The sequence below is a fragment of the Nocardia sp. NPDC004582 genome, from assembly GCF_053602115.1.
Map to the genome: position 1 here is coordinate 1 of NZ_JBSGCY010000050.1, position 41,859 is coordinate 41,859.

Genomic DNA, 41,859 nt, shown 5'->3' on the forward strand with positions numbered 1-41,859 from the left:
CTGTGAGCGGATCCGCTCACAGCAGCGGGACGCGACTTCCAGGGGCCGGCTGCGGCACCGTGAAGGCATGGCAGACAACAAGACTCCGATGTTCAACTGGAGCACCAGGGAACAGCTCTTCGCCCGGCGGGTCCTGGTGCTGGACGGCGGGCTCGACGACGACAACGGCACCTTGCTGATGACCCAGCTGCTGACGCTCGCGGCCGAGGACCCGGAGGCGGGGATCTCGCTGTGGATCCACTCGCCCGGCGGATCGGTGCCCGCCATGCTCGCCATCCGCGACGTGATGCGGCTGGTGCCCTGCCCGGTCTCCACCCTCGCGCTCGGATTGTCCTGCAGCGCCGGGCAATTCCTGCTCTCCGCCGGGACCCCCGGCCACCGCTACGCCCTGCCGCACGCCCGCATCCTCATGCACCAGGGCTCGGCGGGCATCGGCGGCAGCGCCGTCGAGGTGGAGGTCCAGGCCGACGACCTGCGCTACACGGTGCAGACCGTGCTGGGCCTGATCGCCGAGGACACCGGCCAGCCCTACGACCAGATCTTCGAGGACTCCCTCCACGACCGCTGGTTCACCGCGGAACAAGCCCGCGAGTACGGCTTCATCGACCACATCGTGGACTCCTTCCACCAGGTGGTCCCCGCACGGCAGAAACTGGGGATCTCGGCATGAGCACCTACACGATTCCGAACGTGATCACCCGCGACCCGCGCGGCGAACGGATCATGGACGTCTACTCGCACCTGCTCAGCGAGCGCATCGTCTACCTCGGCACCCCCATCGACTCCGGCGTCGCCAACGCCCTCATCGCCCAGCTCTTGCACCTGGACGCGGAAAGCCCCGGCCAGGACATCAACCTCTACATCAATTGCGAGGGCGGCGAACTGCCCGCCATGCTCGCCATCTACGACACCATGCAGCACATCTCGTCCCCCGTCGTCACCACCTGCGTCGGCCAGGCCATCGCCGTCGGCGCGGTCCTGCTCGCCGGTGGCGCGAAGGGCCGCCGCAACGTCCTGCCCCACTCCCGAATCGTCCTGCACCAGCCCGCGATCCGAGGCCAGGGCACCATCCCCGACCTCATCCTGCAAGCCGACGAGATCGTCCGCATGCGCGCCCAGATCGAGGCCATCCTCACCACCCACACCGGCCAACCCGCCGAAACCCTGCGCCGCGACACCGACCGCGACCGGGTCTTCACCGCCGAGACCGCCATCGCCTACGGCCTGGCGGACCAATTGCTCGGTCCCCGTTGAATTCCGGAACGCCCGCGCCGACGATGTCGATGCGGGCCCGGTGCGCGAGGCGTGCCGGCGCGCGGGTCAGGCGGCCAGCGACAGCATGACCTGACCGGCGTAGCGGTGCGGCACCGCGGGCGGTGCGGCGGGGGTCAGGCGGGTGCGCAGCAGCTCCTCGGCGACCTGGCGGGTGAGGCCGCCCACGCTGATGCCGAGGGCTCCCGCCAGCGCGGCGATCATCTCGCTCGAGGGTTCCTTGCGGCCGCGCTCCACCTCGGACAGGTACTGCGGCGAGATGCCCGCGCGGCCGGCGGTTTCGGAGAGCTTCTCGCCCAGGTCCAGCCGCATCGAGCGCAATCGCTGGCCGAGCGCCTCACGCCACAGCGGTTCCCGGTCCCCGCGTTCGTGGGCGGGCGCCGGCGAGGTCGTGGGACGTACCGACCGGCCCGCTCGATCCAGACCACCGGGAAGCGCCTGCAGGCGCGGATGCTCGGACATACACCGAGCGTAAAGTGCCCCGACCGGCCGTCGCGTCTCGATCTGCTGAGAGCGAACTCCCCCGGCACACGGCCGCGGGCCCGGCGAACACGAAAGGACGCCCGGGGCTCGAGCCCCGGGCGTCCTTCGTCGGATCGGAAACCGGCTAGACGCGGCCGATGGCGGCGGCCATCACGCGCACCGCGGAGACCAGGCCGTCGATCAGCTCGCCCTGACGGAAGGAGCTGGTGGCGGCGGTCGCGCCGAGCTGGCAGACACGGTCGTTGGCGCGCTCGGCGATCTCGTGGCCGGAGCGGACCTCGACGGACTTGGTGTTCGGGTCCACCGCGATCAGGACCGAACGGGCGGCCTCCGGGGTGGCCGGGAACAGCGCGTCCACGCCGGCGGCGGAGTCGGCGCCCAAGTCGCCGATGAAGACGTTGAAGCGCACCTTGGTGGCGCGGGTGGCGTCGGTGAGGGCGTTGTCCATGAGCAGCCGCTCACGGTCGCTGAACGGCGCTTCCTTGAAGACGTCGCCGGCCTCGTGCACGCCGGAGACGCGTCCGCTGGAGGTGAGGGCCCAGCCGTGGGGTAGGTCGGCCTCGTTCACCGCGGGCCACTTAGAACTTGCCACTTGCCCGGCCTCCGATCAGCTCCGCGTGGGCGGACTCGATAGCCGCATGGGAACCATGCGAATCAGCAGTGTCGTGGTGGCCGGACCCGGTCACCTCGTCGGTCGCGCTCCACAGCACCGGAGGCTGGGTCCACTTCGCACCGAGTTCGTAGTGTTCCGGCTTCTCGCCGGGCAGCGGCTTGCCGAGGAACGACAATCCGGCGATCGCCAGATAGATCGCGACCGGGATGCCGACGTAGATCAGCACTGTCTGGAGAATGCTCACGGCCCAACGGTAGTCGATCGCCCCGTGACTACTACGACCGGTAAGGGTTAGTGCGGCCGTGTCGTGACATTCACCTTTCGGACGGACAGGACCGCGCCGATCAGACCAACCAGGCCGTCGAGTTCGCCGGAAGCCGGCGACCGGCCAGCGGGGCGCTGGCCAGCAGCACCTCCCCCGCGGGCAGCAGAATCGGCGCGTCGGTGGCATTGAGCACGCACAGCAGCCCACCCTCGCGGCGGAACGCCAGGCACCCCGGCGGACTCCCGTACCACTCGACCCCGGGTCCCGCGAATTCCGGCCGGACCGCCCGCAAGTCGATCGCCATCCGGTACAGCGACAGCATGGAATCCAGCCGTTCCAGCTGCCGCTCCACGCTCACGCCCGCCCACTCCGGCGGCATCGGCAACCACGGCTCGCCCGTCGTGAACCCGAACGGCGGCCGCGTGCCCTCCCAGGGCAACGGCACCCGGCAGCCGTCGCGGCCGCGCACGGTGTGACCGGAGCGCTCCCAGGTGGGGTCGCGCAGCGCCGACTCCGGCAGATCGTCCACATTGGCCAGTCCCAGTTCGGCTCCGTTGTAGACGAATACCGCGCCCGGCAGCGCCAGCTCCAGCAGGATCATGGCCCGCGCCCGGGCCTGCCCGAGGGGGCCGTCACCGTAGCGGGTGACCTCGCGTTCGATGTCGTGGTTGGACAGCGTCCAGGTGGGCGTCGCGCCCACGCCCACCACCGCGTGCAGCGAATTGTCCACGGCCGCACGGATGCGATCCGGGTCGAAGGGCGTCTGGGCGAGGCGGAAGTTGAAGGCCAGATGCAGTTCGTCGGCGCGCACGTATTCGCCGAAGCGGGCGTTGTCGTTGACCCACACCTCGCCGATGGCGACCGCGTGCGGATACTCGTCCATCACCTTGCGCACGCGCCGGTGGATCTCGTGCACCCCCGCGTTGTTGAACCGCGGATCGTCGTCCTCGAGGTGCAGCATGCGGGTGTCGATGCGCTCCATGTCCGGCAGGCCCGGGGGTTTGGCCATGCCGTGCGCCACATCGAGGCGGAAGCCGTCGACGCCGCGATCCAGCCAAAACCGCAAGGTCTGTTCGAAATCGGTTGCGACCTCCGGGTTTTCCCAGTTCAGGTCCGGCTGCTCGGGCGCGAAGATGTGCAGATACCACTGCCCGGGTCTGCCGTCGGGTTCACGCACCCGGGTCCAGGCCGGGCCGCCGAAGATGCTCGGCCAATTGTTCGGCGGCAGTGCGCCATCCGGGCCGCGGCCGTCCCGGAACCAGTAGCGCGCCCGCTCCGGACTGCCCGGTCCGGCCGCCAGCGCCTGCTGGAACCACCGGTGCCGATCGCTGGTGTGATTGGGGACCAGGTCCATGGTCACCCGCATGCGCCGATCGTGCGCCTCGGCGATGACCGCGTCCAGGGCGGCCTGGCCGCCGAACAGCGGGTCGATATCGCGCGGGTCGGACACGTCGTAGCCGCCGTCGGCCATGGGTGAGCACATCACCGGGCAGATCCACAGGGCGTCCACGCCGAGCAGCTCCAAATAGCCCAGCTTGTCCCGCAATCCGCCTAAATCGCCCACTCCGTCGCCATCGGAGTCCGCGAAGGAACGGGGATACACCTGGTAGAACACGGCCGACCGCCACCAGGGCATGTCGGCGAGTTTGTCGGTCACAGCGGTAATGGTGCCAAAGCACAGCGGCTTTCGCGGGCGCGTCGGAAGGACTTGTCCAGTTTCAGCAAATGATCAGCGGACAGTCACAACCGGCCGGAATCCCGGTGGGACGCTGCGATTTCAGTGACACGAACTCAGAAAGGCGAGTTCATGAGCGAATTGGCGGCCATCTCGAAGTAGTCGAGCAACTGCTTGCGATGCGCGTCGTCGAGCACCTCCGGCTCGATCTCCGCCACCGCGATGCGCATCGCCCGCAGCCACGCGTCCCGCTCGATCGGGCCGACCTTGAACGGGTGATGCCGCATCCGCAGGCGCGGGTGGCCACGCTCGTCGGAGTAGGTCCGCGGGCCACCCCAGTACTGCTCCAGGAACATCCGCAGCCGGCGCTCGGCGGGACCCAGATCCTCTTCCGGGTACAGCGGCCGCAGCACCTCGTCCGCGGCCACTTCGCGGTAGAAGGCCGCGACGATCCGATGGAACGTCGCCTGCCCGCCCACGGCCTCGAAGAAGGAGATCTGAGTCTGCTCGCCGGAAGTCACGCCTCGAGTCTAATTAGCCCCCGCACCCGCCCGAAGTTCGCGGCCCGTCTCGATTCTGGACTGACGGAGCGGGGGAGCGAAGCGGAGGAGCGGAGGAGGGAAGAATCGAGACTTCGGGGGCCGCGAACCCGCCCCGGAGCGCAGCGGAGGGGCAGATAAAACACCGTCACGCGGTGTTCATCCGAATGTGTCTGACAATGTGTCGAAAGAGATGGCATTGTGCGCCGTTCCATGGTCAACTGGGTGGCAGTCTGCCGAGATACCACACAATCGGACTTATACGAAACCGGGGTATGGCCCATGAAGCAGCGGCACGGCGCCCGAGAGGCGCGGACGCATCGACAACTCCAGCCCGCCGATGTCCACAATCGTGGGTCGGGGGCTACTCCGCTGCACTTACTGTCCGAACATTCTCATGCCGAGCATCATCCGGGCGCTCATCCCGAGCCCGCCCATCCGGGCGACCACCGCGAACACTCGCATCACCCACCCACCGCAGCACCCGTCCCCGCCTGGGCCAAACGCCGCGTGCTGCTGCTCAACGCCACGTACGAGCCACTCACCGCCCTGTCCGCGCGCCGCGCCATCGTGCTGCTGATCTGCGACAAGGCCGATACCGTGCACGACAATCCGGAGGGTCCGGTCGTGCATTCCGCCGGGACCTCGGTGTCGCTCCCCTCGGTCATCCGACTACGCAACTACGTGCGTGTTCCCTACCGGGCACGGGTACCCATGACCCGCGCCGCCCTCATGCATCGCGACCGCTACCGCTGCGCCTACTGCGGCGGCAAGGCCGAGACCATCGATCACGTCATTCCGCGCAGCCGCGGCGGCGCCCACTCGTGGGAGAACTGTGTGGCGTCCTGCGCGCCGTGCAATCACCGCAAGGCGGACAAGTTGCTGAGTGAACTGGGCTGGGCCCTGCACCATCCGATGGTCGCGCCCAAGGGCCCGCACTGGCGGCTGCTGTCGGCCAGCTCCGAGCTGGACCCGACGTGGTTGCAGTACCTGGGCGAGGGCGCGGCCTAGCCGTCACTCGCCGGTAGGCAAACCGGCTTCGGCGGCCGGCACGCCGAGCGCATGCCGTGAGGCCGTGCGCTCGGTGGCCCGTAATGCGCTCGGTGGCCCGTAATCCGGGGCCGATGGCCGCCACCCGCGTCGGGCCGGCGGCGGTGCGTCTGCTGTCCGCCTGGCGGCCGGCGATGCGGTGAGATCCCCGCGGCGGCAGGGACATTCGAGGGTCAGCTGTATTCGCTGACGAGCAGCGCCCAGGTGCCCGGTTCGAGGGCCTCGAAGACGTGCGGGATATCGCCGGGGTAGCAGATGTAGTCGCCGGGTCCGAGTTCGAACGGATCCTCGGCGGGGCCGACCTTGGCGCGACCGGCACACAGCACGATGTGCTCGACGACGCCGCGCGAATGCGGGACCGAGTCACGAGGGTGGCCAGGCTCCGCGGTGACGCGATATACGTCACGGCGGGCGGCGGGCGGGGAGGCCGCGAGCAGCGTGGTCCGGTACTCCGATTGGGCTGAGGCGAGCACCGGGCCCTCCCCCGCGCGAATGACCTGCACCTGAGGTGTGGGCGGATCCAGCAGCCGGGAGAACTGGATGTCGAGCGCGAGGCAGAGCGCCCACAGCGTTTCGATGCTGGGATTCCCGGAACCCGATTCCAGCTGGGACAGCGTGGATTTCGCGATACCGGCCCGCTTGGCGACCTCGGTCAGCGAGAGCCCGGAGCGGGCGCGCTCCCGGCGCAGGGCCGCGGCGATCGCCTCCTGCGGGGACGAGGGGATCGCGTCCTGCGGGGATGCCGGCGCCCCGGGGGGAGACGCCTGCGTGGAGCGGTCGGGCTGCTGGGTCATGGTGGCGTTCACAGTACCGGCCTCCCTGTCCGCGATCGTTCCTCCGGCACGCCCCTTTGACGAACCCGACCCGGTGTGTTCATTATAGAAAACATGCGTTCGGCATGGCGAACACTCGATCGGGGTGTGCTCACAGGAATCGCGGCGATCTGCCTGGCAGTCGCGGTGATCGGGGTGTCCTACGGCGCGACCGCGGTGACCGCGGGGCTGCCCGGCTGGCTGCCGGTCCTGCTGAGCATCGCGGTCGTGGCCGGGGGCTCGGAGTTCGTCTTCATCGGCATCCTCACCGCCGGCGGCGGCCTGGTCGCCGCCGTCCTGGCCGGACTCCTGGTCAACGCCCGGCACGTACCCTACGGCCTGTCCGTCCCCGACGTGGTCGGCACCGGCTGGCGGCGACTGCTCGGCACCCACGTCATGAACGACGAATCCGTCGCCATGGCCCTCGCCCAGCCCGACCGTGACCGGCGTCGCGCCGCCTACTGGATCTGCGGCCTCTCCGTCGTCGCGGCCTGGCCCCTCGGCGCGGCGATCGGCGCGGTCCTCGGTGCGGTCGTACCCGACCCGAACATGTTCGGCCTGGACGCCGTCTTCCCCGCCGTCCTCTTCGCCCTCGTCCTGCCCGCCCTGCGCGACTCCCTCACCCGCACCGCCGCATTGGCCGGTGCGGCCCTCGCCGCGGCGACCACACCGTTCCTCGGCGCGGGCCTGCCGGTCCTGCTCGCGTTGGCGGCCGTATTGCTGGTCGCGCACCGCGCGGGCGCGGCCGAGCCCGACGGCACCGCCGATGAGACCGTGAGCATCGCGAGCCGGAGCACGGGCACCGCTGTCGACACCCCCGGCACGAACCGGAATTCCACCGTCACAACCGGGTACACCGCCGTCACGACCGGGACCGGGAGCACCCGATGAGGGCCGACTGTGGCGCGCTGAGCTCCGGAAGCGGTGCGCGATGACCAAGACCCTGTTGCTGGCCACGATGGCGCTGGCCTTGGGCACCTTCGCGTTTCGGTTCGCCGGGCCGCTGTTGCGGAGCCGGATCCGGATCTCGCCACGCACCATCCGGCTGCTGGAGATCGCCTCGGTCGTATTGCTCACCGCGCTGGCCGTCACCACGCTGATGCCCTCGGGCGGTGGTCGATTCGGGTGGGCGCTGCCCGCGGGCGTCCTGGTCGCGGCCGTCCTGGCCTGGCGGCGGGCGCCGCTGATCGTGGTGATCCTGTCGGCCGCGGTCGTCACCGCCGGGCTCCGGATGCTCGGCGTGCACTGACATCGGTCGGCGTGCACTGACATCGGTCCGGCGCGCGCTGAAATCTGCTCGGCGCGCACCGGCCTCGGGAACGTCAGCGACCGAGCAGGTCCGCGATCCGGGTCCAGGAATCCTCGGCGAGCTCGGCGCGGTACCAGTCGCGGCCCGGGTAGACGTAGCCGTGCGGGGCATCCTCGTAGACCACGATCTCGTGCGGAATGTCATTGGCCGTCAACGCTGCTTCGAGCTCGTCCCGAGCCTCGGCGTCGATCAGCGGATCCAGGCCGCCGAAGAACAGCAGAACGCGGCCGGTGATGCCGGAGGTCGCCTCGATGGTCGGCTCCGGGGTGGACAGCGGGATATCGGTGTTGGTGAGCCAGCCCGGATAGAAGGCGGCGGTGGCGGCCAGCGGGAGTTGCGTCGCGGCGTAGTAGGCGACGTGGCCGCCCGCGCTGAAGCCGACCATGTTCAGGGAGGTGGCCTCCCGGCCGCGCAATTCGTCGAGGCACGCGGAGATATCCGCGAGCACGGCGGGACGGCTCAACGTGCGCAGCAGTTCCAAGCCGCGCTCGCGGCCCTCTCCCCCGAACTCCAGGTCGGCGCGCGGCGCCGCCCGGTGGAACAGGTCGGGCAGAATGGCGATCGCGCCCAGCGCCGCGATCCGCTCGGTGGCCTGCTTGGCGGTGGCGTGCAGGCCGTAGATCTCGTGTCCGACAACGACTCCCGGATAGGAGCCGGGCTCGGCGGGGTGGGCCACATAGGCGCTCATCACGGAGTCGCCGACCTTCAGGTCGACCCACCCGGTCTCGATCGCGACAGCTGTCATACCGCCAAACGTAGTGCGGCGAGCGCGGATGCGGCCACTCGATCCGGCGATGTATTCCATCGAACAGCCGATGGGACACATCATCTTTCGCGACGGGCCGTGGGCTCAGTGCGTCAGCAGCGGCAGCGACGGTCCACGGCGGCGGGCCACCGATCCGTAGCGAGCGTCCAGGCGCAGCCAGGTCCGCGCCGCGCGCACCCGCACGATCTCGTCGACCGCGATGCGCCGGGAGTCGGTCTTCTCGCCGCCGTGCGGAATGAAATCCATGGCGGCCAGCGCGAAGACCACCCGCATCGGCACCTCGACCCGCTCACCCGCGCTGGAGACGGTGAGCACGGTCTGATCCAGCAGCGCCGCGGGCGGGCCGTGCTTGCCGCCGTGCTCCTGCGCGATCTCCGCGCCCCGCTCGGCCAATTCGACGAGCATGCGCGCGGGCACATCCTCCACGTGGACGAACCCGGTCTCCGGCGGCAAAGCCCCGTGCCAGGCGGAATCCATGGCGAAGCCCAGCCCGAACCCGGTGCTCGCGCCGGGCCCGTGCAGCCCGGACAGGACGGCGTCCGCGCCGACGGTCACATCGTCCATCCCGAGTTCGGCGACCACGGTCCGTACCGCCAGCGCCTCGAATCCGGTAGCGGCCCACGCGGAGACGAAGCGGTCCCCGCGCCGGCGCAGGCGGATGACCGCGGCCGGATCGAGCCGGACGGCATGGGTGAGGAAGGTCGCCAGGTTCTCGCGTTCCGCGGGATCCGGAACGTGCAGGGTCAGTTGTCCCGACAAGACGGTTCTCGGGTCAGTCGGCCAGCCACAGCGACAGGTAGTCGCGTTCCTCGGTGGTGAGGCGGCGTAGTCGCTGGGTGTCGATGTCGAAGGCGGCCAACTGGGTGGAGGCGATCACCGCCGCCGGGGAGTCCGGGGCCGCGCCCGCGGCGCGCACCTCGTACCCGACGGTGAAGTCCACGGCGCGTAGCCGCTCGATCCACATCGAGACGTCCAGCGGCGAATCCTCGTGGCGCAGCTGGCCCTTGTACTGCACCCGCAGGTCGGCCAGCACGCACCCGGCCCGCAGTTTGACGGTCGGTCGCTCGTCCAGGAACAGCCACGGGATCCGGGCTTCCTCCAGCAGGGTCACCATGCGGGCATGGTTGATGTGCTGGAAGGCGTCCATATCCGACCAGCGCACCTCCACGGTGGTGTGGAAACGGCCGGGTGTGGCCGTGTCCGTCACACCCGGGCCTGCTGCAAGGCCGTTCAGCGAACCGATCGTCAACGCGGTACCTCCGATTGCGCACCCACCCCACTCACCATGCTGCGCACCTGCCGCGCCGCAACCGACAGCGTGGCCAGGTCGTGGGTTCCGGACTCGAAAAGTTCCGACAGGGCCGAGCGTGCACGGCCCAATCGGGACTGATTCTTCGACTCCCAGTATGCAATCTTCTCCTCGGCGGTCTCTTCCGGGTCGCCGGCGGAGAGCACGTCGAGGGTGAGCGAGCGCAGCGACCCGTACATGTCGTCGCGCAGCGCGAGCCGGGCCAGCGCGTGCCAGCGGTCGCCGCGTTCCAGGTGGCTGACCGCCTGCAACAGCCAATCGATCTTCAGGTGATCGTTGAGCGCGTAGTACAGCGCGCCCACCTCCTCACCGCTGCGATCGGTGATGTCGGCGATATCGAGCACGTCCAGCAGCGGGAACTGGTTCAGCAGGCCGAACACCGTGGTGGCCAGCTCGGCGGGCACGCCCTGCTCGGCGATGGCCCGCGACTGCTCGTTGAGCGTGTCGATGTGGTGACCGCGCAGCCAGCCCGGCACCTTCGGCGCGAGCGTGCGCACGCCTTGGGAGTAGCGGTGGATCTCCGCCCCCACCGCGACCGGCTGCGGGCGATTGTTGAGCAGCCAGCGCGAGGCGCGGTCCAGCGTGCGCTTGGTCTCCAGCTCCAGTGCGTCCTTCATGCCGGTGGAGACCTGCGCGTCACGGATGGTCTTCCACACCGTGTGCAGATCGAAGATCCGGGTGGCGGCGGTGAAGGCGCGCACCGCGTCGGAGGCCGACGCCCCGATCTCCTCGCCCAGCCGGAAGGCGTAGGTGATGCCGCCCAGATCCACCACCTCGTTCACCAGCATGGTGCTGGTGATCTCGCGGCGCAGGCGGTGCCGCTTGATGGCGGTGCCGAACCGGGTGCGCAACGGGGTGGGGAAATACTGCGACACCCGCGCCGCGAAGTACGCGGTATCGGGCAGATCGCTGGCCAGCAGATCGGCCTTGAGCGAAAGCTTCACGTGCGCCATCAGATTCGACAACTCGGGCGAGGTGAGGCCCGCACCGTCCTCGATGCGCTGTTTGAGCTCCGTGTCCGAGGGCAGCGCCTCGAGCTCGCGGTCCAGGCCGCGGCGGTCCTCGAGATCCTCGATGAGGCGCTGGTGCACGTTCAGCATGCGCGGCGCCTCGGCACGGGACATGCCCATCAGATAGTTCTGGGACACGTTGTCCTGCAGCACGAGCGCCGACACCTCGTCGGTCATCGAGGCCAGCAGCGGATTGCGCTCGGCCTCGGACAGCTCGCCCGCCGAGACCACGCCGTCGAGCAGCACCTTGATATTGACCTCGTGGTCGGAGCAGTCCACGCCGGCGGAGTTGTCGAGCGCGTCGGTGTTCATCTTGCCGCCGTGCTTGCAGAACTCGATGCGGCCGTGCGCGGTGACGCCCAGGTTGCCGCCCTCGCCGATCACATTGACGCGCAGGGCGTTCGCGTTCACCCGGACCGCGTCATTGGACTTGTCGCCCACCTCGGCATTGGTCTCCGCGGCGGCCTTGATGTAGGTGCCGATGCCGCCGTTCCACAGCAGCTGTGCCGGGGACAGCAGGATGGCGCGGATCATCTCCGGCGGCGACAGCGAGGTGACGTCGGCGGCCAGGCCCAGCGCCTCGCGCACCTGCTCGCTGACCGGAATCGATTTGACCGTGCGGTCGTAGACGCCGCCGCCGGCGCTGATCAGCAACTTGTTGTAGTCCGCCCACGACGAGCGGGGCAGGGCGAACATGCGCTCACGCTCGGCGTACGAGGTGGCCGCATCAGGATTCGGGTCCAGGAAGATGTGCCGGTGGTCGAAGGCCGCCAGCAGGCGGATGTGGCGGGAGAGCAGCATGCCGTTGCCGAACACGTCACCGGACATATCGCCGACGCCGACCACCGTGAAGTCCTGCGACTGGGTGTCGATGTCCATCTCGGCGAAGTGCCGTTTCACGCTCTCCCACGCGCCCTTGGCGGTGATGCCCATGGCCTTGTGGTCGTAGCCCACCGAACCGCCCGAGGCGAAGGCGTCACCGAGCCAGAAACCGTACTGCTGGGCAACGTCATTGGCGATATCGGAGAAGGTGGCCGTGCCCTTGTCGGCGGCGACCACCAGGTAGGTGTCGTCGGCGTCGCGGCGCAGCACCCGGGCCGGGGGCAGCACCGCGCCGGTGGCGCGATCCACATTGTCGGTGACGTCGAGCAGGCCGGAGATGAAGGTGCGATAGCAGGCGATGCCCTCGCCCTGCAGCGCCTGACGGTCCGCGACCGGATCGGCGGTGGCGGCCGGGGGCTGCTTCACCACGAATCCACCCTTCGCGCCGACCGGCACGATCACGGCGTTCTTCACCGCCTGCGCCTTGACCAGGCCCAGGATCTCGGTGCGGAAGTCCTCCAGCCGGTCCGACCAGCGCAGGCCGCCGCGGGCCACCGGACCGAAGCGCAGGTGCACGCCCTCCACCCGCGGCGAGTAGACGAAGATCTCGAATTGCGGTCGGGGCTTGGGCAATTCGGCGATCTCGCGCGGTTCCACCTTGAACGACAGGTAATCCCGCGACCGGCCCTCGGCGTCGAGGACGTAGTAGTTGGTGCGCAGGGTGGCCTTGATCAGACCGAGGATGGCACGCAGGATGCGGTCGGCGTCCAGGCTCACCACCTCGTCGATCCGGCGGCGGACCGCACCCTCCAGCTCCGCGGCGTGCTCGGCATTGGCCGAATCGGGATCGAAGAGCGCGGAGAACAGGTCGACGAACATGCTCGCCGCCTCCGGGTACGCCAGCAGCACGCGGGTGATGGCGGCCTGGCTGTACGGGAATCCGGCCTGCTGCAGGTACTTCGAGTAGGCGCGCAGGATGGCGACGGCGCGCCAGTTCAGGCCGGCGCGCAGCACCAGCTCATTGAGACCGTCGGCCTCGGCGCGGCCGTACCAGAGCGCCTCGAAGGCCTCGGTGAAGCGCACCCGCAGCCCGCGCACCTGGGCGTCGAGGGCGTCGAGGCGGCCCACGGATTCCACCAGTTCGGCGTCCATGTTCCGGTCCAGGGCGCTGCGCAGCAGTTCGGGGCGGGCCAGCAGGCCGAAGTCGTAGATCCACTGTTCCGGGCCGTGATCACCGTCGACCTGGTGCGGGCGCTCGTCGATCACCTCGACACCGAGGCTCTGCAGCAGCGGCAGCACCTGGCTCAGCGAGATGCCGCCGCCCCCGACATAGAGGGTGAAACGCCAAGAGCCCGGGGCGGAATCGAGCTTGCGGTACAGGTGCTGATCGATCCCGCCCTCGGCCAGGCCCTGCAGGCGCAGGATGTCGGCCATGGCGCGGGTGGGGTCGAAGTCCTCCTTGTAGCTCTCCGGCAGGGACTCCGCGTAGCGCTGCGCCACCACGGGATCCAGCACCGCGGAGGTGGCCACCTCGTCGCGCAGGTGGTCGTCCCAGGTGCGGCTGGCCTCGGCCAGCAGGTGCTGGATGCGCAGCCGGTTGGTCTCGGTGGTGTCGGCCGCCGCGATATCTCCGGTGACGCCCTGATCGGGCAGGCGAACCGTGAAATACACACTGGCCAGGTCGCTTTCGGACACCCGGGCGGAGTAGTCGATGGAGACGCCGCCCAGCTCCCGCACCAGGATGTCCTGCATCTCCAGGCGCACCCGGGTGGTGTAGCGGTCGCGCGGCAGGTACACCATGCACGCCACGAAGCGGCCGTAGCCGTCCAAGCGCATGAACAGCCGGACCTGGCGGCGCATGCCGACATTCAGCACGGCGCTGGCGGTGCGGCGCAGCGCGTCGCCGCCGGAGGAGAACAGCTCGGTGCGCGGGAAGGCCTGGATGACCTCGAGCATCTCCTGGCCCGAGAAGGAGTCCAGATCGAAGCCGCTGGACTCGATGATGGAGCGCACCCGGCGCCGGATGACCGGGATGTCGAGCACGTTCTCGTGCAGGGCGGTGACGGTGAAGACGCCGATGAACAGGTGCTCACCGGTGACCGCACCGGATTCGTCCATCTCGGCGACGCCCACGAAGTACGGGTAGACCGCGCGGTGCACGGTGGCCGGGACCAGGCCCTGGGTCAGCATGAGCAGCGGCTGGTCACCGCTGTTGTCCGGGACGCGGAAGTCGGTGCCGACATTGGGGCGCAGCACGCCCAGGCTGGTCTCCGGGACGATGATCGATTTGGCCTCGCCGTCGACGGTGCTGCGTTCGTAGCGGGCGTAGCCGAGCACGGTGAAGTGGCCGTCGGCCAGCCAGCGCAGCAGGTCGGCGCATTCGGTGAGATCGGTTGTCGGAAAAGCCGATCTACCGGAGGACGCGGCGCGGTCGAGTTCGCCGGCGACGTGCTCCTGGGCCTCGCGCATGGCCTCGGTGTCCTCGATGACGCGGCGCACGTCGGTGAGCACGTCGGGCAGCGCGGACTCGATGCGCTCGAGCTGAGCGCGGCTGGTGGCGGGGTGCAGCTGCACGTGCATCCAGGATTCGGGCAGACCGGCCGCGCCATTGCTGTCGACCTCGTGCGGAACCGCCGTCTCCAGGCGACCCGCGGCGTCTCGGGTGACCTCGAAGATGGGGTGCACGACCTCGCTGACACTGACCCCGATGCGGCTCAGGAAGGCGGTGACGGACTCGACGAGCAGCGGCATGTCGTCGGTGACCAGCTGGATGGCGACACCGAGCCCGGCCTCGTCATCCGCCTGGTACACATGGACATTCGCGGTGCCGGGGGTGCGCTGCACGGCCAGATCGACGTGGCAGCGGAAGATGTGGGTGGAGGTCGCGGGAATGGCGCAGTCCGCGTCGCCGGCGTCGACGTGACGGAAATATGCCTCCTCGAGGGACACGAGGTTGCCGCCCAGGGACTTGGGCAAACTCGCAGCCCAGGCCGCGCTGGACAATTCGGACGAGACCGTCATTTCGCCAACTCCTCGGATTCGGTTCCGTAACAAAGTGACGCCGATGCGAGAGTAGCTGGACACAACAGGTACCGGGTCGAATTCCTGTCAATGCCACGCCGCGTCTCACAATACCGACAAACCGGACGGTTCGATGAGTGAGGTGTTCGCCCGATATCGCCAGGTCGTCTCCGACAAACCTTGCACCAAAACAGTTTTCACGCACTAGTGCGAATGCGAAACCGCTGAGTTCGCTGTTCGATAACCGTTCACTTGTCCGATCACGGCCTGCCATCCAGCGAACCGTAAACCGTCCAGCAAACCTCGCCCAGCCGGACAAAAGTGGTCAACCGACCGCTCGCCCGCGGGCCGGATCGGAACCCGGGCCCGCGGTAGCCGGCCGATGACGGCACGGTCCGGCTACCCCACCCGGATCTCCGGGTGGGGGCGAGCGGTGAATTCGGTTGGGGTGGCGCGCTATCCGCGGGTGAGCTTGCGGTGGGTCACCCGGTGCGGACGGGCCGCTTCCGGGCCGAGGCGCTCGACCTTGTTGGCTTCGTAGGCCTCGAAGTTGCCCTCGAACCAGAACCACGCGGCCGGATTGTCCTCGGTGCCCTCCCACGCCAGGATGTGCGTGCAGGTGCGGTCGAGGAACCAGCGGTCGTGGGAGATGACCACCGAGCAGCCCGCGAAGTTCTCCAGCGCGTTCTCGAGCGAGCTCAGGGTCTCGACGTCGAGGTCGTTGGTGGGCTCGTCGAGCAGGATCAGGTTGCCGCCCTGCTTGAGGGTCAGCGCCAGATTCAGGCGGTTGCGCTCACCACCGGAGAGCACCCCGGCCGGCTTCTGCTGGTCCGGACCCTTGAACCCGAAGGCCGAAACATAAGCGCGGGAGGGCATTTCCACCTGGCCGACCTGGATGTGGTCCAGCCCGTCGGAAACGACCTGCCACACCGTCTTCTTCGGGTCGATACCGGCGCGGCCCTGGTCGACGTAGCTCAGCTTGACGGTGTCACCGACGCGCACGTTGCCGCTGTCGGCGTTCTCCAGGCCGACGATGGTCTTGAACAGCGTCGACTTACCGACACCGTTCGGGCCGATGACGCCGACGATGCCGTTGCGCGGCAGGGTGAACGACAGATCCTTGATGAGCTGGCGGTCGCCGAAGCCCTTGTCCAGGTTCTCGACCTCGACGACCACATTGCCCAGGCGCGGACCGGCCGGGATCTGGATCTCCTCGAAGTCCAACTTGCGCATCTTCTCGGCCTCGGCGGCCATTTCCTCGTAGCGGCCCAGACGCGCCTTGTTCTTGGCCTGACGCGCCTTGGCGCCGGAGCGGACCCACGCCAGCTCCTCCTTGAGGCGCTTCTGCAGCTTCTGGTCCTTCTTGCCCTGCACCTCGAGGCGCTCGGCCTTCTTCTCCAGGTAGGTGGAGTAGTTGCCCTCGTAGGGGAAGGTGCGGCCGCGGTCCAGCTCGAGGATCCACTCCGCCACGTTGTCGAGGAAGTACCGGTCGTGGGTGACGGCCAGCACGGCGCCCGGGTAGGTGGCGAGGAACTGCTCGAGCCACAGCACCGACTCGGCGTCGAGGTGGTTGGTGGGCTCGTCGAGCAGCAGCAGGTCGGGCTTGCTCAGCAGCAGCTTGCACAGCGCGACACGACGGCGCTCACCACCGGAGAGGTTGGTGACCGGCTCGTCCGGCGGCGGGCAGCGCAGCGCGTCCATGGCCTGCTCGAGCTGGGAGTCGACATCCCACGCGTCGGCGTGGTCGAGCTCCTCCTGGAGCTTGCCCATCTCCTCCATCAGCTCATCGGAGTAGTCGGTCGCCATGAGCTCGGCGATCTCGTTGAAGCGGTCCAGCTTCACCTTGATCTCGCCGAGGCCCTCCTCGACATTGCCGCGCACGGTCTTCTCTTCGTTGAGCGGCGGCTCCTGCTGCAGGATGCCGACCGTCGCGCCCGGCGCGAGCCAGGCATCACCGTTGTTCGGCTGGTCCAGTCCCGCCATGATCTTCAGCACACTGGACTTACCCGCGCCGTTCGGGCCGACGACACCGATCTTCGCGCCGGGAAGGAAGTTCAAGGTCACATTGTCGAGCACGACCTTGTCGCCATGCGCCTTTCGCACCTTCACCATCTGGTAAATGAACTCAGCCATATCGGCAAGCCTAACTGTGTGTAGTAGCGGGTTCTCCGGCAGTGTCCGCATCGGCGGACGGCCGTTCCACGGGGTCGGTCCGGTCGGATCGGCCGAAGGTTTTGCGCACCACCGGGGCGGTGCAACGACCCAGGTCGGGACCCACTGCCAGGGCCCGCATCTCGAGGTCGGTGCGCTCCGCGCCGTCTCGGGTGGTGTACTCGTTCGAGCGCAGCTGCCCGTACGCGATGACCGGGTCACCTCGTTGCAGCGACGCTTCGACTCCCTCGATGATCCCCCGTCGCCAACAGCTTACGGTGAGGTACAACGTGCCACCGTCCACCCAGTCCCCGGCGGCCTGATCGTAGCGGCGGGCGGTACTGGCCATCCGGAAACTCAGCAGCTGATCGCCGTTCTGCAGCGCGCGCAGCACCGGTTGGGTGACGACCCGGCCGATCACCGCGGTATTCGCCTCGTACATCGCGCTCCCCCTTGTCGATTCGAGCCCGTCGCCGCGAGCCCTACGTTCGGTCCGGCCTCCAGCTTCGCCCGGGAGCGTGGGCGGCGGGAGACCCCGCCTCGGCGAGTGTGGACAACTCGCGGGGTGTGGACAACTTTCGCAGGGGTTACAGGGATGTGAGGTCGGTGTTGGCCCCGCACAAGACGATTACCGGCCGCTCCCCCGGCCCCGGCACATACGCCCCGCACTGGATCGCCGCCACCGCGGCCGCGCCCGCCGGCTCCACCACGATCCGGAACTCGCGCCACAGGTACTCCCGCGCCATCACGATCGCGTCATCGCTGACCAGCGCCGATCGCACCGCGTAGCGCCGCGCCACCTCCATGGCGATATCGCCGATCCGGTTCGCGCCCAACGAATCCGAGGTCACACTGGAGACGTCGACGTCCACCGGGTGCCCGGCCGCGAGCGCCGCGTGCAGGGTCGGCGCGCCCACCGGCTCGACCCCCACCACCCGGCCGCGCAGCCCGAGCGACACCGCGATCCCGGCCACCAGGCCACCGCCGCCGACCGCGGCCAGCACCGTCGGTCTGCCGCGCACCTGCTCCTCGATCTCGAGCCCGACCACGCCCGCCCCGGCCACGATCTCGGGCAGGTCGTAGGCGTGCAACGGCATGGCGCCGCGCTCGGCGGCGAGCTGACGCGCGTATTTCTGCGCCTCGGCGTAAGTGGTTCCGTGCCACAGCACTTCGGCCCCGTGCGACCACATGGCCGCCACCTTGGTATGCGAGGCCGACTCCGGAACCACGACCGTGCACGACATTCCGCGCACCGCGCTGGCCAGCGCCGCCGCGATCCCGGCATTGCCGGCCGAGGCCAGCACCACCTGGGTCTGATCGCCGGGGGCCTGCAGCAGCGCGTTGAGGCAGCCGCGCACCTTGAAGGTGCCGCCGTGCTGGAGATGCTCGAGTTTGAGCGTCACCGGGACCGGGCCCCGCGGGCCCAGGATCTCGGTGTGGAAGACCGGTGTCTTGCGGGTGTACCCGCGCAGCAGGCGGCGGGCCTGGCGCACGTCGGATCGGTAGAGCCGCTTCACTTTCCGGGTCGCCATGGCGACATCCTTCACTTGCGCACCTCTCTGTCACGGCGAGCGAGCTCGGCGAACATGGCGTTGTGCGCGGTCAGATCCGCGTCGTCATCGCGCTCGGCCTTGCGGTCGAGCCGGTTCGCCAGCCGTTGATCGCTGCGCGACCACTGGATGAGCAGCGCCAGCATCACCACGACCAGCGGCACCTCGCCACTGGCCCAGGCGAGGCTACCGCCGGTGTGCTGATCGGAGAGCAGGTCCTTGTTCCACGACAGGCCCAGGCCGCGGTAGAACCAGCCGCCCATCACCGTGTTCATGCTCATCAGCGCGATGCCGAAGAAGGCGTGGAACGGCAGTGAGCCGAAGACCATGCCGAGCTTGGTGAGCGGCTCCACCGGGCGCGGCTTGGGGTCGATGCCGATGACCACCCAGTAGAAGAGGTAGCCGCTGAGCAGGAAGTGCACATTCATCAGAATGTGGGCGCCGTGTGTGCCGACGTACTTGTCGAAGATGCCGCCCAGGTAGAGCGCGTAGAAGCCGCCGACGAACAGCACCGAGGCCACGACCGGCTGGGTCAGGAACCGCGACACCGGATTGTGCACGGCCGCCAGGATCCATTCGCGCACCCCCGGCGGCTGATTCCGACCGGCCGGTTGGATCGCGCGCAGCGCCAGCAGCACCGGACCGCCCAGCGCGAACAGGATCGGGGCCAGCATCGACAGCATCATGTGCTGGGCCATGTGCACGCTGAACATGGCCGGTGCGTAGCGGCCCACTCCGGAACTGGTGGCGAGCAGCAGCGTCAGGCAGCCCGCGAGCCAGGCGATGGTCCGGCCGATCGGCCAGTCGTCGCCGCGCTTGCGCAGCCGCAGCACGCCGCGCAGGTACAGCGCGGCCAGGACCAGGGCTAGGGTGCCGAAGATCAGGTCGAAGCGCCAGTCGAACAGCAGCCGCGCCACGGTCGGCGGCCCGGCCAGGTTGTAGCCGATCTCGACCTCGGTCGGGGTCGGCACGGTGCTCTGGTCCGGCGGCGGGGTGCGGCCCAGGCCGACCGCGAGGCCGACGGTGGCCGCGAAGATCAGCGCCTCGACGCCGGCGAGGCGGATGAGCGCGCCGCGATCCCGCGGATCCCGTTCCAGGTCCGGGATCGCGTTGCGGCGCTGCAGGTAGCCCATGACGCCGAGCAGGATCAGCGCCGCGGCCTTGGCGAGGACGAGCTTGCCGTAGGTGGTCGCGAGCAGTTCCGACACGGGCATCCGGACCAGGGCGTTGATCACACCGCTGATCGCGATCACCACAAACGAGACGGTCGCCACGATCGAGAACCGGCGCACGGCCAGTGCCGTGTATTTGCCGTCGCGCAGCGCGTAGGCCAGCACCGCGAACAACCCGCCCACCCAGAAGCAGGCCGACAACAGGTGCAGGATCAGGCTGTTGGTGGCCAGGTCGTGCGCGCCGCCCGAGGACGAATGCCCGGTCAGCGCGACCGGCAGCAGCGAGAGCACCGACAGCAGGAGCAGCACCGGCGTCCAGCCCCAGCGCAGCGCCACCCGGCACGCCACGGCCAGCACCAGCACCATGAACACGGTGAACCGCCACGACCCCGCGACCTCGACCTGATCCGCGGCCCGCCAGACCTGCTCGGGCCGCAGCGACTTCAGCAGCGGTTGCCCGGTGGTGTCCGACAGCGTCAGCGGCACCAGCAGCGCCGCCGATCCGGCCCACACCAGCGCCGCGTTCCCGGCCCGGCGCAGCGCCCGGTACCCGCCGACGTCGAGTACGCCGCTCTCCTGTGGCGGCACGAAGAACGCCGCGAACAGCAGCGATCCGATGGTCAGCGCCGCCGACAGATCCGCCACCGCCCGCACCGCGGGCAGCCCGTACGTGGTCAGCGGACCAGGATCCGGAATCCCCAGCAAGGTCAGGGCGTGTGCCGCCGACAGTGCCACGACCAGCGCCGCCACCAATGCGGCCGTCGCTCCACCCAGTGCCGTGACCGCGGCGAACGTCACCCCCGAACCCGACCGATTCGCCGAAACATCCGATCCTGCGGGCGGGTCCTGCACTGACGACATACGCCCAGGGTAGTTCGGAGCGCCCGTCCAGACTCCCCTGGGGTTTCCGGTCCTCCGGTCCGCACTACCGCCCCGACGCGCCGAACGGTTGCTAAGCGGCGAAGCATTACTAACCTGGACGCTCGCTATACTCAACCCGCTGGACACCGTGATCGATTTGGGTCAAGGTGTTTGGAGCCCGCATCACCGCCGATGCCCGCACTGCCTCCGTAGCTCAGTTGGATAGAGCAAGGGCCTTCTAATCCCTAGGTCGCAGGTTCGATTCCTGCCGGGGGCGCTTTTCATGGGTGACCTGCACAAACAGTGCCAGGTTCACTCATACCCACACCCAACGGCGCTCAAACAGCCAGGGCCGGGGCCGCATCCGCGACAGTGCTGCCGGTACCCGTTCGACGACAATAGGCGCGGCGCGCGGACTCCGCCGGCATCGACCACGATCCCGGACCGGTCCTGCCGTGGCCGGTGGTGACCGAACGCACACCCCGAACTCGGCAATTGCGGCCACGCAGCGACACGCGGTCGAATCGCGGTGGGCGAACGCGAATTCGGCGTTTCTTCCGCTGATTCACAAAGATCCGATAAGCCTGCGTATAGCCTCAACACCCGATTCGATGCCTGGGTCCCTCACCATCATAGGAAGGATCGGAAAAGAATTGCGGAGCCGACTGCTTGGATTTGCCGCAGCTTTGACAGGAACCCTCATCATGGTCGGAGGGGGCGTCCCGAACTCGGCGCTACTCGCCGGGGCCGAACCCGTCGCGGCGGGTGACGACTTCTACCTGCCGCCGCCGCTACCGCCCACACCGGGTGCCATCGTCCGCGCGGAACCGGCGCAGGTGGCTCTCTCCACGCCCGGAATGCCCGGTGTCGTTCCGGCCGCCGCGACGCGAATGATGTACGTCAGCAGCGATACCCACGATGCGCCGACCGCGGTCGTGGGCACCTACCTGCAGCCGACCGTGCCGTGGACCGGTCCGGGCGAGCGTCCGCTGATCGCGTACGCGGGCGGTACGAAGGGCCAGGGCAACCAATGCGCGCCGTCGAAACTGATGACGCAGATCGTGCAGTACCAGCCCCCGGCCGACATCACGTTCGAATATGACCTGCTGGCAATAACTTCCCTGCTCACCCGCGGAATGGCGGTGGTGGTCACCGACTATCACGGGCTCGGTACCCCCGACGTGCACGACTACCTCAACCGCAAGGCACAGGCCTACGCCCTGCTGGATGCGGCGCGCGCCGCGGTGCGATTGCCCGGCAGCGGCCTCGGGCCGGGTACGCCGGTCGCCCTCTACGGGTACTCCCAGGGCGGGATGGCCTCCGCGGGAGCGGCCGAACTGCAGTCGAGTTACGCGCCCGACCTGAATGTCCGCGGCGCCTACGTGGGCGGTCCGGTGGTCGATGACGAATTCTTCATCGGCTACAACGACGGAAAATCGCTCATGGCGCCGGCCACCGCCTGGATTCTCAATGGCATCGCCGCCGACTATCCCGAAACCCGCCCGATCCTCGACGCCGAGCTCAACGACACCGGTAAGGCGATCCTGCGCGAGGCGCTGGGTAAATGCGCGGTCCCGACCGGCCTGGCCCAGGTCCATCCGAACACCTCCGAATGGACCACCAGCGGGGAACCGATCACCGCGGTGATCGATCGCAATCCCGCGCTGCAATCGGCTTTCGCCGAACAGCGCCTCGGCACGCTCACCCCGTCGGTACCGGTCCTCACCGCCTCGGCCATGAACGACGAGGGGGCGCCGTACGGGCCGGTCCGGGCGATGGCGGCGGCGTGGTGCGGGGACGGAGCGCCGGTCCAGCTCGACGCCAACGCCGAGATCCCGCCCGTCTCCGGCGTGGTGGGCACGCACGTGATGGCGTTCTTCCCGTCCTTGACGGCCTCGCAGCAGTGGGTGACCGACCGGCTCGCCGGCGCGCCCGCACCGAACAACTGCTGGGCGCTGCCCTGACCCTGTGACGTTCGGGCCACGATGCCCGGCAGCCGAGAATCGGTGCTTTCGCCGAATCTCGGCTGCCGGGCATCACGCGTTCGAGGACCAGGTTGAATTGCCCGGTCAGTCCGTTTTTTTGGCGGTTTCAGCAGAACTCGCGGCGGAAACCGCTAGCCTGGAGCGAGGTTTGAGCCTACCGATTTCGACCGCGCACACTTTGAACCAGGTGTTGTTCTGTTGGATCACCGAGGCACACACACATGCGAATATTTCAGAATTCGAAGGCGCGAGATCCCAAGCGGTACCTCTGGATTCTGGGGCTGATCGCTCCCTCGTGCGCTGTGGTTCCGTCACAACTGGTAGCCCGCACCGGGCTCCCCATATTCTGGTGGATCGGCCCGGTTTTCGTACTGGTGCTGATCCCGTTGCTGGATCTCTCGTTCGGCGATGACGGGAGCAATCCACGCGACCAGGACTACCGGTCATTGTCCGAGGACCGGTACTACCGATGGTGTACGTATCTTTTTCTGCCGCTGCAATTCACCGGGCTGTTCGTGGCGGGCTACCTGTGGGCAAGTCCCGAGCTGAGCGTAGCCGACAAGCTCGGATTGGCGGTGACGCTCGGATTCGTGTCGGGAATCGGCATCAACGCCGCCCATGAGCTGGGGCACCGAGCCGAACACCTGGAACGCTGGCTGGCGAAAATCGCACTGGCGCAATCGGGTTACGGGCACTTCTTCGTCGAGCACAATCACGGCCATCACGTGCGGGTGGCGACACCCGAGGATCCGGCCAGCGCCCGATTCGGTGAGTCCCTCTGGGGATTCCTGCCACGCAGTGCGGCGGGCGGCTTCCGCTCAGCCTTGCGGCTGGAGCGAGAACGACTGTTACGCAAGCGAAAACACTGGCTGAGCCGGCACAATCAGCTACTACAGGCGTGGACGATGAGTCTCGCGTTGTGGGGCGCCCTGATCCTGATCTTCGGCCTCGTGGTGATTCCGTATCTCCTATTGCAGGCCATACTGGGCGCAGGCCTGCTGGAGACCGTCAACTACATCGAGCACTATGGACTGCTGCGGCCACGCCGCGCCAACGGCAAGTACGCGCGGTGCTCTCACCGCGACAGCTGGAACAGCGACCGCCTCGTCACCAACGTCCTGCTGTTCCACCTCCAGCGCCACAGCGACCATCACGCCCACCCGGGCCGCCGCTACCAAACCCTGCGCAGCTCGGAGCAGGCCCCGCAACTCCCGGCCGGATACGCCACCATGATCCTGCTCGCCGCCTTCCCTCCGCTCTGGCACGCCGTCATGGACCACCGGGTCCTCGAGCACTACGGCGGCGACCTGTCACTGGTGAACACCAAACCGGAAGCCACACACCACTCCCCACGACCCACGCGCCGGCACGCCCTCCACCATTGACCCGGGCGGCCGTGCCACGATCATGGCTGGGCGTCTTCAGCGTTCGTGGGCTTCTTCCAGCACGGTCCTGCCGAGCAGCGCGTAGCGGGCGGGGTCACGCAGCTTCAGGTAGAGCGCATAGCCGATTCCGGCCGCACCGACGAGGCCGACCAGCCACGGCGTCGCCTTCAACACCAGTGATCCGGATTCCGCGCCCGCGGCGGTGCCCATATTGACCACCAGCAACGCCACCACGCCCAGCATCGCGAGGCCGCCGGTCAGCGGTGCGACCAGGGTCTTGAACCAGTGCCTGGTCTCGGGGTGGTGGTTGCGGAAGTAGACCAGCACCGCGAACGAGCACAGCGACTGCACGACCAGGATCGCCATGGTGCCCAGGATCGCGAGCAGGGTGTAGGTGCCGGTGTAGGGGTCCTTGCCGGCGATGCCGAAGCCCGCGACCAGCAGTCCGGCGATGATCGTCTGGACCAGACCGGCGATGTGCGGCGAACCGTGCTCGGGGTGAGTGCGGCCGAGGGTGCGCTGCAGCACGGGCAGGACGCCCTCGCGGCCCAGGGCGTAGAGGTAGCGGGCGGCGCAGTTGTGGAAGGCCATGCCGCAGGCCAGGGAACCGGTCATCATCAGCCATTGCATCGCGGTGACCGCCCAGTGGCCGACATAGGTGTTGGTCGGGTGGAAGAACACATCCATCGGGTTGTCCGACCCGGCCAGATCCATCGATTCGCCGATGCCGTTGCCGGACATGGCCATCCACGACACCAGCACATAGAACACGCCGACGCCGAGGACGGCGATCATGGTGGCCTTGGGGATGATCTTCTTGGGGTTCTTGGACTCCTCGCCGTACATGGCGGTCGATTCGAACCCGACCCAGGACCAGAACGCGAAGAACAGACCCAATCCGGCCGAGGGCCCGGTGAACGCGTTGACCGGGTTGAGCGGCGCCAGCGAGAATCCGTGCGGCCCGCCACCGTGAATCGCCACCGAGACCGCCATCACCGCGAGCACGGTGATCTCGGTGAAAAGCAGGACCACCAGCAGCTTCTCGGCCACGGCGACGCCGAACCAGGTGCCGACGGCGTTGATCGCCAGCATCGCGATCGCGAACACCCACCACGGAATGTGCGTATCGAACTGCGCGAGCACGGTATTGGTGCCGAAGCTGGCGAAGATCCCGATCAGCGACGGCTCGAACACCATGTAGGCGAAGGCCGCCAGCAAGCCCGAGGCCAGTCCGATCGTGCGGCCCAGGCCATAGGAGATGAAACCGTAGAACGCGCCGGTGGCGGTGATGTGCTTGCTCATGGTGGTGAAGCCCACCGAGAACACGGCCAGTACGACCATGGCGATCAGGAAGGCCGCGGGCGTCCCCTTGCCGGTGCCGGCCGAGATCATGAACGGCACGTTGCCGGTCATGGCGGTGATCGGTGCGGCGGTGGCGATGGCCATGAACACCACGCCGAGCAGTCCGATGGCGTTGGGCTTGAGCCGGTGGACGGTGGCCTCCGACTCGGGCGCGGCCGCTCCGGCCGCGCGGGTTATCTGTTGTGTCATCGAAATACTCTCTCTACTAAGCAATTTCGCTATCGGATGGGATGCCGAGTGGCCGACTCGGCAGCGGAGTGGAGGAGGCTCGGGGTTTGATCGAGACGCCGGAGCGCTCGGCGCGGAACATCTGATCGATCAGGTCGCGGGCCACGGCGGCGGCGTCGGTGTAGCTCTGTCCGTGCGGCGGACGGATATTGGAGACGCAGTTGCGCTCGGAGTCGGCGCGGCCGGGCCGTGGCGCGTAGGTCAGGTAGATGCCCAGGCTGTCGGTGACCGACAGGCCGGGCCGCTCCCCGATCACCACCAAGACCGCTCGCACGCCGAGGCTTCGGCCGATGTGGTCGCCCAGCGCCACCCGGGCCTGCGTGGCGATCACCGGCGGCGCCAGGGAATAGTCCGGCGCGAACGCCTCGGACAGCGCGGCGCACAACCCCGCGGCATGCTCGGCGACCGCGGTGGCGGACAGTCCGTCACACACCACCAGCGCCAGATCCGCTCCGGTGGAACCTAATTCGAGCGGGCCGGACGGAATCCGCCCCAGGTCGGGGCGGCGCAGATACTGGTCGCGATCGGCCGCGGCGCTGGTCACGTGCACGGGGGCGCCCAGTTCCAGCTCGGTCAGGGCGGTGTGGACGGCGGTCACATCCAGCGGCGTCCGCACCGCGTCCCGGGCGAGCGCGTGGGACGCTTTGAGCGCCAGCACTTCCGGAGTGGCGAGGGTGTCACCGGCCCGGCGCAATCCGATCCGGGCCAAGGTGTGCGCGCGCATCCGCTCCCAGGGGTCGATGCCGTCGCCGGGTTGCGCGGCTCGCGTCGCGTCGATGGGCCGGTTCATCGGTTCGCCGCCAGCGCGCGCAGGGGAGATCCGGCCGGGCCGGCGGGCAGCACGCGGCCGTGGTCGTCGGCCAGGTCCATCCGCCGCAGCCACGCCTCGAATTCGGGTGCGGGTCGCAGCCCGCAGACGCGGCGCAGGTACAGCGCGTCATGGAAGGACAGACTCTGGTAGCCGAGCATGGTGTCGTCGGAGCCGGGCACGGTGATCATGAACGCGGTTCCGGCCACCGCCAGCGCGGTCGCGAGCAGGTCCATGTCGTCGCCGTCGGCCTCGGCGTGGTTGGTGTAGCAGACGTCGACCCCCATCGGCAGGCCGAGCAGTTTGCCGCAGAAGTTGTCCTCCAGGCCCGCACGGGTGATCTGCTTGCCGTTGTAGAGGTATTCCGGGCCGATGAATCCGACGACGGTATTGACCAGCAGTGGATCGAAGGCCCGCGCCACGCCGTAGGCCCGGGCCTCCAGGGTCTGCTGATCGACCGCCTGCCCGCCGACACCGCGGTGCGCGTCCGCCGACAAGGCGGCGCCCTGGCCTGTCTCGAAGTACATGACGTTGTGACCGACCGTGCCGCGACCCGATTCGCCTGCCGCCGCGGCGGTTTCCGCCAGCAGGTCCAGGGTGATCCCGAAACCGGTATTGGCCGCCTGCGTACCGGCGATGGACTGGAACACCAGATCGACCGGCACCCCCTGCTCGATCAGCTCCAGCGTCGTCGTCGCGTGGGTGAGGACGCAGGACTGCATGGGGATGTCGAAGCGCAGCCGGACGTCGTCGAGCAGGTGCAGGAGCCGGGCGATCGCGACCGGATCGTCGGAGGCGGGATTGATGCCGACCACGGCGTCGCCGCAGCCGAGCAGCAGGCCGTCCAGGATGCCCGCCGCGATGCCGCGCGGATCGTCGGTGGGATGGTTCGGCTGCAACCGGGTCGCCAACCGGCCCGGCACGCCGATGGTGGTGCGGAACGCCGCCTGCGGCGACAGCACCCGCGAGACGGTGATCAGGTCCTGGTTGCGCATGAGCTTCGACACCGCGGCCGCCATCTCCGGGGTGATGCCCGGCGCGAGCGCCGGAATCGTGAATTCGGCTGTCCCGGCGGCTACTTCGGTGAGCAGCCAATCCCGGAATTCACCGACGGTCATATGTGCGACGCTGCCGAACGCCGCTCGATCGTGGGTGTCGATGATGAGCCGGGTGACCTCGTCGGTCTCATAGGGCACCACGGGCTCGTTCAGGAACACCGCCAGCGGAATATCGGCGAGCACCCATTGGGCGGCGGCGCGCTCGGCATCCGATTCCGCTGCGCACCCGGCCAATTCGTCTCCGGACCGGGCCGGACCGGCCTTCGCCAGAACCTCGATCAGGCTCCCGAACACATAGGTCCGTCCGCCGATTCGCTGACGGTAAGTCATTGCGGGAAACGTCCTCTCACGCCCGGCTCGGAAGCCGTTGAATTCCGATGGCGGCAGACGCTAATCGGGTTCTGTTACGGCAGCGCCGTTCCCGGATAACCGGCTATGAGAATTCCGGCGGAGAAATTTCTCACCCGCGGAAATGCGGAAGTAACCGAACGTAACAGCGTCGCCACAAGCACCTGGCTACTCTGAGGCTCTTTCGCGGACGAGGCCCGGTCCGCGGCGGCAGGAGAAAGGCTGTTTCCGTGTGACCGTACCCACGCCGACGCCACCGCTGGTGGTCGAGCGGTCGTCGATCAGCGGGCTCCGGCGGCGGCGGCTCGCCTTCGCCCCGGTGTTCGCGCAATCGGTGGCGGCCATCGCGCCCGCCGGGACGGCCGCGGTCACCCCACCGTTCGTGATCGCCGCGGTCGGTGGCGGGCCGAGCGTGCTGGCCTTCCTCGGTGCCGCGGTGCTGACCTGGTGCGTGGCCCTGATCGTGCGGCCGATGGCGCAGCGGATCGCGGTCACCGGCGGGCTGTACACCTACGCCGCCAAGAGTGTGGGGCCGACCTGCGCGATCCCGGTCGGCTGGTCGGCGATCGTCGGGTACGCCGCGGTGAGCGTGGCGGGATTGGTCGCGGTCGGCACCTATCTGGGGCGCGTCGCCATGCTGGCCGGGATCGACGTCCCGGTCCCGGTGACGATGCTGCTGTCGGTCGCGGCGGCGGGCGCCGCGACGGTGCTGATGACCCGCGGCATCCGGCCGTCGGCGGTCGCCACCCTGCTCATCGAATGCGTTTCGGTGGTGGCGATGCTGACGGCCCTGGGCTACCTGCTCGTCGCCGAACGGCACGGCCTCGATCCGGTCCAGGCCATGTCCTGGCACGGCGACACCGGCGACCTCGCCATGAGCGCGGTGGTGGCGATCAGCGCGTTCGTCGGCTTCGAGAGCGCGACCACCTTGTCCGCCGAGTCCTTCCGCCCGTTCCGCTCGGTGCCGAGAACCGTGCTGTGGACTCCGCTGGCGGCGGGCGTCATCTACTTGCTCGCCGTGGGCGCCGAGGCGGTCGCCCTGTCGGCGGATCCCACGGCCGGCGGCACCCCCTTGTCCGATCTACTCCTGCACCATGATTCGCGGCTGCTCGCGGTCGCCCTGGATCTCGGCGTCGCCGCCTCGTTCTTCGCCTGCACCGTGGCCTCGATCAATGCCCTGGTGCGGGTGCTGTTCACGATGGGCCGGGAGGGCATCGCGCCGCGGGCGGCCGGGCGCGCGCATCCGCGTTTCCACACCCCGGCCGCGGCCATCGCCGCGTCCATGACCGTGGTGACCGGATGCGCGATCGCGGTGCTGTGGGCGGGCGTGGCGCCGCAGGACGCCATCCGTTCGTTCCTCACCCTCAGCGCCTTCGGTTACCTGGGGTCCTATCTCCTGGCCTGCCTGGCCGGTCCGATGCTGCTGCGGCGCATCGGGGAACCGAGCCGGGCGCTGGCGATACTCGGCGGCGCCGCCGCGACGCTGATCGGGCTGTTGCTGGTCACGGCCGCGTTCTCGGGGCAGCCGGGCAATGTCGCGGTGGTGGCGGTGTACGTCGCGGTGATGGCGGCGGGCGTCGCGTTCGCGGTCGCGCTGCGCCGATTCGCGCCGGACCGGCTGCGAGGTGTCGGGATATTCGATGAACCGCAACGCGACGATCTGTTGCTGACCTCATTGTTCCGGTAGCCCATGAACACACGCGGCACGTCGGTCACCAATACCATCGCGATTATCGAGATCGTGGCGGAAGGCGGGGTGGGAATCACCGCCAAGGAAATCGCGCAACGCCTCGGTCTCCCGCCCGCGACGGCGTATCGGCTGCTCAATTCTCTGGTCGCCGATGAATATCTGATCCGGACGGCGGATCTGCGCGGTTTCGGTCTCGGTGCGCGGCTGCGCGGGCTGGCGACCGCCTTGAACACGCCGACCGTCTCCCGGGCCGCGCGCCAGTGCCTCGCCGAATTCCGCGCGTCCACCCGTTTCGCGGTGAATGTGATCGGCTTCGGCGTGAGCACCGTCCAGGTGATCAACCAGGACCCCGACCATCCGGTCCCGGCCGAACGCGAGCTGACCCGATGCCTGCACGCCTCCGCCGCGGGGAAACTGCTGCTGTCCACCCGAACCGATTGGCCCGCACTGGTTCCCGCCCCGATCCGCCTGACCGCGAACACCCGGGTCACCCCGGCGGCCCTCGCCGCGGACATCGCCGCCATCCGGGCCACCGGCCACGCCCGCGCGGTCGACGAACTGCTACCGGGTCTGACCTGCTTCGCCTACCCCATCCACAGCGAATCCGGCACCCCCGAGGCCGCGCTCTGCCTGGCGGGTTCCACCAGCCGCCTGGACGCCATGACCGGTTTCGACGAGTCCGCGCGCAACTGTGCCGCACAACTGGAATCGCTGCTGTTCTGACGGTTGCTGCGGCACGCTCTCCGGCCCTGAAATACCGCTGGTCGACAAGGGTGCGGTGCACAATGTGTGCCCATGCAGACATTTGCCCGAGTGTTGCAAGCTGTGGTTGTGGGAGCGGTGGTGGTCGGCGCCGGTCAGGGCGTGCAGGCCGTGCCCGCCGCTGCCGCACCGCAGATTCAGTTGCCCTTCCTCAGTGGTGAGCCGGACGGGGTGCAGGCCCAGGGGGCCGCGCTGGCGGATGGGTTCACCGGGACCTTGTTGTGGTCCCGGGAAGCCAATACGCCGGTGCCGATCGCCAGTATCGCGAAGGTGATGACGGCGATGGTGGTGATCAATGCGAACAGTTTGGATCGGGCCGTCACCGTTCCCGCCGAGGCGATTTCGTACTGCGCACGGAATGACGGGAGTACCGCGGGGCTGGGCGCGGGAGAGGTGCTCAGTACGCGGCAGTTGTTGTACGCGCTGATGCTGCCGTCGGGCTGCGATGCGGCGTACACGCTCGCCGAGGCCTACGGGCCGGGTCAGGATGTGTTTCTCGGCAGGATGAACGATACGGCTCGGCAGATGGGTTTGGGGGCAACGTATTTCGCCGACCCGAGCGGGTTGCCGGTGCCCGAGGACGGCTCGACGTTCTCGACACCGGCCGATCTGATCGCGCTCGGGCTGCGGGCCATGGGGCACCCGGTGTTCCGGGAGGTCGCGGGGACGCGGAGCTATCATGTGCCCGCGGCGGCGGGGAATCGGGATCACGTGTGGGAGACCACGAATCAGCTGTTGAAGGAGTATCCGGGCGCGATCGGGATCAAGACCGGGTCGACCGATGCGGCCGGCGCCTGTCTGTTGTTCGAGACGGTGCGGGCGGGGATTCCGATGATCGGCGTGGTGCTGCACAGCTCGGCGTGGAGCGGGGCGGCCGCCAAGGATGACGCCTCACGCATGCTGAACTGGGCTTACCGGCCGATCACGTCGATCTTTCCGGGCAGCTAGCGCTGGGCCGGGTCCCGGCCCTCGATCACGATCGGGGCGTCGGGACCGAAGGCCATGCCGAAGCGGGGGCGGCCGTCGGGGCCGAAGTACATGGGCTGCACGCGCACGCTGCGACCCTCCCAGCCGGTGCCGGGTTCCAGGCGGGCGTGGTAGGTGATCCAGGGGTGGCCGTCGATGGTGAGGAATCCGTTGTGGCCGGGCGCGATCGCACCGGGGCCGCCCGGCAGCAGCGGGCCGCCCGATTTGGTCCAGGCCGCGGGGTTCATGGGGTCGCCGCCCTTCGCCAGTTCGAGCAGGCCGATCCGATAGGTGTCGTCGAAACTGGCGTTGGCGGAGAAGGTTACGAACAATCGGCCGTCGGGGCCGATCAGCGGCTCCGGCGCCTCATTGATCTTCAGATCGGCGTCGTTGGGCACGGTCTCCCACTCCGCGGTCGGCGTCGCGATACTGACCCGCTCCCCGACCGGCGTCATCGGGTCCGACATCCGGACCGCGCAGATGTCCTGCACCCGTGTGTCTTCGGGGTCGCGCAGACACGACCACAAGTAGTACCCGGCATTCTGGTATCGCAGATAGGTGCCGTCGATCGCCCATCCCCCGGGCAGATTCAGCTTGCCGAGGTACTCGTAGGGCCCGGCCGGGTCATCGCCCACCGACCGCAGCGCGTACATCCGGTGCGTCTCGTTGCGGTCGTCCTCCTGCCCCGCGAAATAGATCCACCACCGATCCCCGATGTGCTGCAACTCCGGCGCCCAGATCTTCGTGCACGCCTCCCCCGGGCATGCCCCGTGCTCCCACACCACCGCCGGCTCGCTCTTCCCGAGTCCGCCGAGCGTGTCCGAGGCCCGGATCACGATGTTGTCGTCGTTGTAGAAGTCCCCCTGCACCAGATAGAACCGGCCTTGGAAGTAGGCCATGCTGGGGTCGGCTCCCGCGGCGACCACCGGGTTGGCGAATTCCTCGCTATGCGGTCCGGAACCGCGCTCCTCGGCCGTTCCCACCCCGGCGACCACGGTTCCGAATCCCACGGTCAGGATGCTCACCAGCCCGAGCGCTCTCCGCCAACCCACCAGCCTCACCTCCAGCGACAGTCGAGAGTCAAGTTTCGACGCCGCCGGTCCCCAGTTCAATCAACACCCGCGAAACCCCAGCACCGCACCGCGATTCGCCGGCATCAGGCGGCGGCCCAGGCGAAGCCGTCGGGGTCGGCGAAGGCGCCGAGGGGGCCGCTGACGACGAGGCCGTGGGAGCCGGAGCCGGTGACGGGGGACGCCGGCCTCCTTGGCGGCGGCCTTGCGGGGGTAGAGGGCGGCCGCTTTCATTTACCGGAAAAGGGGGCTGACAATTGGCTCCGGCGCGGAGTTGGAGTTTTCCGGAAATTGCGCTCGCGTAGCCCCGGCGGCAGGTGCATTCTGGAGGGAAGACAGGAATTTTCGCTGCTCGAGGGAGGTAGGGACATGGTCAGGGTGACGGCGGTCGAAACCAACGGCGAACACTGGCATCCGCATCCCGGCGACGCTATCGAGGATCCGCGGGAAGGGCCGGCGCTGATTATGTGCCTGCTCGGCATCGCGGCGCTCGGGATGACGATCGTGGCGGCCGCGTCCAAGTTCTACGGCTGGACCATAATCGGCGCGATTGCCGCTGCGGTGCTTATCGTTTCGGGCCTGCTGTGGATCCGGATGGAATACTTCCGTGAATTCAAACGGGAGCAGAAGATCGGGCGCCACGGCCACAACCCCTTGGTCCGGGGCGAATGGCGCGGGCGCAAGCTCAGCTCGTGGCAGGTTCGCAGGGGCGAAGGCGAAGCCATCGAGTCGTGACCGGCTGACCGGCCACGACTCCACGGGCCTCGGGTTCCGCGACCACTTCGCGGACGACCGACTACTTCGCGGGCGACGGAGCCGGGGTGAACGGCTGGTTGATGGTGGTGAAGTACTGGATCGCGGCGGCGATCGCCACCGGCGCGGTCACCAGGATCAGGCCGCCGACGGCGCCGAGGGCGCCCATGGCCGCGGCGCCCGCCAGGCAGCCCACGACCGCGCCCGGCAGGAAGCTGAACAGGCCGCCGATGATGCCGGTGGCCAGCGTGGCGCCGCCGCCGACGGCGATGCCGCCCAGGGCGCAGCCCACGGCCGCACCGCCGATGCCGCCGACCAGGGTGCCGATGGTGGCGCCCATGGAGATGGTGTCCTTCATGCGGTTCCACGCCGCCTGCTCGCGGTCGTAGGGGGTCTTCCAGGGCGCGGTGTCCTCGAACGGCAGCGCGACGGGGTGATACGCCGCGTGGCCCAGATCGAATTGCGGCGTCAGAGTGACTGTGCGGTCCCGGATTTCGGCCGCGATCGGGAACACGAAATCATCCACCCGGAAATTCAGTTCGGTTCCGGCTACCACCTTGCCATCGGGTGCCTTGATCTTGAAGACGCCGTTCTCGACATCCATCGACCCGATATCGGTGGAAATGGTCCCCGACCGGTCGGTGGCCGATGCCGTGTAGTGAATGGCACCGACATCACCCGTTTCAGGCTGGGCATTTGCCGTGCCTGCGGTGATTGCCGTGACGGTGGCCACCAATGCGGTGGCAGCCGCGATTCCGCTCTTGCGCATGTGATTTACCTCGATGGAGTATGCCCGCGGAAAAAGAACTCATCGCAGGATCAGTTACTGACAAGCAGACTCTAAGTCGGTTCTCAGCGCAGCGGCAATGCATATTTGCCATAAGTGACTCGTTACACAATCGGGATGTCCCGTTGTGCGCCAAGGTATTCCGTTGTTCACCTGAATGGATTCAAAGTGTCCGGGAGATGAACACGGCACGGTCGGGCCATCGGTAGCCGGACCGGACAGGCCGTCGAACGGCCCGTACAGCGGCCGGTGCGGACCTTCCGCGACCGGCCGGTTTCCGTCAGAGCTCGTCGAGCTCCGGAATCGGGGGCAGGACCGGCTCGGGCCACTCCTCCAGGGTCGCCACCTGCAGGTGGATGAAGGCCGCGATGCGGTGGCGGGCCGAGGACGGGAGTCGCTCGATATCGGCCGCGCTCAGGACGTGTGCGCCGAAGGAGTGGGGCTGTGGCGCTTCGGGGTCGGGCGTTTCGGGAACAACCTCTAGCTTTGGCCGCGAAGCAGTGGCCGGAATGACAGGCTCATCCGGGTCTGCGGCAGCGGCGGCGGTTCGCACCATTCCGTGACCATAACCCTTTGGTAACACGCGCGGGAGCCGTTGGCGCACTTGTGTCTTCGCGCTGCGAATTCAGCGAAGCCATTGTAAAGAAAGTTTGAATGTGCAGGCAGACATGGCCATCCGGAAATCCGGTTCACCTGCGCCGGAACATTAGGGTGATCGGTGTCACTCTGTCAACACTTCGGACAAAACTCCCGGAAGTGACAGGGAAACTCCCCTGAATGCCTCAGATCGGTCGGCCCGCAATGACATACAAGTCACGCGCCGGACCGGTCGGCTTCTGGCCGATCGGCCACACCGCCCGCAACTGCCGCTCCAAATCCAGACCCCGCACTCCGGGCGATACCAGAATGCCCTCGGCCAGTTCGGTCGCGACCGCCAGCGAACTGAGCACCGCGGGCGCGAGCCCGTCGGCGACCGCGGTCTTGATGGCGGTGGTGGAGGACAACTCCAGTGCGATCTCCGGCCGCCACCCGGGAACACCCGCGGTCATGGCCCGCTCGAACGAGTTCCGGGTGCCCGAGCCGGGCTCGCGGTAGATGAGCGGGGTGCGGGCCAGCTCGGCGGCGTCGATCTCCGGCCGCCGCGCCCACGGATGGCCGGGCGCGACCACCACGACCAGCCGATCCGTCGCCACCACCCGACTTTCCAGCTCACGGGGCAGTCGCGGGCTCTCGACGAATCCGATGCCGGCCCGGCCGTCGAGCACCGCCTTGGCGACCTCGGCCGAATTGCCCGATTCCAGGGCGATGGAGGTGTCCGGCATCCGCGCCCGCAGGCCCATCAGCCATTTGGGGAACAGGTACTCGGCCACGGTCTGACTGGCCGCCACCCGCAGCCGCGAATCCCGCTGCGCGCGCAGGCTGTCGATCCCGGCGTCGAGACGCGCGGCCGCGTCCACCACGTCCCGGGCCCATTCCGCGATCAGCGCCCCGGCCGCGGTGGGCCGGGAACCGAGCGTGGTCCGCTCCAGCACCGCAACGCCGACCAGCTGCTCGAGGTACCGGATCCGCGAGCTGGCCGACGGCTGGCTGATCCCGTGCGCTTTGGCCGCCCGCCCGAGACTGCCCAGCTCGATCACCGAGAGCAACAGGTCGAGCGCGGACAGATCCGGGACACGCGGCGACAACGGCATAGATCGAGTCTATGCACAGACCTCACCGCCACTCGACAGCCCGAGAGAGGCCACCGGGCACCGGTTCGCGCACCGCGAGGTGGGCGGCCATGGCGAGCACGCGCACGGCCGGACGCGTCAGCAGGTGGTGGCCACCCGCTCGATGACGGGGAGCCAGGACTCGAGCGGCTGGACGACCAGTCCGACGACCTTGCCCGCGTCATCCGCGCGGCGCAGCGCGATGGCCGCCGCGAAATCGGGCTCACGCTCGAAGGTGGCGATCTCGGCGGCGGTCATCGGGCCGCCCTGCGCGACCAAGGTGCGCTGACTCGACTCCGACAAGGCCGCGGCGTGCGCCGAATCCGTCGCTGCCAGATACCTTTTCGCCACGACATGCAACTCGACCAGTCGCGCGACGCGATCACCCAGCAGGCCGCGGACTGCCGCGGCGCCATGTTCCCCGTGGCGGGCGTCATCGCCGGGCACCAGCTTGTGCCCGATGTCGTGCACCAGCCCGGCGATCTGGAGTTCCGCATCGGCGGGAAAGTCGCGCCTCAGCAGCTCGGCGCACTGCCGATCGTGGTCGAGGATGTCGACCGGGTCGCCGCTGCGATCGGGCATGTCCCAGGCGTCGTGACAGTCGGCGAGCAGGGCCATGAGGTCGGCGACGGACACGACCGAGGCGACTGCGGCAGACCGGGCGACGTCGTCGACCTCGGCGGCGGGGCCTACCTCGGCTGCCAGGGCGGCGGGCGCGCGGTTCACGCCCGCACCCTATGACGTGCGGGCCGGGCTCGCCACCGCGGCGGCCCGGCAACTATCCCGACACTGTGATGCGCGAGCTCACCTGAACACTGCCACCCACGACTTCGCCCGACGCTCCGACAGAGCCGCTCACCCATCGCTGCGACACAGCCGCCCATCCGACATGCGATACGCGGCCTGCCCGAACTACGACACGGCCGCTTCGTCCCACCTCGACCGAGGCGGCGCAACCGGGGAATACTCGTCGTGGCACCCAGGTTGGATTGGTTGACATATCCACAATATGGATTCGGGTGTGGCTCCGGGTGAATCCGGAACGCATTGGACAATATTCAGCAAACCAACTGTGTGTGACCGGCGAGCGGGTCACCGTGCCTGCGCGCCGGATCCTCTGGAAGGAGCCTCCCATGCACGACCTGTCCGGTAAGACGATCCTGATCACCGGCGCGGCCCGCGGCATCGGCGCCGAGGCCGCGCGGCAGGCGGTCGCGGCCGGGGCGAACGTGGTGATCGGGGATGTGCTCGACGACGACGGCAAGGCGCTGGCCGCCGAGCTCGGCGCGCAGGCCGTCTACCAGCACCTCGACGTCACCTCCGAGCCCGATTGGGTGGCCGCGCTGGCCGCCGCCCGCGATGCCTTCGGCGGGACCGTGAACGGCCTGGTCAACAATGCGGGAATCTCCACCGGCGAGCTGCTGGCGAACGAGTCGGTCGAGCATTTCCGCAAGGTCATCGATATCAACCTGGTCGGAGTGTTCCTCGGCATGCGGACCTTCATCCCGGCGCTCAAGGAGGCGGGCGGCGGGTCGATCGTCAATATCTCCTCCGCGGCCGGGCTCATGGGTCTGGCGCTCACCGGCAGCTACGGCGCGTCCAAGTGGGCGGTGCGCGGCATGTCCAAGGTGGCCGCCATCGAGAACGGCGTCGACCGGATTCGGGTGAACTCGGTGCACCCCGGCATGACCTACACCCCGATGACCGCGCAGGTCGGCATCCAGCAGGGCGAGGGCGGCTATCCCAATACCCCGATGGGCCGGGTCGGTGAGGCCGACGAGATCGCCGCGGCCATCGTCTTCCTGCTCTCGGACGCGGCCTCCTACGTCACCGGCGCGGAACTGGCCGTGGACGGCGGCTGGACGGCCGGGCCGACCGTGAAATACGTGATGGGCCAATAACTTCGGAAGGTCAGCGCTTCTCGATCCGGCCGCCCGGCGGGGCGACGGCGCCGCGGGCCCGCAGATACGCCTCCAGGGCGTCGAGGTCGATGGGCCCGACCAGCGTTTCACTGTTCTGCGTGAATACCGAGAAGCCGTCGCCGCCGGCGGCGAGGAAGCTGGTGGTCGACACCCGGTAGACCGCGACCGGGTTCAACGGCTCCCCCGCCACCCGGACGCTGCCCTCGATCACCTTGTGCCCCTTGGGCGCGGCGTCGGAGTACGAGTAGGTGATGCCCGCGACCGACAGCACGCCGGGCTTGCTCACATTGTCCCACTGCTGTTCCAGCAGATTCAGGATCTGCTGCCCGGTCAGCGTCACGGCCACCACCTGATTGCCGAAGGGCTGCACCGTGTACGCCTGCGCGTAGGTGATGTTCCCGCCGGACAGCCCCGCGCGGACGCCGCCGGGGTTCATGAACGCGGCCACCGCCCGCACCGAGGCCATGGCGTCGAGCATGGAGTCGGCGATGACGTCGCCGAGCGGGGAGTCCCCGGCGGGCGCGGGTTCGGCGGGCAGGGGCGCGGCGGCCGTGCCGATGACGCGTTCGGCGCGCGGTTCGGATTGCGCGGCGAAGAAATCCACCAGTTTCGCGGTGGCGGCGTCGGGGGCGATGTCACGGGTGACGACCCGGTTGACGGCCGAGGCCTCCACCGTGCCGTCATGGAAGCGCAGCGTCACATCGGTGACGAGGCGGCCGAAGGAGGCGGCCTGAGTGACCACCTTACCGTCGAGGGTGCAGTTGTAGGCCTGGTGACTGTGCGCGGTGAGCATGACCGAGACGGCGGCATCGGTCTTGTGCGCCAAGGTTTTCACGCCCGCCGAGATGCCGTCGCAGCCGTTGTAGTCCAGGGGACGGCCCTGGGTCTGCTGCGTCCCGCCGTCGTGCAGCAGCGCCACCACGGTTTCCGCGCCCGCGGCCCGCATCGCCGGCACGTACTTGTCGATGGCGTCGGCCTCGTCGCCGAAGCGATAGCCGCGGATGCCTTCGGGCATCACGATGTTCGCGGTGTCAGGGGTGACCACGCCGACCACGCCGATCTTGTGCCCGCCCAGTTCGAGCATGGTCCACGGCTTCAGCCCCTGGGGCGGTTGGCCGTCGGCGTCGGTGACATTGGCGGCCAGGTACGCGAACTTGGCGCCGGTGAACGGCTCGCCCGGACCGCACCCGTCCAGCGCGCAGCCGCCCTGCTGTAGCCGGCGCAATTCGACGACACCATGGTCGAATTCGTGATTCCCGACCGAGGAGGCCGCGACGCCGACCGAGTTGAGGAACTCGATGGTCGGCTCATCGTGGAACAGCGCCGAGATCAGCGGGCTCGCCCCGACATCGTCCCCGGACGCCAGGACCGCGCTGTCGGGATAGGCCGCCTTCAACCGAGCCAGATGCGCGGCCAGGTACACCGCTCCCCCGGCCGGATACGCGCCCACCTTGCCGTTGGACCCGTCCGGCGGCTGCAGGTTGCCGTGCAGGTCGTTGAGGCCGAACAGATGCACCTCACCGGGCTTCGCGCGCGGCAGATCCGAGGTCGAGACCAGGGGCACGGCACTCGGAGTCGCGGGCGCGGTCTGATCCGCTCCCCCGCACCCCGCCACCAGGACCAGGCTCAGCACCGCCGCGCACACACCGAGAACACGCCGACCGCTCATGGTCACCGACTGTGTCAGACGCCGTCGACGCCCGCACGACGGCCGGGTGAATTCCGCCGTCACCCCCCGGGCCCCGCATTCCGACGGCCGCCCGCCCGGACGGGTGGGTGGCCGTCGAGGTGGACCGCTAGCTGCTGGACGCGCTCGCGAACGGGGTGGCGGCGGGCGCGGCCGGACGCCGGATCGGGTGCCGCCACAGGCCCTTTCGCTCCAGAATCGGCAGTACGCCCTCACCGAACCAGTACGCCTCCTCCAGGTGCGGGTAGCCGGAGAGCACGAAGTGGGAGATGCCCGCCTTGGCGTATTCGACGAGCCGCTCGGCCACCTCTTCGTGCGAGCCGACCAGCGCGGTGCCCGCGCCGCCGCGGACCAGGCCGACGCCCGCCCACAGGTTGGGGGCGATCTCGAGCCGGTCGGTGCTGCCGTTGTGCAGTTCCGACATGCGGCGCTGCCCCTCGGATTCGCTCTGCGCCAGGGCGGCCTGGACGCGTTCGATATCGGCGGGGTCGATGCCCGCGAGCAGCTTGTCGGCCACCGCCCACGCCTCCTCGGAGGTGTCGCGGGTGATGACGTGGATGCGCAGCCCGTAGTCGAGCTTGCGGCCCGCGTCGACGGCCAGCCCGCGGATCCAGTCCAGTTTGCGGCTCACCGCGAGGACCGGTTCGCCCCAGGTCAGGTAGGTGTCGGCGTAACGGGCCGCGACCGGTCCGGCCGGGCCCGAGGAGCCACCGAAGAAGATCGGCGGCACCGGGTCGGGCCGATTGCTCAGCAGCGCGTTCTCGACCCGAATGTGCTCACCCTGGAAAGTGACCGGTTCGTGCGAATTCCACAGCGACCGCACCACATCCAGGAACTCGCCGGTCCGCGCGTAGCGCGATTCCTTGTCGGCGAAGTCGCCGTAGGCGGCCTGCTCGCGCGGTTCGCCGCCGGTCACCACATTGATGAACAGCCGTCCGGCCGAATGCCGTTGGAAGGTGCCCGCCATCTGCGCGGCCAGGGTCGGGCTCATCAGGCCGGGCCGCAGCGCGACCAGGAACTTCAGCGTCTCGGTGGTCTCGACCAACATGGCGGTGGTCAGCCACGCGTCCTCGCACCAGGAGCCGGTGGGGGTGAGCACGGCCTCGAAGCCGTTGCTCTCGGCGGCCGCGGCGATCTGGTTCAGGTAGTGCAGCGAGGCGGGGCGGTCCCCGGACATGGGGGTGCCGTGCCCGCCGACCACCAGGCCGCGGGAGTCGCCGGAGGTGGGCAGGAACCAATGGAACGACAAGCTCATGCGGGGACTCCTAGGAGGTGAATCGGTCGTTGAAACGGGTGTCGATGAAGTCGGCGATCCGGACCTTGCCGGGGATCAGCTTGGCGTCGGCGAAGCCGTCCGCCACCTGCTGTTCCGCGGCGATCGTCGCCTCATCGAGCGGATGGTCCTGGTAGTTGGCGCGATTCACGGCCAGCAGGGTGACGTCGTAGGGCACGCCGGTGATCCCGGAGGACTGCTTGGCCCACTCCTCACGGTGCCCGGTGATCCACACGTGCGCGCGCCGCAGCCGTTCCAGCAGATCCCGCACCGCGGCGGCATTCGCCTTGTTGTCCAACGTCTTCGAGCCGGTGACGAAGAAGCTGTCCGGCTTCACGTAGCCGGTGCCGTCGACCAGCACGCGGGCGCCGCCGACCTCGGCCTGCGCGGCATAGGGATCCCAGACCGTCCAGGCGTCGACGCGACCGGTGGACAGGGCGGCGAGCGCGTCGGCGGGCTGCAGGTACTGCGGCTCGATATCGCTGAAGCTGAGCCCGTTCTTGGTCAGCACCGACAGCAGGTGGTAGTGCGCGGAACTGCCCTTGGTGACCGCGATCTTCTTGCCGCGCAGGTCCTTCGGGTCCTTGATGGCCGAATCCTTGGGCACGATCACGGCGTTGCCGGCGACGCCGGAGTCGTAGGATCCGACGATCTTGATCTGGGATTTGGCGGCCGCGGCGAACACCGGCGGCGCGTCCCCGACCCCGCCGAAGTCGACCGACCCCGAGTTGATGCCCTCGAGCAGCGGCGGACCGGCCGTGAAGGTGGACCATTCGATCTTGTACGGCAGGTTCTTGATCTCTCCCGACACCTCGAGCTGGGCTTGCAGCGCCAGGCCCTTCTGGTCACCGACGTGCAGGGTCACCTGGGACAGATCCACCGAACCGTCCGCGTTCACGCCCTTGGTGTCGTCATTGCCCGAGGAGCACGCCGCGCCCGCGAGGGTCGCGGCGACCGCCAGGGCGGCGAACAGGCGCTTGGTCTTCATTCGGTGGTTCCTTCCGGGGTGACGCCCAGCTCGGCGAGCAGAGCCGCTCGCAGAGCCTGGAATTCGGGATGGTCGCGCCGCCGGGGGCGCGGCAGGTCGATGGGCAGCTCGCGGCCGATACGCCCGCCGTCGAGCACCAGGGCGCGGTCGGCCAGCAGCAGCGCCTCGTCCACGTCGTGGGTGACCAGCAGGACCCCGGGCCGGTGCCGGGCCCACAGGTCCAGCACCAGGCCGTGAATCGTGATGCGGGTCAGGGCGTCCAGGGCGCTGAAGGGTTCGTCGAGCAGCAGCAGATCCGGTTCCCGGACCAGGGCTCGGGCCAGCGACGCGCGCTGGGCCTCGCCGCCGGAGAGGGTCAGCGGCCAGGCCCCGCCGCGCTCGGCCAGGCCGACCTCGGC

The 41,859-nt window shown here is 68.7% G+C and carries 38 protein-coding genes and 1 tRNA gene; 13 read left to right on the forward strand and 26 right to left on the reverse strand.

The window, feature by feature from the left end; genetic code table 11:
* Window positions 1-67 precede the first annotated feature (67 nt).
* A complete protein-coding gene (locus ACWELJ_RS16275; RefSeq protein ID WP_452366944.1) occupies window positions 68-670 on the forward strand; it encodes a ClpP family protease in 603 nt (200 codons plus the stop codon).
* Window positions 667-1,254 (forward strand): ClpP family protease, encoded by a 588-nt coding sequence (locus ACWELJ_RS16280; RefSeq protein WP_357279904.1) that lies wholly within the window; start codon window positions 667-669, stop codon window positions 1,252-1,254. Before ACWELJ_RS16275 ends, ACWELJ_RS16280 begins: the two co-directional genes overlap by 4 nt.
* A 66-nt stretch (window positions 1,255-1,320) precedes the next feature.
* Here the strand turns inward: ACWELJ_RS16280 and ACWELJ_RS16285 are convergent, their stop codons facing one another.
* The 5 genes from ACWELJ_RS16285 to ACWELJ_RS16305 form a co-directional block, all read right to left on the reverse strand.
* Complete coding sequence (locus ACWELJ_RS16285) at window positions 1,321-1,734, reverse strand: helix-turn-helix domain-containing protein (protein WP_452366945.1); 414 nt, start codon at window positions 1,732-1,734, stop codon at window positions 1,321-1,323.
* 145 nt (window positions 1,735-1,879) lie between these two features.
* The gene (locus ACWELJ_RS16290; RefSeq protein WP_452366946.1) at window positions 1,880-2,323 is read right to left on the reverse strand and encodes a DUF5130 domain-containing protein; all 444 of its coding nucleotides are present in this window, start codon (window positions 2,321-2,323) and stop codon (window positions 1,880-1,882) included.
* A gap of 10 nt (window positions 2,324-2,333) precedes the next feature.
* Entirely contained in the window at window positions 2,334-2,612 is a 279-nt protein-coding gene (gene ctaJ, locus ACWELJ_RS16295) for an aa3-type cytochrome oxidase subunit CtaJ (RefSeq protein WP_452366947.1), read from the reverse strand.
* Between the two features lie 100 nt (window positions 2,613-2,712).
* Window positions 2,713-4,269 (reverse strand): glycoside hydrolase family 13 protein, encoded by a 1,557-nt coding sequence (locus tag ACWELJ_RS16300; RefSeq protein WP_452366978.1) that lies wholly within the window; start codon window positions 4,267-4,269, stop codon window positions 2,713-2,715.
* Between the two features lie 155 nt (window positions 4,270-4,424).
* Complete coding sequence (locus ACWELJ_RS16305) at window positions 4,425-4,829, reverse strand: globin (protein ID WP_452366948.1); 405 nt, start codon at window positions 4,827-4,829, stop codon at window positions 4,425-4,427.
* 300 nt (window positions 4,830-5,129) lie between these two features.
* Between ACWELJ_RS16305 and ACWELJ_RS16310 the strand changes: the two genes are divergently transcribed.
* Window positions 5,130-5,858: an HNH endonuclease gene (locus ACWELJ_RS16310; protein ID WP_357279914.1), complete on the forward strand. Its 729-nt coding sequence runs from the start codon at window positions 5,130-5,132 to the stop codon at window positions 5,856-5,858.
* A 212-nt stretch (window positions 5,859-6,070) separates the two neighbouring features.
* On the opposite strand, the gene ACWELJ_RS16315 is transcribed toward ACWELJ_RS16310, so the two are convergent.
* Window positions 6,071-6,703 carry a helix-turn-helix domain-containing protein gene (locus tag ACWELJ_RS16315; RefSeq protein WP_452366949.1) on the reverse strand — a complete coding sequence of 211 codons (633 nt, stop codon included), beginning with the start codon at window positions 6,701-6,703 and terminating at the stop codon, window positions 6,071-6,073.
* Window positions 6,704-6,817: 114 nt separating this feature from the next.
* Here ACWELJ_RS16315 and ACWELJ_RS16320 point away from each other — a divergent pair, with 114 nt between their 5' ends.
* Together ACWELJ_RS16320 and ACWELJ_RS16325 are read left to right on the forward strand one after the other, a co-directional pair.
* The gene (locus ACWELJ_RS16320) at window positions 6,818-7,600 is read left to right on the forward strand and encodes an AzlC family ABC transporter permease (protein WP_452366950.1); all 783 of its coding nucleotides are present in this window, start codon (window positions 6,818-6,820) and stop codon (window positions 7,598-7,600) included.
* A gap of 40 nt (window positions 7,601-7,640) precedes the next feature.
* Window positions 7,641-7,958 carry an AzlD domain-containing protein gene (locus tag ACWELJ_RS16325; RefSeq protein ID WP_452366951.1) on the forward strand — a complete coding sequence of 106 codons (318 nt, stop codon included), beginning with the start codon at window positions 7,641-7,643 and terminating at the stop codon, window positions 7,956-7,958.
* Between the two features lie 73 nt (window positions 7,959-8,031).
* Here the strand turns inward: ACWELJ_RS16325 and ACWELJ_RS16330 are convergent, their stop codons facing one another.
* The 8 genes from ACWELJ_RS16330 to ACWELJ_RS16365 form a co-directional block, all read right to left on the reverse strand.
* Window positions 8,032-8,763 (reverse strand): dienelactone hydrolase family protein, encoded by a 732-nt coding sequence (locus tag ACWELJ_RS16330; protein WP_452366952.1) that lies wholly within the window; start codon window positions 8,761-8,763, stop codon window positions 8,032-8,034.
* A gap of 105 nt (window positions 8,764-8,868) precedes the next feature.
* The gene (locus ACWELJ_RS16335; RefSeq protein WP_452366953.1) at window positions 8,869-9,543 is read right to left on the reverse strand and encodes a hypothetical protein; all 675 of its coding nucleotides are present in this window, start codon (window positions 9,541-9,543) and stop codon (window positions 8,869-8,871) included.
* A gap of 13 nt (window positions 9,544-9,556) precedes the next feature.
* The gene (locus tag ACWELJ_RS16340) at window positions 9,557-9,991 is read right to left on the reverse strand and encodes an acyl-CoA thioesterase (protein ID WP_452366954.1); all 435 of its coding nucleotides are present in this window, start codon (window positions 9,989-9,991) and stop codon (window positions 9,557-9,559) included.
* Window positions 9,992-10,029: 38 nt separating this feature from the next.
* Window positions 10,030-14,946, reverse strand: a complete 4,917-nt coding sequence (locus ACWELJ_RS16345) for an NAD-glutamate dehydrogenase (RefSeq protein ID WP_452366955.1) — start codon at window positions 14,944-14,946, stop codon at window positions 10,030-10,032.
* Between the two features lie 456 nt (window positions 14,947-15,402).
* Window positions 15,403-17,079, reverse strand: a complete 1,677-nt coding sequence (gene ettA, locus ACWELJ_RS16350; RefSeq protein WP_452366956.1) for an energy-dependent translational throttle protein EttA — start codon at window positions 17,077-17,079, stop codon at window positions 15,403-15,405.
* 10 nt (window positions 17,080-17,089) lie between these two features.
* Window positions 17,090-17,539 carry a single-stranded DNA-binding protein gene (locus ACWELJ_RS16355; RefSeq protein WP_452366957.1) on the reverse strand — a complete coding sequence of 150 codons (450 nt, stop codon included), beginning with the start codon at window positions 17,537-17,539 and terminating at the stop codon, window positions 17,090-17,092.
* Between the two features lie 145 nt (window positions 17,540-17,684).
* Window positions 17,685-18,629: a threonine/serine dehydratase gene (locus tag ACWELJ_RS16360; RefSeq protein WP_452366958.1), complete on the reverse strand. Its 945-nt coding sequence runs from the start codon at window positions 18,627-18,629 to the stop codon at window positions 17,685-17,687.
* A gap of 11 nt (window positions 18,630-18,640) precedes the next feature.
* Window positions 18,641-20,680: a cytochrome c oxidase assembly protein gene (locus ACWELJ_RS16365; protein ID WP_452366959.1), complete on the reverse strand. Its 2,040-nt coding sequence runs from the start codon at window positions 20,678-20,680 to the stop codon at window positions 18,641-18,643.
* A 203-nt stretch (window positions 20,681-20,883) separates the two neighbouring features.
* Here ACWELJ_RS16365 and ACWELJ_RS16370 point away from each other — a divergent pair.
* From ACWELJ_RS16370 to ACWELJ_RS16380, 3 genes are all read left to right on the forward strand, one after another.
* A tRNA-Arg gene (locus ACWELJ_RS16370) sits at window positions 20,884-20,957 on the forward strand.
* Between the two features lie 427 nt (window positions 20,958-21,384).
* Complete coding sequence (locus ACWELJ_RS16375; RefSeq protein WP_452366960.1) at window positions 21,385-22,644, forward strand: lipase family protein; 1,260 nt, start codon at window positions 21,385-21,387, stop codon at window positions 22,642-22,644.
* 242 nt (window positions 22,645-22,886) lie between these two features.
* Window positions 22,887-24,050: an alkane 1-monooxygenase gene (locus tag ACWELJ_RS16380; RefSeq protein WP_452366961.1), complete on the forward strand. Its 1,164-nt coding sequence runs from the start codon at window positions 22,887-22,889 to the stop codon at window positions 24,048-24,050.
* 36 nt (window positions 24,051-24,086) lie between these two features.
* On the opposite strand, the gene ACWELJ_RS16385 is transcribed toward ACWELJ_RS16380, so the two are convergent.
* The 3 genes from ACWELJ_RS16385 to ACWELJ_RS16395 are packed head-to-tail and all read right to left on the reverse strand — an operon-like array spanning window position 24,087 to window position 27,836.
* A complete protein-coding gene (locus tag ACWELJ_RS16385) occupies window positions 24,087-25,601 on the reverse strand; it encodes an APC family permease (protein ID WP_452366962.1) in 1,515 nt (504 codons plus the stop codon).
* Between the two features lie 16 nt (window positions 25,602-25,617).
* Window positions 25,618-26,430, reverse strand: a complete 813-nt coding sequence (eutC, locus tag ACWELJ_RS16390; RefSeq protein WP_452366963.1) for an ethanolamine ammonia-lyase subunit EutC — start codon at window positions 26,428-26,430, stop codon at window positions 25,618-25,620.
* On the reverse strand, window positions 26,427-27,836 hold the full coding sequence (locus ACWELJ_RS16395) for an ethanolamine ammonia-lyase subunit EutB (protein ID WP_452366964.1): 1,410 nt from the start codon (window positions 27,834-27,836) through the stop codon (window positions 26,427-26,429). The genes eutC and ACWELJ_RS16395 overlap by 4 nt, the downstream gene beginning before the upstream one ends.
* 250 nt (window positions 27,837-28,086) lie before the next feature.
* Here ACWELJ_RS16395 and ACWELJ_RS16400 point away from each other — a divergent pair, with 250 nt between their 5' ends.
* The 3 genes from ACWELJ_RS16400 (at window position 28,087) to ACWELJ_RS16410 (ending at window position 31,254) form a co-directional block, all read left to right on the forward strand.
* A complete protein-coding gene (locus ACWELJ_RS16400; RefSeq protein ID WP_452366965.1) occupies window positions 28,087-29,541 on the forward strand; it encodes an APC family permease in 1,455 nt (484 codons plus the stop codon).
* 3 nt (window positions 29,542-29,544) lie between these two features.
* Window positions 29,545-30,267, forward strand: coding sequence for an IclR family transcriptional regulator (locus ACWELJ_RS16405; RefSeq protein ID WP_452366966.1), 723 nt, complete (start codon window positions 29,545-29,547; stop codon window positions 30,265-30,267).
* A 72-nt stretch (window positions 30,268-30,339) separates the two neighbouring features.
* Window positions 30,340-31,254 carry a D-alanyl-D-alanine carboxypeptidase family protein gene (locus ACWELJ_RS16410; RefSeq protein WP_452366967.1) on the forward strand — a complete coding sequence of 305 codons (915 nt, stop codon included), beginning with the start codon at window positions 30,340-30,342 and terminating at the stop codon, window positions 31,252-31,254.
* On the opposite strand, the gene ACWELJ_RS16415 is transcribed toward ACWELJ_RS16410, so the two are convergent.
* A complete protein-coding gene (locus ACWELJ_RS16415; RefSeq protein ID WP_452366968.1) occupies window positions 31,251-32,324 on the reverse strand; it encodes a glycoside hydrolase family 43 protein in 1,074 nt (357 codons plus the stop codon). The genes ACWELJ_RS16410 and ACWELJ_RS16415 overlap by 4 nt on opposite strands.
* A gap of 387 nt (window positions 32,325-32,711) precedes the next feature.
* Between ACWELJ_RS16415 and ACWELJ_RS16420 the strand changes: the two genes are divergently transcribed.
* Window positions 32,712-33,077, forward strand: a complete 366-nt coding sequence (locus ACWELJ_RS16420; protein ID WP_452366969.1) for a hypothetical protein — start codon at window positions 32,712-32,714, stop codon at window positions 33,075-33,077.
* Between the two features lie 61 nt (window positions 33,078-33,138).
* Here ACWELJ_RS16420 and ACWELJ_RS16425 read toward each other — a convergent pair whose 3' ends face one another.
* The 4 genes from ACWELJ_RS16425 to ACWELJ_RS16440 all read right to left on the reverse strand — a co-directional run bounded on the left by ACWELJ_RS16425 (window position 33,139) and on the right by ACWELJ_RS16440 (window position 36,317).
* Window positions 33,139-33,864: a hypothetical protein gene (locus ACWELJ_RS16425; RefSeq protein WP_452366970.1), complete on the reverse strand. Its 726-nt coding sequence runs from the start codon at window positions 33,862-33,864 to the stop codon at window positions 33,139-33,141.
* Window positions 33,865-34,162: 298 nt separating this feature from the next.
* Window positions 34,163-34,438, reverse strand: coding sequence for a hypothetical protein (locus ACWELJ_RS16430; RefSeq protein ID WP_379346014.1), 276 nt, complete (start codon window positions 34,436-34,438; stop codon window positions 34,163-34,165).
* Window positions 34,439-34,664: 226 nt separating this feature from the next.
* Entirely contained in the window at window positions 34,665-35,573 is a 909-nt protein-coding gene (locus tag ACWELJ_RS16435; protein WP_452366971.1) for a LysR family transcriptional regulator, read from the reverse strand.
* A 117-nt stretch (window positions 35,574-35,690) separates the two neighbouring features.
* The gene (locus tag ACWELJ_RS16440; protein WP_452366972.1) at window positions 35,691-36,317 is read right to left on the reverse strand and encodes an HD domain-containing protein; all 627 of its coding nucleotides are present in this window, start codon (window positions 36,315-36,317) and stop codon (window positions 35,691-35,693) included.
* A gap of 407 nt (window positions 36,318-36,724) precedes the next feature.
* On the opposite strand from ACWELJ_RS16440, the gene ACWELJ_RS16445 reads away from it, so the two are divergent.
* Window positions 36,725-37,492, forward strand: a complete 768-nt coding sequence (locus ACWELJ_RS16445) for a glucose 1-dehydrogenase (RefSeq protein ID WP_452366973.1) — start codon at window positions 36,725-36,727, stop codon at window positions 37,490-37,492.
* Between the two features lie 10 nt (window positions 37,493-37,502).
* Here ACWELJ_RS16445 and ACWELJ_RS16450 read toward each other — a convergent pair whose 3' ends face one another.
* The 4 genes from ACWELJ_RS16450 to ACWELJ_RS16465 all read right to left on the reverse strand — a co-directional run.
* On the reverse strand, window positions 37,503-39,182 hold the full coding sequence (locus ACWELJ_RS16450) for a bifunctional metallophosphatase/5'-nucleotidase (RefSeq protein ID WP_452366974.1): 1,680 nt from the start codon (window positions 39,180-39,182) through the stop codon (window positions 37,503-37,505).
* Between the two features lie 127 nt (window positions 39,183-39,309).
* The gene (locus ACWELJ_RS16455; protein ID WP_452366975.1) at window positions 39,310-40,455 is read right to left on the reverse strand and encodes an LLM class flavin-dependent oxidoreductase; all 1,146 of its coding nucleotides are present in this window, start codon (window positions 40,453-40,455) and stop codon (window positions 39,310-39,312) included.
* A gap of 10 nt (window positions 40,456-40,465) precedes the next feature.
* Window positions 40,466-41,461 (reverse strand): ABC transporter substrate-binding protein, encoded by a 996-nt coding sequence (locus ACWELJ_RS16460; protein ID WP_452366976.1) that lies wholly within the window; start codon window positions 41,459-41,461, stop codon window positions 40,466-40,468.
* On the reverse strand, window positions 41,458-41,859 hold a 402-nt coding region (locus tag ACWELJ_RS16465; RefSeq protein WP_452366977.1), incomplete at its 5' end, for an ATP-binding cassette domain-containing protein. The genes ACWELJ_RS16460 and ACWELJ_RS16465, both read right to left, overlap by 4 nt.

Excerpts from the sequence above, each read along its gene's own strand:
- ACWELJ_RS16275 (WP_452366944.1), top strand. The coding sequence starts at position 68 with ATGGCAGACAACAAGACTCCGATGTTCAACTGGAGCACCAGGGAACAG.
- ACWELJ_RS16280 (WP_357279904.1), top strand. The coding sequence starts at position 667 with ATGAGCACCTACACGATTCCGAACGTGATCACCCGCGACCCGCGCGGC.
- ACWELJ_RS16285 (WP_452366945.1), bottom strand. The coding sequence starts at position 1,734 with ATGTCCGAGCATCCGCGCCTGCAGGCGCTTCCCGGTGGTCTGGATCGA.
- ACWELJ_RS16300 (WP_452366978.1), bottom strand. The coding sequence starts at position 4,269 with ATGCCCTGGTGGCGGTCGGCCGTGTTCTACCAGGTGTATCCCCGTTCC.
- ACWELJ_RS16310 (WP_357279914.1), top strand. The coding sequence starts at position 5,130 with ATGAAGCAGCGGCACGGCGCCCGAGAGGCGCGGACGCATCGACAACTC.
- ACWELJ_RS16325 (WP_452366951.1), top strand. The coding sequence starts at position 7,641 with ATGACCAAGACCCTGTTGCTGGCCACGATGGCGCTGGCCTTGGGCACC.
- ACWELJ_RS16330 (WP_452366952.1), bottom strand. The coding sequence starts at position 8,763 with ATGACAGCTGTCGCGATCGAGACCGGGTGGGTCGACCTGAAGGTCGGC.
- ACWELJ_RS16345 (WP_452366955.1), bottom strand. The coding sequence starts at position 14,946 with ATGACGGTCTCGTCCGAATTGTCCAGCGCGGCCTGGGCTGCGAGTTTG.
- ettA (WP_452366956.1), bottom strand. The coding sequence starts at position 17,079 with ATGGCTGAGTTCATTTACCAGATGGTGAAGGTGCGAAAGGCGCATGGC.
- ACWELJ_RS16355 (WP_452366957.1), bottom strand. The coding sequence starts at position 17,539 with ATGTACGAGGCGAATACCGCGGTGATCGGCCGGGTCGTCACCCAACCG.
- ACWELJ_RS16360 (WP_452366958.1), bottom strand. The coding sequence starts at position 18,629 with ATGGCGACCCGGAAAGTGAAGCGGCTCTACCGATCCGACGTGCGCCAG.
- ACWELJ_RS16365 (WP_452366959.1), bottom strand. The coding sequence starts at position 20,680 with ATGTCGTCAGTGCAGGACCCGCCCGCAGGATCGGATGTTTCGGCGAAT.
- ACWELJ_RS16375 (WP_452366960.1), top strand. The coding sequence starts at position 21,385 with ATGGTCGGAGGGGGCGTCCCGAACTCGGCGCTACTCGCCGGGGCCGAA.
- ACWELJ_RS16380 (WP_452366961.1), top strand. The coding sequence starts at position 22,887 with ATGCGAATATTTCAGAATTCGAAGGCGCGAGATCCCAAGCGGTACCTC.
- ACWELJ_RS16385 (WP_452366962.1), bottom strand. The coding sequence starts at position 25,601 with ATGACACAACAGATAACCCGCGCGGCCGGAGCGGCCGCGCCCGAGTCG.
- eutC (WP_452366963.1), bottom strand. The coding sequence starts at position 26,430 with ATGAACCGGCCCATCGACGCGACGCGAGCCGCGCAACCCGGCGACGGC.
- ACWELJ_RS16395 (WP_452366964.1), bottom strand. The coding sequence starts at position 27,836 with ATGACTTACCGTCAGCGAATCGGCGGACGGACCTATGTGTTCGGGAGC.
- ACWELJ_RS16405 (WP_452366966.1), top strand. The coding sequence starts at position 29,545 with ATGAACACACGCGGCACGTCGGTCACCAATACCATCGCGATTATCGAG.
- ACWELJ_RS16410 (WP_452366967.1), top strand. The coding sequence starts at position 30,340 with ATGCAGACATTTGCCCGAGTGTTGCAAGCTGTGGTTGTGGGAGCGGTG.
- ACWELJ_RS16420 (WP_452366969.1), top strand. The coding sequence starts at position 32,712 with ATGGTCAGGGTGACGGCGGTCGAAACCAACGGCGAACACTGGCATCCG.
- ACWELJ_RS16425 (WP_452366970.1), bottom strand. The coding sequence starts at position 33,864 with ATGCGCAAGAGCGGAATCGCGGCTGCCACCGCATTGGTGGCCACCGTC.
- ACWELJ_RS16430 (WP_379346014.1), bottom strand. The coding sequence starts at position 34,438 with ATGGTGCGAACCGCCGCCGCTGCCGCAGACCCGGATGAGCCTGTCATT.
- ACWELJ_RS16435 (WP_452366971.1), bottom strand. The coding sequence starts at position 35,573 with ATGCCGTTGTCGCCGCGTGTCCCGGATCTGTCCGCGCTCGACCTGTTG.
- ACWELJ_RS16445 (WP_452366973.1), top strand. The coding sequence starts at position 36,725 with ATGCACGACCTGTCCGGTAAGACGATCCTGATCACCGGCGCGGCCCGC.
- ACWELJ_RS16450 (WP_452366974.1), bottom strand. The coding sequence starts at position 39,182 with ATGAGCGGTCGGCGTGTTCTCGGTGTGTGCGCGGCGGTGCTGAGCCTG.
- ACWELJ_RS16455 (WP_452366975.1), bottom strand. The coding sequence starts at position 40,455 with ATGAGCTTGTCGTTCCATTGGTTCCTGCCCACCTCCGGCGACTCCCGC.
- ACWELJ_RS16460 (WP_452366976.1), bottom strand. The coding sequence starts at position 41,461 with ATGAAGACCAAGCGCCTGTTCGCCGCCCTGGCGGTCGCCGCGACCCTC.